Annotated in this window: 47 protein-coding genes (1 of these 47 only partly in view); 25 read left to right on the plus strand and 22 right to left on the minus strand. The window is 74.6% G+C overall.

Annotation, left to right across the window (positions count from 1 at the left end; translation table 11 throughout):
• Positions 1-23 precede the first annotated feature (23 nt).
• Both ABD823_RS07055 and ABD823_RS07060 read right to left on the minus strand, forming a co-directional pair.
• Positions 24-1238 carry an amidohydrolase family protein gene (locus ABD823_RS07055; protein ID WP_344857089.1) on the minus strand — a complete coding sequence of 405 codons (1215 nt, stop codon included), beginning with the start codon at positions 1236-1238 and terminating at the stop codon, positions 24-26.
• Positions 1239-1444: 206 nt separating this feature from the next.
• Positions 1445-2230 (minus strand): alpha/beta fold hydrolase, encoded by a 786-nt coding sequence (locus tag ABD823_RS07060; RefSeq protein WP_344857091.1) that lies wholly within the window; start codon positions 2228-2230, stop codon positions 1445-1447.
• A 55-nt stretch (positions 2231-2285) separates the two neighbouring features.
• Between ABD823_RS07060 and ABD823_RS07065 the strand changes: the two genes are divergently transcribed.
• Positions 2286-2945: a class I SAM-dependent methyltransferase gene (locus tag ABD823_RS07065; RefSeq protein WP_344857092.1), complete on the plus strand. Its 660-nt coding sequence runs from the start codon at positions 2286-2288 to the stop codon at positions 2943-2945.
• A gap of 25 nt (positions 2946-2970) precedes the next feature.
• Here the strand turns inward: ABD823_RS07065 and ABD823_RS07070 are convergent, their stop codons facing one another.
• The 5 genes from ABD823_RS07070 to ABD823_RS07090 all read right to left on the minus strand — a co-directional run bounded on the left by ABD823_RS07070 (position 2971) and on the right by ABD823_RS07090 (position 5905).
• Positions 2971-3648, minus strand: coding sequence for a hypothetical protein (locus ABD823_RS07070; RefSeq protein WP_344857093.1), 678 nt, complete (start codon positions 3646-3648; stop codon positions 2971-2973).
• Entirely contained in the window at positions 3645-4433 is a 789-nt protein-coding gene (locus tag ABD823_RS07075) for a MerR family transcriptional regulator (RefSeq protein ID WP_344857095.1), read from the minus strand. Before ABD823_RS07075 ends, ABD823_RS07070 begins: the two co-directional genes overlap by 4 nt.
• A gap of 118 nt (positions 4434-4551) precedes the next feature.
• Positions 4552-4998, minus strand: a complete 447-nt coding sequence (locus tag ABD823_RS07080) for a type II toxin-antitoxin system VapC family toxin (RefSeq protein WP_344857096.1) — start codon at positions 4996-4998, stop codon at positions 4552-4554.
• 3 nt (positions 4999-5001) lie between these two features.
• Positions 5002-5292: a FitA-like ribbon-helix-helix domain-containing protein gene (locus tag ABD823_RS07085; protein WP_344857098.1), complete on the minus strand. Its 291-nt coding sequence runs from the start codon at positions 5290-5292 to the stop codon at positions 5002-5004.
• 124 nt (positions 5293-5416) lie between these two features.
• On the minus strand, positions 5417-5905 hold the full coding sequence (locus tag ABD823_RS07090; protein WP_344857100.1) for a GntR family transcriptional regulator: 489 nt from the start codon (positions 5903-5905) through the stop codon (positions 5417-5419).
• Positions 5906-6037: 132 nt separating this feature from the next.
• Here ABD823_RS07090 and ABD823_RS07095 point away from each other — a divergent pair, with 132 nt between their 5' ends.
• On the plus strand, positions 6038-6337 hold the full coding sequence (locus ABD823_RS07095) for a hypothetical protein (protein ID WP_344857102.1): 300 nt from the start codon (positions 6038-6040) through the stop codon (positions 6335-6337).
• Positions 6338-6740: 403 nt separating this feature from the next.
• On the opposite strand, the gene ABD823_RS07100 is transcribed toward ABD823_RS07095, so the two are convergent.
• The 3 genes from ABD823_RS07100 to ABD823_RS07110 form a co-directional block, all read right to left on the minus strand.
• A complete protein-coding gene (locus ABD823_RS07100) occupies positions 6741-7397 on the minus strand; it encodes a JAB domain-containing protein (RefSeq protein ID WP_344857103.1) in 657 nt (218 codons plus the stop codon).
• Positions 7398-7544: 147 nt separating this feature from the next.
• A complete protein-coding gene (locus ABD823_RS07105; RefSeq protein WP_344857104.1) occupies positions 7545-9323 on the minus strand; it encodes a serine/threonine-protein kinase in 1779 nt (592 codons plus the stop codon).
• Between the two features lie 306 nt (positions 9324-9629).
• The gene (locus ABD823_RS07110; protein WP_344857105.1) at positions 9630-10439 is read right to left on the minus strand and encodes a GntR family transcriptional regulator; all 810 of its coding nucleotides are present in this window, start codon (positions 10437-10439) and stop codon (positions 9630-9632) included.
• A gap of 322 nt (positions 10440-10761) precedes the next feature.
• On the opposite strand from ABD823_RS07110, the gene ABD823_RS07115 reads away from it, so the two are divergent.
• From ABD823_RS07115 to ABD823_RS07145, 7 genes are all read left to right on the plus strand, one after another.
• On the plus strand, positions 10762-13248 hold the full coding sequence (locus ABD823_RS07115) for a discoidin domain-containing protein (RefSeq protein WP_344857107.1): 2487 nt from the start codon (positions 10762-10764) through the stop codon (positions 13246-13248).
• Positions 13249-13298: 50 nt separating this feature from the next.
• Entirely contained in the window at positions 13299-14225 is a 927-nt protein-coding gene (gene dapA / locus ABD823_RS07120; RefSeq protein WP_344857108.1) for a 4-hydroxy-tetrahydrodipicolinate synthase, read from the plus strand.
• A 166-nt stretch (positions 14226-14391) separates the two neighbouring features.
• Positions 14392-16077, plus strand: a complete 1686-nt coding sequence (locus tag ABD823_RS07125; RefSeq protein ID WP_344857109.1) for a ribonuclease J — start codon at positions 14392-14394, stop codon at positions 16075-16077.
• A 609-nt stretch (positions 16078-16686) separates the two neighbouring features.
• Positions 16687-17493, plus strand: coding sequence for a 5-dehydro-4-deoxy-D-glucuronate isomerase (gene kduI / locus ABD823_RS07130; RefSeq protein WP_344857111.1), 807 nt, complete (start codon positions 16687-16689; stop codon positions 17491-17493).
• Complete coding sequence (locus ABD823_RS07135) at positions 17493-18266, plus strand: SDR family oxidoreductase (protein ID WP_344857112.1); 774 nt, start codon at positions 17493-17495, stop codon at positions 18264-18266. The genes kduI and ABD823_RS07135 overlap by 1 nt, the downstream gene beginning before the upstream one ends.
• 17 nt (positions 18267-18283) lie before the next feature.
• Entirely contained in the window at positions 18284-19048 is a 765-nt protein-coding gene (locus ABD823_RS07140; protein ID WP_344857114.1) for an IclR family transcriptional regulator, read from the plus strand.
• 164 nt (positions 19049-19212) lie between these two features.
• Entirely contained in the window at positions 19213-19398 is a 186-nt protein-coding gene (locus ABD823_RS07145) for a tautomerase family protein (RefSeq protein ID WP_344857115.1), read from the plus strand.
• 258 nt (positions 19399-19656) lie between these two features.
• Here ABD823_RS07145 and ABD823_RS07150 read toward each other — a convergent pair whose 3' ends face one another.
• Positions 19657-21153: a sodium:solute symporter family protein gene (locus ABD823_RS07150; protein WP_344857117.1), complete on the minus strand. Its 1497-nt coding sequence runs from the start codon at positions 21151-21153 to the stop codon at positions 19657-19659.
• A 209-nt stretch (positions 21154-21362) separates the two neighbouring features.
• Here ABD823_RS07150 and ABD823_RS07155 point away from each other — a divergent pair, with 209 nt between their 5' ends.
• From ABD823_RS07155 to ABD823_RS07185, 7 genes are all read left to right on the plus strand, one after another.
• Positions 21363-22691 (plus strand): pectate lyase, encoded by a 1329-nt coding sequence (locus ABD823_RS07155; protein WP_344857118.1) that lies wholly within the window; start codon positions 21363-21365, stop codon positions 22689-22691.
• A 156-nt stretch (positions 22692-22847) separates the two neighbouring features.
• The gene (locus tag ABD823_RS07160) at positions 22848-25403 is read left to right on the plus strand and encodes an FtsK/SpoIIIE family DNA translocase (protein WP_344857119.1); all 2556 of its coding nucleotides are present in this window, start codon (positions 22848-22850) and stop codon (positions 25401-25403) included.
• Positions 25404-25495: 92 nt separating this feature from the next.
• Entirely contained in the window at positions 25496-26398 is a 903-nt protein-coding gene (locus ABD823_RS07165) for a helix-turn-helix domain-containing protein (RefSeq protein WP_344857121.1), read from the plus strand.
• A gap of 69 nt (positions 26399-26467) precedes the next feature.
• Positions 26468-27880, plus strand: a complete 1413-nt coding sequence (gene rimO / locus ABD823_RS07170; protein ID WP_344857122.1) for a 30S ribosomal protein S12 methylthiotransferase RimO — start codon at positions 26468-26470, stop codon at positions 27878-27880.
• A gap of 25 nt (positions 27881-27905) precedes the next feature.
• The gene (gene pgsA, locus ABD823_RS07175) at positions 27906-28511 is read left to right on the plus strand and encodes a CDP-diacylglycerol--glycerol-3-phosphate 3-phosphatidyltransferase (RefSeq protein WP_344857123.1); all 606 of its coding nucleotides are present in this window, start codon (positions 27906-27908) and stop codon (positions 28509-28511) included.
• A complete protein-coding gene (locus tag ABD823_RS07180) occupies positions 28508-29083 on the plus strand; it encodes a CinA family protein (protein WP_344857125.1) in 576 nt (191 codons plus the stop codon). The genes pgsA and ABD823_RS07180 overlap by 4 nt, the downstream gene beginning before the upstream one ends.
• A gap of 207 nt (positions 29084-29290) precedes the next feature.
• The gene (locus ABD823_RS07185) at positions 29291-29680 is read left to right on the plus strand and encodes a helix-turn-helix domain-containing protein (RefSeq protein ID WP_344857126.1); all 390 of its coding nucleotides are present in this window, start codon (positions 29291-29293) and stop codon (positions 29678-29680) included.
• A 23-nt stretch (positions 29681-29703) separates the two neighbouring features.
• Here the strand turns inward: ABD823_RS07185 and ABD823_RS07190 are convergent, their stop codons facing one another.
• The gene (locus tag ABD823_RS07190) at positions 29704-30483 is read right to left on the minus strand and encodes an Fpg/Nei family DNA glycosylase (RefSeq protein WP_344857128.1); all 780 of its coding nucleotides are present in this window, start codon (positions 30481-30483) and stop codon (positions 29704-29706) included.
• Between the two features lie 154 nt (positions 30484-30637).
• Entirely contained in the window at positions 30638-31087 is a 450-nt protein-coding gene (locus tag ABD823_RS07195) for an RrF2 family transcriptional regulator (protein WP_344857129.1), read from the minus strand.
• 224 nt (positions 31088-31311) lie between these two features.
• Here ABD823_RS07195 and ABD823_RS07200 point away from each other — a divergent pair, with 224 nt between their 5' ends.
• Positions 31312-32490 carry an ROK family transcriptional regulator gene (locus ABD823_RS07200; RefSeq protein WP_344857131.1) on the plus strand — a complete coding sequence of 393 codons (1179 nt, stop codon included), beginning with the start codon at positions 31312-31314 and terminating at the stop codon, positions 32488-32490.
• Positions 32491-32704: 214 nt separating this feature from the next.
• On the opposite strand, the gene ABD823_RS07205 is transcribed toward ABD823_RS07200, so the two are convergent.
• The 4 genes from ABD823_RS07205 to ABD823_RS07220 all read right to left on the minus strand — a co-directional run bounded on the left by ABD823_RS07205 (position 32705) and on the right by ABD823_RS07220 (position 37515).
• Positions 32705-34159: a glycoside hydrolase family 3 protein gene (locus ABD823_RS07205; RefSeq protein ID WP_344857132.1), complete on the minus strand. Its 1455-nt coding sequence runs from the start codon at positions 34157-34159 to the stop codon at positions 32705-32707.
• Between the two features lie 100 nt (positions 34160-34259).
• A complete protein-coding gene (locus ABD823_RS07210; protein ID WP_344857134.1) occupies positions 34260-35177 on the minus strand; it encodes a carbohydrate ABC transporter permease in 918 nt (305 codons plus the stop codon).
• Positions 35174-36184, minus strand: a complete 1011-nt coding sequence (locus tag ABD823_RS07215) for a carbohydrate ABC transporter permease (RefSeq protein ID WP_344857135.1) — start codon at positions 36182-36184, stop codon at positions 35174-35176. Before ABD823_RS07215 ends, ABD823_RS07210 begins: the two co-directional genes overlap by 4 nt.
• 2 nt (positions 36185-36186) lie before the next feature.
• The gene (locus ABD823_RS07220; RefSeq protein WP_344857137.1) at positions 36187-37515 is read right to left on the minus strand and encodes a sugar ABC transporter substrate-binding protein; all 1329 of its coding nucleotides are present in this window, start codon (positions 37513-37515) and stop codon (positions 36187-36189) included.
• Positions 37516-37736: 221 nt separating this feature from the next.
• Here ABD823_RS07220 and ABD823_RS07225 point away from each other — a divergent pair, with 221 nt between their 5' ends.
• Positions 37737-38909: an ROK family transcriptional regulator gene (locus ABD823_RS07225; RefSeq protein ID WP_344857138.1), complete on the plus strand. Its 1173-nt coding sequence runs from the start codon at positions 37737-37739 to the stop codon at positions 38907-38909.
• A 40-nt stretch (positions 38910-38949) separates the two neighbouring features.
• Here the strand turns inward: ABD823_RS07225 and ABD823_RS07230 are convergent, their stop codons facing one another.
• The 5 genes from ABD823_RS07230 to ABD823_RS07250 are packed head-to-tail and all read right to left on the minus strand — an operon-like array spanning position 38950 to position 46039.
• Positions 38950-40905 (minus strand): N,N-dimethylformamidase beta subunit family domain-containing protein, encoded by a 1956-nt coding sequence (locus tag ABD823_RS07230; protein WP_344857140.1) that lies wholly within the window; start codon positions 40903-40905, stop codon positions 38950-38952.
• A complete protein-coding gene (locus ABD823_RS07235; RefSeq protein ID WP_344857141.1) occupies positions 40902-42266 on the minus strand; it encodes a condensation domain-containing protein in 1365 nt (454 codons plus the stop codon). Before ABD823_RS07235 ends, ABD823_RS07230 begins: the two co-directional genes overlap by 4 nt.
• Positions 42266-42553, minus strand: coding sequence for an acyl carrier protein (locus ABD823_RS07240; RefSeq protein WP_344857143.1), 288 nt, complete (start codon positions 42551-42553; stop codon positions 42266-42268). Before ABD823_RS07240 ends, ABD823_RS07235 begins: the two co-directional genes overlap by 1 nt.
• Entirely contained in the window at positions 42546-42728 is a 183-nt protein-coding gene (locus tag ABD823_RS07245) for an MbtH family protein (protein WP_344857144.1), read from the minus strand. Before ABD823_RS07245 ends, ABD823_RS07240 begins: the two co-directional genes overlap by 8 nt.
• Positions 42725-46039, minus strand: coding sequence for an amino acid adenylation domain-containing protein (locus tag ABD823_RS07250; RefSeq protein ID WP_344857146.1), 3315 nt, complete (start codon positions 46037-46039; stop codon positions 42725-42727). The genes ABD823_RS07245 and ABD823_RS07250 overlap by 4 nt, the downstream gene beginning before the upstream one ends.
• 362 nt (positions 46040-46401) lie before the next feature.
• Here ABD823_RS07250 and ABD823_RS07255 point away from each other — a divergent pair, with 362 nt between their 5' ends.
• The 7 genes in view from ABD823_RS07255 to ABD823_RS07285 are tightly spaced (at most 52 nt apart) and all read left to right on the plus strand, a layout consistent with a single transcriptional unit that may run on beyond the window.
• Positions 46402-47985, plus strand: a complete 1584-nt coding sequence (locus tag ABD823_RS07255; protein WP_344857147.1) for a class I adenylate-forming enzyme family protein — start codon at positions 46402-46404, stop codon at positions 47983-47985.
• Positions 47982-49265: a condensation domain-containing protein gene (locus ABD823_RS07260; RefSeq protein WP_344857150.1), complete on the plus strand. Its 1284-nt coding sequence runs from the start codon at positions 47982-47984 to the stop codon at positions 49263-49265. The genes ABD823_RS07255 and ABD823_RS07260 overlap by 4 nt, the downstream gene beginning before the upstream one ends.
• A gap of 52 nt (positions 49266-49317) precedes the next feature.
• A complete protein-coding gene (locus tag ABD823_RS07265; protein ID WP_344857152.1) occupies positions 49318-49572 on the plus strand; it encodes a phosphopantetheine-binding protein in 255 nt (84 codons plus the stop codon).
• Entirely contained in the window at positions 49565-50566 is a 1002-nt protein-coding gene (locus ABD823_RS07270; protein ID WP_344857154.1) for a thiamine pyrophosphate-dependent dehydrogenase E1 component subunit alpha, read from the plus strand. Before ABD823_RS07265 ends, ABD823_RS07270 begins: the two co-directional genes overlap by 8 nt.
• A complete protein-coding gene (locus tag ABD823_RS07275; protein WP_344857155.1) occupies positions 50557-51570 on the plus strand; it encodes an alpha-ketoacid dehydrogenase subunit beta in 1014 nt (337 codons plus the stop codon). The genes ABD823_RS07270 and ABD823_RS07275 overlap by 10 nt, the downstream gene beginning before the upstream one ends.
• Complete coding sequence (locus tag ABD823_RS07280; protein ID WP_344857157.1) at positions 51563-52894, plus strand: 2-oxo acid dehydrogenase subunit E2; 1332 nt, start codon at positions 51563-51565, stop codon at positions 52892-52894. Before ABD823_RS07275 ends, ABD823_RS07280 begins: the two co-directional genes overlap by 8 nt.
• Positions 52891-57090 carry the 5' portion of a non-ribosomal peptide synthetase/MFS transporter gene (locus ABD823_RS07285; RefSeq protein WP_344857159.1) on the plus strand. The gene runs 1596 nt beyond the window's last position, so only the first 4200 of its 5796 coding nucleotides appear in the window; its start codon is at positions 52891-52893; its stop codon lies off the right edge, out of view. Before ABD823_RS07280 ends, ABD823_RS07285 begins: the two co-directional genes overlap by 4 nt.

The following is a 57090-nucleotide window of genomic DNA, read 5'->3' on the forward strand; positions in this document are numbered from 1 at the left end:
GGCGCTCGCGCCGGGCGGCGCCGTCAGCGGGACTGCCGGACGCCCCGCCGCCACACCTCGGCGACGGACCGGGTCGCGGTGATGTCCCGGGTCGGGTCGCCGTCCACCAGCACCAGGTCGGCGCGGAGGCCGGGGGCGATGCGGCCGCGGTCGGCCAGCCCGAAGTGCCGGGCCGGGACGCTGGTGGCGGCGGCGAGCGCCTCCGCGGGGGTGAGCGCGGCCAGGGTCAGCAGCAGCAGTTCGCGGTGCATGCTCGCCCCGTGCAGCGGCGCGTAGACGTTGGCGTCCGTGCCGGCCAGCAGCGGGACGCCGGCGCGGTGCAGCGCCCGGGCCGCGTGCACGGCGTTGGGCACGCCGTCCGAGGGCACCGGGACGACCCCGGGGTCCCGGTCGGCGGCGGTCCTGAGCCGCTCCGGCAGCCGGGGGCCGATGCGCTCGTCCCGTACCAGTTCCACCGCTGCGGGGTCGCCGGTGACCGCCTCGAAGTAGGCGAGCGTGCTGACCACGAACACGTCCTGTGCCGCGATCCTGGCGGCCAGCTCCTCGGACGCCGGATCGTCCGGGCCGGCGTCGGCGACCACGTGGGCCAGGCCGTCCACGCCCGCGTCCAGGGCGACGAGGGCGTCCCGCACCGTGACGGCGTGCGCGATGGCCCGCAGCCCGGCGGCGTGCGCGGCCTCGACGAGCGCGGTCACGGTCCTGCCGTCCAGAGCCGGGAGGGACAGGCCGGCGGTGCCCCCGTCGTCGATCACGATCTTCAGGTAGTCGCTGCCCTCGGCCAGGCGCGCCTCGACGAACGCCTCGGCCCGGCCCGGGTCCGCGATCGTGTCGAACGGCCCGGCCGCGTCGCCCATCCTCTCCCGCAGCGCCGGATCGGCGGCGATGATCTGGCTCGGGTGCCCGCCCGGAGCGGTGGCGAGCACGCCCGGGCTGCGCAGGTCGGCGACGTCGTCGCGCTCGGCGGCCAGGCGGCGCTGCCGGGCGAGGTTCGGCGGCAGGCAGAACATGTCCAGCTCGGTGGTCACGCCGAAGGCCAGCGCCTGGGCGAGGTCGCCGTCGACGACGTGGGTGTGGGCGTCGATCAGGCCCGGCAGCAGGGTCCTGCCGGTGCCGTCGATCTCGGTGTCCACGGGGCGGCCGTCGGGCGCGGCGATCAGGTCGCCGTCGACCAGGACGTCGGCGCGGGGGATCGTCCGCTCGCCGTCGAAGACGCGCACGTCGCGGATGAGGGTACGCATATCCTTCTCCTCTTCTCGTACTATTAGCTCCAAGATAGTAAGCAAGCTAATTATTTTGCGTCAAACAGGTTGGGAGGCGGATGAGGGCGCAGCGGACGGAAGCGGGACGGCCCGGTCCGCCCGGTCACCGGTTCGCTCTGATCCGCCGCGTCACCGGATCAGGTGTCAGCCCGTCGGAGCCGCCTGGCCGCCGGACCACTGCGGCCTCATCCGAGGCGTCCGGCCAGGAACCCCCGCAGCACCGGGGCGAGGACGGCCCGGTCCACGCCATGGCCCTGTCCCCGCAGGGCGAGGGAGCGGGCGTCGGGCAGCGCCTCGGCGAGCGCCCGGGCCATCCCGCCGGTCCAGGGCCCCGTCTCGCCGCCGTGCAGCACCAGCACCGGAACCTTGACCGAGGAGGCCAGAGCAGCCGGGACCAGGCCGTCGTCCATGACGGCGGCGTCGTGGGCGAGCGCGTGTGCCAGCGCCTCCACCTCCGGCCACATCGGCACGCGGAGCATCGTCTCGACCATCTCGTCAGGCGCGCCGGCGGCCGACACGAGCAGCGCCAGGGCCTCGCCCCGGCGGCCCGCGCCGAGCAGTTCGGCGAGCCGGGCGGTGTACTCCCACCGCATGCCGGCTGCCTGCGGACCGGACACGAACGGCGGCTCCCACAGTGCCAGCCGGGTGACGGGCAGACCGGCCGCCGCCGCGCGCAGGGCCAGGACCGCGCCGGAGGAGTCGCCGAACAGCGCCGCCGGCCCGCCGGCCGCGCCGATGACGGCGCCGATGTCCTCGATCTCCCGCTCGACCGCGTACGGCGCGGTGTCGCCGCTGTCGCCCCGCCCCCGGCGGTCGTAGTTCAGCACGGTGAACTCCTCCGCCAGCAGCCCGGCCAGTCGCGTGAGCACCGTACGGGCGCGGGAGGCGCCGCCGACCAGGACGACCGGCGCCCCCGTGCCGAGCCGGTCGAAGGCGATCTCGGTGCCGTCGGAGGAACGTACCTTCTCCATGAGGCATTACTTCCCGCGCGCCGTCCTTGTCGGTGGCGGGTGACATGATCGGCCGATGCCGGAGACCAGTGCCTCGATCGCGTCCTTCTGGAACGCCTTCGCCGATTCCTTCGACGAGGAGGCCGACCACGGCCTCCTCGACCCGCACGTCAGGGCCGCGTGGGCCGAGCGGCTGCGCTCGTGGACGCCCTCCTCTCCCGCCGACGTCCTGGACCTGGGGTGCGGCACCGGATCGCTCTCCCTGGTCCTCGCAGAGCAGGGCCACCGGCCGGTCGGGGTGGACCTGGCGCCGCTGATGGTCGAGCGGGCCCGGCGCAAGCTCACTGGTGCCGGGTTCGACGCCGTGGTGATGGTGGGCGACGCGGGCGACCCGCCCGCGGAGGCGGGAGCCTCCTTCGACGTGGTCCTCTCCCGTCACCTGCTGTGGACGCTGCCCGCCCCCGAGGAAGCGCTGCGCCGCTGGGTCGGCCTGCTGCGTCCCGGCGGCCGGCTGGTGCTGGTCGAGGGGCGATGGGCGAGCGCAGAGCCGGATGGAACCCGGTCCTACGAGGCCGCATCCGCGCCGCTGCCGTGGATGGGCGGAGTCGAGGCCGAGCGGCTCGTACGGGTGCTGCGGCCGCTGGTGAGGACGCTGCGGGTGGACCCGCTCCCCGACCCCGCGCTGTGGGGGCGCCCCATCGAGGACGAAAGGTACGCCGTCGTCGCCTTCGCGTAGCGGACCGCTCACCCGGTCCGCCGGATCACCGGGCTCGCGGGTGATCGGAGGCCGGATCACCCGCGACGGGGACACCGCGGTGCCGTACGGCCAGCAGCCGGGCCTCCAGTTCGCGGACGAGTTCCTGCGGAGCGTCGGCGTGCAGGCGGACGAGCGAGGCGGTGCCGGTACGGCCCAGCGGGCGGGTGACGGCGACCGGCTCGGCCAGTTCGACGGTGACCGATGTCATCGACGAGACGATGACGTTCACCCGGCCCCCGTCCAGCCGGACGGTGCCGCCGTCGTGGACACGCCGGTCCAGCCGGACCTCTGTGATCAGATGGAGCGGGATCCGCAGGTCGAAGGCGGCGCCGTACCGGACGCGCAGCTCCGTGGCCGAGAGCACGTGCGGGCGGGTGACTCCGGCGGCGACGGACCCCAGCACCTGCACGACCAGGAGGATGTGCAAGGCCAGCGCGGTCAGGTGCACGACGGGCCAGGGGATGAGGAAGGCCATCGCCGCGCCCTCGGCGACGAGGACGGAGAGCATCGCCAGCATGGCCGGGGCCTCGCCGCGCAGGTAGCCGAAGGCGCGGTCGCCGTCACCCACGCCGTGCCTCCTGCCGGTCGGCCAGAGCAGCAGGCTCGCCGCCGTCCGCCCTTCGAGGCGGATCAGCCTGCGCGCGGCGGTCAGGACGGTCCGCCGCGCCCGCCGGGGGGTCATGTGGTGCTCCTGTCCGCCAGCAGGGCGATGGCCTGGCGGATCACCTCGGCATGGGCGGGCGGCAGGTCGGCGAAGAACGCCCGCGCGAACGCCTCCTGCTCCCCGTCCTCGGCCTCCGCGTCCGCCACAGGCAGGACCGGGTCCAGCAGGCCGGAGCGGATCATCTCCGCGGGCACGGCCTCGGCCAGCCGCCGGGCCAGCTCGGGGACACGTGGATCGTCCAGGCCGGCACCGGCCAGCGCGTCCAGATCCCGGTACAGGCACTCGACCCGGCTCAGGTGCTCGGGATCGGCGGCAGGAGGCCCGGCCGCCTCCAGCAGCAGTCGCTGCGTCTCCGAGGCGGCGGTGGTGTCCAGCAGGGCCAGCAGCTCACGCTCCCGGGCGAGCATGCCCGTCTCCGCCCGCGGGAGGCGGCCCAGCAGATCCGCCATCTCCGCGGAGACCGGGTCGTCGGGATGGAGCGTGTCCTGGGCGAGCAGTTCGGCCAGGCGGACGCGCCTGCGCCGGATCTCCTCCTCCTGGCGGGCCAGGTCGGCGTCCAGCTCGGTGAGGATCTCGCGCAGCTCGCGACCCCGGTCGTCGGCCAGCGCGTCACGCACCTCGGCCAGGCCGAGGCCCAGCTCGGTCAGGCGCCTGATCCTGGCCAGCGTCACCGCGGCGCGCAGGCCGTACACGCGGTAGCCGTTGGCGCGCCGTTCCGGTTCGGGCAGCAGGCCCAGGTGATGGTAGTGACGTACGGTCCTGGTCGACACGCCCGCCAGGGAGGCCAGTTCTCCGATCCGCATGCCCCCAGTAGAAACGTTGACGCCACGGCAAGGTCAACGTCTGCGGACGATCACGGCCCGGCATCCGGTGCGCTTGCGAGCCCCGCGGAGCGCGACCACGCGAGGGCCGCGGGCATCGTCAGGCCAGAGCGAAACCGAGCGCTGTGGCCGCTCCGGACTGGGAGGTGTCCCGGCTGGCGAAACCGAGCTTGTCCCCCGGACTCTCCAACAACGGCGCGGCGGCCAGCTCGGCGGTCGCGAGATGGATCGCGTCAAGGGCCCGCAACCCGTGGGCGTACACGATCTGGACGGCTCTCCGCTCCACGGCGTCAGGGGGAGCGGACAGAAGGGCGACCGGGCCGTCCTCACCCAGGTCGGATGCGAGAACGGCGAGTGCCGTGTCCAGCTCCAGGCGCCGGTGCGCACGGGCGGCGCGGACGAGTACGCCGGTCACCTCCACGACGGTCAGGGTGCCCGTGACGAGAAGGTGTTCGGGGCTCTGCAGGAGGTCTTGAGCCCTACGGTGTCCGGGTTCGTCGGGTAGGTAGGCGCAGGCGAGCACGGAGGAGTCGATGTAGGTGAGCACCTGTCAGCGGCCTTCTGCCCAGAGTGCGTCGAGAATGGGGCCGATGCCCTTGGCGCTGGAGAGAGCACGTTCACGCTCGGCATCTGTGACCGGGGGAGCCTGGAGCGGCTCAGCGAGGACGCCGAGCCGGCGGGCTCGGGCCCGAAGCTCCGCTCGGGCGTCCAGCGTCTCGTCGGACACGCCGCGGGCGAGGATCTCTCTGGCGGTGGCGTTGATGGAGCGACCGGTCCTCTGGGCGCGTCGGGTGATGCGCTGATGGAGCTCGTCGTCGATGCGGAGCAATAGTTGCTTCATGGACCGATGATATCAATCTGGCGCGAATATTGATATCAGTCGGCCCGGGTGATGTCCTGGACGCTCTGCGGGTGCCCTCTGCCGGGAATGGGGACGGTGGGGTTCTCCGGAGTCACTTCGACTGTCATTCCTTCCCGTCCGTCGGCCACTTCGCGGGCTGGTTCACATAGGTGCCCCGGTGGGGGACGGTGAAGACCCAGCCCTGATCCCGGAGGAAGGCCACGGCGTTCCGCGCGGTGACCTTGGAGACCCTGTACTGGGCCATGAGCAGCTTCTCGCTGGGGATCGCCCGGTTGGGCCGGAACTCCCCGCTGCGGATCCGCTCGGCGACCTTGCTGGCGATCTCCTGGTAGAGCGGGGTCTTGCGGGGGGTCCGCGGGGTGTCCGGCTCGCCGACGAAGGAGCCCTCGCCCTGGATCGTGTAGATGAAGCCCTGCTCTCGCAGTTCGCGGGTGGCCCGGCGGGCGGTCGTCCGAGCCACGCCGTACTCGCGCTCCAGGTCGGCCTCGCTCGGCATGGGTTGGCCGGGAGCGATCTCGCCGCGCTCGATCTGATCACGGATCAGCGCCGCTATCTGCAGGTAGACTGGTGTGGGTCCGTCTCGATCCAGCACAGTCGAACCATAGACCAATGAGGACATGCATGCACAAAGCAGACATCTGGAGGCCGCGGAAGATACGTGTGGGTAGACCGGTGTGTACGTGCTGACTTATAGTTGGGGGGGTCGCACTAAGGAGGTGCCCTGGTGGCGGTAGTCGTGGTGCCGCTGGAGGAGCATCACGGCTGCCATGTGGGGGTGTTGCAGGAGCGGCATGAGCGGATCGACTGGCGGCCGGAGCGGCCGAGGGCCGAGCGGATCCGAGTGAAGGAGCACACGTGCTGCTGCAAGGCGACGTTCTACGAGCTCTGCCAGGCGGGCGGGTTGGCGTTCGTCCGGCGGACGCACCGGCTGGACGGTCGGGTGATCGTGCACGAGTCCCCCTGGGTGCGGGTGAAGGAGGCGGAGGAGCTGTGGTTCCGGCTGCTGACGGGGAGCGCCCGCTGAGATGAGAGAGAGCTCCCGGCCCCTCCGGACGACGGATCCGTCGGAAGGGCCGGGCGGTGGTCCCGTGGCCTTGGAGGGGGGCACGGGACCACCGGTCAAGATCCCGGTGGCGGCCCACACATCCCACCCGCCGCCGGGTCCAGCGCCTGTCGCGGAGCCCCTCCGCCGCGCAGCCGGACGCGGGCTCCGTGACAGGCCCCGAACTCCCCGGCTGGGCGGAGCACCCGCCCGCCGGGGGCCGGTGCCCGGCTCCGGGAACGGCCGGTCACCGTCAGACCTCCCCGGCCGCCGCCGTGTTCCGGGAACGGTGGCGGCCGGGGAGCGGCGCCGGCGCCGATGGTCAGGCGACCGGTCGTGCGGCGGCCGCTCACCCGGCCACCCGTCCGACCACTCATCCGGCCGATCACCCGGCGATGCGGCGCCAGGCGGTGTCGGTGACGATCACGTGGTCGAGGAAGCGCAGGCCGACGGTCTCGGCGGCCCGGCGGAGGCGGGCGGTGACGTCGAGGTCGTCGGGGCTGGGGTCGAGGGAGCCGCCGGGATGGTTGTGGGCCAGGCCGAAGGACGAGCCGCCGGAGGTCAGCACGAGCGTGACGATCTCGCGGACGGGCGCCGGAGCGTGGTCGCTGCCGCCCTCGCTGACGACCGCCCGGCGGACCACCGCGCCCGCGGAGTCGCAGACCACGGCCACCACCCGCTCGTGACCGAGGTGGCGCAGGAGCGGGGCGGCCACCGCCGCCAGGTCGGCCGAGCCGGTGATCCGCCGCCGCTCCGGCTCCGCCTGCGCCTGCCGTACGAGGTGGAAGGCGGCGATGACCCGGGCGGCCTTGGCCGGGCCGATGCCGCGGATCGCCATCAGGCGGTGCGCGTCGGAGCGGGCCAGGCCGCGCAGGTCGCCGCAGTGGGCGATCAGCTCCGAGGCCAGCTCGACCGCGTTGGTGCCCCGGCCGCCGGAGCCGAGCAGCAGGGCGAGCAGCTCCCGGTCGGCCAGAGCGGTGGCCCCGAGGGAGAGCAGGCGCTCGCGGGGCTGGTCGGTCGGGGGCATGTCCTTGACGCGCAATCGGCACCTCCGGCTCGGGGACCCGCGACGGTTCTACCAGGGCGCACCGACATTCGGCCGTGCTCCCGCGAGACCGGCCGCCCGGCCCCCGGCCGGTTCGGTCCCGGGCCGGTTCGGGTCCCGGCCGGGGATCCCCGCCCGGGCGGGTCACCTGCGGCGTTCCAGCGTCCCCGTCGCGGTGAACCAGACGTCACGGGTGTACTCGTTCTCCCCGCGGCCCCGGTAGGAGAACTGCAGGGTCCCGCCGGTGCCCTGGGCCAGGGTCACGGTGCCGTTGCGCACGCAGTCGCCGCGCATCGCCACCCGCTCGAGGTGGGCGATGCCGTCCACGACCTGCGTCAGCCGGAGCATTCCCGTGCACCGCTGCCCGGGATAGCGCTCGGTGACGGCCCTGCCGCTCCTGCGGACGGAGAGCACGAGCGTCTCCTGCGATCCGGGGTCGTTCTGGACCGTCCCCTGCCAGACGCCGGCGAACGACGCGGGCAGTACGGCGGGCGGGTCCGGCGGATCCGACGCGGAGGGCGCGGGCGTCGCCTCCGGCGGGGTGGTCTCCGCCGCCGGTTCCGAGGGCCCTGCCGACTGCTCCGGACCGCTCGGGTCCGTCCCGGGCGGCTGCCCCGCCCCGCCAGGGACGGTCGGGGCCGGGGCGGGCGCCGTCCCCGGCACGCCCGATCCGGGCGGGGGCGTGCCCGGCGCCGCCGCCCCTCGCGGGTCCGGCCACCCCGCCGGTCCCGGCGCCGTGTCATCGGCGGCCGGGACGGGGCGGGGGGTCCGCAGGGCGTCCGGCGCGGCGGTCCCGTCCGCCCGGACGCCGTGTCCGCCGTCCGGAGGTGAGGTGAGGACCGGCCACAGGGCCGCGCCCGCCGTCGCCGCGGCGAGCACGGCCGCCCAGCCGGCCAGTGCGGCGCGCCTGCGCCGCCCGCGGTCGCCGCCGGGGGGACGCCTGGCCGGGAGCCGGTCCGGGGGCGGAGGCCGCTCCGGGGCCGGGGACCGGTCCGGGGGCGGTGGCCCGGCGGGTGGGCGGTCGGACGGCGGCGCGGGAGCCGCCCGCCCGGGGAGCGGCTCGGCGGGCTCCGGCCCGTCCGCTCCGGCGGCGGCCCGGCCGCGCCTCGGCCCGGCGGACACCTGGCCGAGGAGGCGGAGGAGGACCTCGCGCATCGACGGCCGCTCCTGCGGGAGCTTGCGCAGCGTCTCGGCGGCGAGCTCCCGCAGCGGCCCGTCCAGCGCACCGAGCTCGGGGGTGCCGTGCAGGATGCGGTAGAGGACCGCGGGCAGGCTGTCGGTCCCGAACGGCGGGCGGCCCGTGGCGGCGAAGACCAGCACGCACCCCCAGGCGAACACGTCGCTCGCAGGCCCGACGCTCTCCCCGTTCAGCTGCTCGGGCGACATGTAGGCCGGGGTGCCCAGGGGGCCCCGGGTCACGGTCGGCAGCCCGAGCTCCTTGGCGATCCCGAAGTCGATCACCCGGGGGCCGTCGGCGCCCAGCAGCACGTTGTCCGGTTTGAAGTCGCGGTGCACGACCCCGGCCTCGTGGACGGCGGCCAGGGCCGTCGCCGTGGCCACGGCGAGCCGGTGCAGGGCCGCGCCGGAGCGGGGGCCGTCCTCGTCGATGGCCTGCCGCAGGGAGGGGCCCTCGACGTACTCGGAGACGATGTACGGCCGCGCGGCCTCAGGGTCGCCGTCGAGCACCCTGGCGACGCAGAACGGCGCGACGGTCGCCGCGGCGGTGACCTCCCGCGCGAACCTCGCCCGGACCGCCTCGTCGGCCAGCACGCCCTCGTGCAGCACCTTGACGGCCACGGGGGTCCCGTCGGCGGCACGGCCGAGGTAGACGACCCCCTGGCCGCCCGAGCCGAGACGGCCCTCGAGCCGGTACGCGCCCGCCTGCGCGGGATCGCCCGGCAGCAGCGGGGACGCCGCGATCATCCGCACCTCCGTGTCCGCTCGGGGACGGCTGGAAGGCCCCCGCGGCACGGGGGCCGGCCGGCGTCCCCGGTACCGGGTGCCGCGCCGCCTCAATCCTGTCCCGGAAGGGGGCCGCGCGGCGGTGGAAGCAGAGATCAGCCGCTGGTCACATTGCCGACGGAACCATCCGTATCCGGACGTTCCATCGGATTCCATCGGAGGAAGAGGGGCAGGTCCCTCGGGGCGGGGCGGGGCGGGGCGGGGCGGGGCGGGGCGGGGCGCCGGTGCGGGAGGGCGCAGGGCGGCGGCGTGGGGAGGGAGCGTCGTCTAGGGGAGGAGGGAGTGGGAGTAGACGAGGCGGAAGCGGTCGCCGGGGATGACGATGTCGCTGGTCTCGACCGGGCGGTCGCCGGCCCAGTGGGTGCGCTCGACGTGCAGGACGTGCACGCCGGCGGGCAGGGCGAGGGCGTCGATCTCGGCGGGCTCGGGGACGCGGGTGTAGACCTGCTCGACGACCTCGGTCACCTTGACGCCGGAGGCGGACAGCCGGGGGATCAGGCCGCGCGGGGCGGCCCCCCTGGCGGCCTCCCTGAACGCGGTCTCTCTGGCCGGGCCCTCCCTGAGGGGTTCCCCGGGCGCGGCGTCCCTGGCGGTCTCCTCGGCGGCGCTCGCGCCGGACCGGGCCGGCTCGTAGGAGGTGGCGAGCTGGACGGGCCTGCCGTCACCGCGGAAGACGTAGCGGGTGCGGGTGAGCGGGGCCGACTCGCCCAGATGGAGGCGGTGGGCGATGTCGGGGGAGGCCGGGACGGTCTCGGTGCGCCGGTGCCAGGTGACGTGCGCGCCCTGGGAGTGCAGGTCGGCGGCGAAGGGGAAGGAGCGGCCGGGGAAGCGCCAGCGGTGCAGCGGGACGAGCGCCGGTCTGGCGCGGACGTAGTGGCCGGATCCGACCCGGCCGACGATCAGGCCCTCGGCGGCGAGCACGCGCAGCGCGTGCCGGGCGGCGGTCTCGCCGATGCCGTACTTGCGGGTCAGCTGGGCCCTGGAGGGGATCGGGGCGCCGGGAGGCAGCGAGCCGTCGACGATCTGGCGGCGGATGTCGGCGACCACGCGCAGGTAGACCGGATCGGAGCTTGCCACGTGTCCATCCCTGAAGGGTGAGGCGTTGTCCCATCCTGTCGTGTTCGGTGCGCAACTCAGGGTAATGACGGCGATTTGGAGCCCCAACTTTGGCGCCGATTCCAAGATCTTTTCAAGGGATCCGGAAATATCTTGGCGAACCCTGTAACGCCCCTGGGAGCGTCCCCGATTGAACGGTAGAGGCCGTTGATGTGTGTACCCCCGAGCACATATCGACGGCCTCTTTCTCGTTGCCGATCCGTGACCCGGGAACCCGACTTTCGCACCAAAGCGGACATAAATATTATTACGCCCCGTGTCTGGATATTTTGTGCGATCTTTAATGATCGTTTCTGCGGTCGCCCTCGCCGCAGCGGCGGCGGCCGTACCGGCCGGAGCGGCGGGGAGTGAGGCTCCGCCCCCGGTCGCGGTGCCCGCGCCGACCGGGTGGAGGGCCGGGGAGGGGACCTTCCGCCTCACGGAGGACTCCCGCATCCTGGTCGGTGCGGAGAACGCCGAGGCCGCCGAGCGGCTCGGTGCGGACCTGCGCGAGGTGACCGGCCGCCGGGTGCCGGTGGTGGTCGTCCCGGCCGGTGACCCGGCGGCGGTCCCTCCGGCGACCGGTGACCCGGCGGCGGAGGAGCCCGGCTCCGGTGCCCCCGGGACCGGGGAGCCTGGCTCCGGTGAAGCCGGGCAGGCCGGGCAGGCCGGGGAGCCCGGGCAGGCCGGGGAGCCGGAGGCGGCGGGACCCGCCGCGGGGGACGTGCTCCTGACCCTGCGGGCCGAGCGGGCCGTCGCGACCGCCGGGGTCCGCGAGGACGACGGCACCGCCGCGGAGGCGTACGTCATGGAGATCGGCGACCACGTCGAGATCCGGGCCTCCTCGCCGGCCGGGCTCTTCTACGGCGGGCGCACCCTGCTCCAGGCGTTGCGGGCCGCCGGCGGCCTGCCGTACGGCACGGTCGAGGACCGGCCGGAGGTCGGCAGGCGCATGCTCGTCCTCGACCTGCAGGCCGGGTTCCGGTCCACCGAGTGGATCGGGGACCTCGTCCGCCGGATGTCCTGGCTGAAGCTGAACACCCTCTACCTGAGGCTCTCCGGGGACGCCGCGCTCCGGTTGCACGACGAGGCATTCGCGGGCGCGGTCCCCGCGCAGCACTACGGCCGCGCCGACATCGAGGCCGTCCAGGAGGTCGCGCGCCGCCACCACGTCGCCGTGGTGGCCGAGCTCGACGTGCTGGGGGACGCGGCGGCGCTGACCCCGTCGCGCCGCTGCGGCGCCGAGCACGTGCCGGACCTGGCCGATCCGGAGGTACGGCGGGAGCTGACCGCCGTGCTCGACACGTTCGCGGGATGGTTCGAGGCGCCGCTGCTCGGCCTGGGCCGGGTGGACTCCTGCGACGAGCCCGCGTGGCTGGACGGGGCCGGAGAGCTGGCCGCGCACGCCGAGGCGCTGGGCAAGCGGCCGGTCCTGCGGGTCCGCGACCGCGTCCCGCCGCTGGACGGCGAACCGGTGGTCCTGAACGAGGGCCCGCCGGAGAGCGTGCGGACCGGCGAGTACGACATCGTCGACGCCTTCCCGGCCACGGGGGCGGGCGACGGCGACCTGCTGGCCTGGAGCCCGGAGGCCGGGCGGTTCGGCCGGGCCCTGGTCGCCGAGTCCGTGTTCTTCGGGGACCCGGAGGCGGCGGAGGAGGCGCTGGCGGGACCCCGGGCCGAGTTCGCCGAGCGGGCGTGGAACCGGTTCTCGTCCGTCGAGGGGTTCGCCGCGCGGGTGGACGCGGTGGGTGACGCGCCCGGGGCCGCTCCGCGGGGGAGGCAGGCCCGCCGGCAGGAGCACCGCTACGACTTCGACGAGGCGTACCTGCCGGACGGCGGGACCCACGCGGCGGCCGCGTGGCGGGACGGGCTGCTGGTCACGGCGGTGGACAGCGCGGGCGGTGCGCACGCGACCGCGGTCGCGGGCCCGGACGCCGGAGCCGGCACCGGCGCGCCGCTGCTGCCGGTGGACGGCCGGGTCGGCGGGGCCGCCCGGTTCGGCGACGGCCGGAGGTTCCTGATCGGGGCCGCCTCCGCGGGCGCGCCCTGGACGGTCTCCATGTGGGTGCGGCCGGAGGACCGGACGCGCGGCGTGCTGCTCGGCCGGCTCGGTGAGGCGATCGCGCTCGACGGGGGCGAGATCGTCGTCTCGGGCGCCCGGGAGTTCTCCTTCGGCCACCGCCTCCCCGCCGGCCGCTGGACCCACGTCGTCCTCGTCGCCGACCCCGGGGGCACCACCCTGTACGTGAACGGGCGCCGGGAGGGGCGGGTCCCCGAGGTGATCGGCCTGCCCACGGGGGCGATGGGCCCCTTCAGGGGCGCGCTGGACGAGGTCGTGCTCTCGCCGGCGGCGCTGACGCCCGCGCAGGCCGCCGAGCGCTACCTGGCCGACTCCGCGGGCCCCGACCTGGCGCGCGGCCGCCCGGTGACCGCCTCGGGCGTCGAGGCCGAGGGACTGGGCCCGGAGAACGCCGTCGACGGCGATCGGGGCACCCGCTGGGCCTCCACCCTGAGGGCGGACCCGCAGTGGATCGCCGTCGACCTCGGCGAGCCCCGGGAGATCTCCCGGGTCGTGCTCCGCTGGGAGCGGGCCTACGGCGCCCGGTACCGGATCGAGGGCTCCGCGGACGGCTCCTCGTGGCGGCGGATCGCCGAGGTGGCCGACGGGGACGGCGGTACGGACGATCTGGGAGGCCTGTCCGCCACCGCTCGGTACATCCGTGTGTATGGCATGAAACGGGGCACCAAATGGGGGTATTCGCTCATAGATCTGGCGGTGTACGGGGGGTGAGCGGGGTGGCGGGGTCCACCGGTTCATCGGATCCGGGTACCGTTCGGTCTATGGCAGCGCCGACGACAACCTCCGACGCCCCCTTTGGCCGCATGCTGACCGCCATGGTCACGCCGTTCACCTCGGACGGCGCGGTCGACTACGAGGGGGCGCAGCGCCTGGCCACCTACCTGGTGGACGAGCAGCGCAATGACGGGCTCGTGGTGAGTGGCACGACGGGCGAGTCCCCGACCACCACCGACGAGGAGAAGGAGCGCCTCGTGCGCGCCGTCGTGGAGGCGGTCGGCGACCGCGCCGCCGTGGTGGCCGGAGCGGGCACCAACGACACGCGCCACAGCGTCGAGCTGGCCCGCGCGGCCGAGCGCGCCGGGGCGCACGGCCTGCTGGTGGTCACGCCGTACTACAGCAAGCCGCCGCAGGAGGGGCTCTACCGGCACTTCACCGCGGTGGCGGACGCCACCGGCCTGCCCGTCATGCTCTACGACATCCCGGGCCGCAGCGGCGTGCCGATCGAGGTGGCGACCCTCATCCGGCTGGCGCAGCACGAGCGCATCGTCGCGGTGAAGGACGCCAAGGCCGACCTGTTCGCCGGCTCGCAGGCCATGCTCGCCACCGACCTGGCCTTCTACTCGGGCGACGACGCGCTGAACCTGCCCTGGCTCTCGGTCGGGGCCGTCGGGTGCGTGAGCGTCGTGGGGCACGTCGTGGGCGCGGACATCGCCGAGATGATCGGGCGGCACCGCGCGGGAGACGTCAGGGGAGCCCTGGAGATCCACCGCGGCCTGCTCCCGGTGGTCTCCGGGATCATGATGCAGGCCGGTGGGGCGATCATGGCCAAGGCGGCGCTGGCGATGGTCGGGTGCCCCGCGGGCCCCGTGCGCCCGCCCCTGGCGGAGGCCACCGAGCAGCAGCTGGCGCGGCTGCGCGCGGAACTCGTCGCGGGCGGCGTGAAGCTGTCCGACGGAGACGCGGCATGAATGCGGCATAGAAGGAACGTCGCGATCGACAAGCGGTCGCAGTGGGGAGGAACAGCGGTTTGAAGGTGCGAGGAAACGCGGGCCCTCCGGGGGCCGGGGCGTTCGGCGAGGGAGCGGTCCCGGCGGTCTGCGGGCCGGCCGACACGTGTGAGAGAGGTGTGACCGGATGAGTCACCCCCATCCCGAACTCGGGCCGCCGCCGCCGCTGCCCGAAGGCGCGCTGCGCATCGTGCCGCTGGGCGGTCTCGGTGAGATCGGCCGCAACATGGCGGTGTTCGAGTTCGACGGGCGCCTGCTGATCGTCGACTGCGGGGTGCTGTTCCCCGAGACCGAGCAGCCGGGCGTCGACCTGATCCTGCCCGATTTCGACTACATCCGCGACCGGCTGGACGACGTCGAGGCGGTCATCCTGACCCACGGCCACGAGGACCACATCGGGGCCGTGCCGTACCTGCTGCGCGAGCGCCGCGACATCCCGGTCGTCGGCTCCAAGCTGACGCTGGCGCTGATCGAGGCCAAGCTCACCGAGCACCGCATCCAGCCGGTCAAGGTCGAGGTGGTCGAGGAGGAGCGGCACCGGTTCGGGCCGTTCGACTGCGAGTTCCTCGCGGTCAACCACTCGATCCCGGACGCCCTGGCGGTGGCGATCCGCACGCCGGCCGGCATCGTGCTGCACACCGGCGACTTCCGGATGGACCAGCTGCCCAGCGACGGGCGCCTGACCGACCTGGGGGGCTTCGCCCGGCTGGGACGCGAGGGCGTCGACCTGCTGATGTCGGACTCCACCAACGCCGAGGTGCCGGGCTTCGTCACCAGCGAGCGGGAGATCGGGCCGGTCATCGACGAGGTGGTCCGCACCTCGGCCAAGCGGGTGATCGTGGCGAGCTTCGCCTCGCACATCCACCGCGTGCAGCAGGTCATCGACGCCGCCGAGCGGCACGGCCGCAAGGTCGCGCTCATCGGCCGCTCCATGGTGCGCAACATGGGCGTGGCGCGCGACCTGGGCTACCTGCGCGTCCCGCCGGGGCTGGTCGTCGACTCCAAGGAGATCGAGAGCTGGCCGCCGGAGGAGGTGGTGCTGATCTGCACCGGCTCCCAGGGCGAGCCGATGGCGGCGCTGTCGCGCATGGCCAACCGCGACCACCCGATCCGGGTCGCCGAGGGCGACACCGTGCTGCTGGCCTCCTCGCTGGTGCCGGGCAACGAGACCGCGGTCAACCGGGTGATCAACGGACTGACCCGGTGGGGCGCCCGCGTGGTGCACAAGGGCAACGCCAAGGTGCACGTCTCCGGGCACGCCGCCGCGGGCGAGCTGCTGTACGTGCTCAACCTGACCCGGCCGTCGAACTTCATGCCGGTGCACGGCGAGTGGCGGCACCTGCGGGCGCACGCCAAGCTGGCCGCCCTCACCGGGGTGCCCGACGACCACATCGTGATCGCCGAGGACGGCGTGGTGGTCGACCTCATCGACGGCCGCGCGCGGGTGGTGGGCGCGGTGCACGCGGGCTACGTGTACGTCGACGGCCTGTCGGTGGGCGACGTCACCGAGTTCGCCCTGAAGGACCGGCGGATCCTGGGCGAGGAGGGGTTCATCTCGATCGTCGTCGTGGTGGACTCCAACACCGGCAAGGTGACCGCGGGCCCGGAGATCCACGCCCGCGGCTCGGGCATCGACCCCGACCGGTTCGACGAGGTCATCCCGCAGGTGGAGCGGGCCCTGGAGGAGAACGCCGCCGACGGGGTGGTCGACGTCGACCAGATCCGCCGGGTGGTCCGCAGGACCGTGGGGCGCTGGGTGAGCGACAGCTACCGCCGCCGCCCGATGATCATCCCGGTGATCGTCGAGGTCTGACCGGGCACGCCGTACGGCGGCCGCGGCCGCCGTACGGCCTCACGCCTGCCGGCGCTCCGGCCCGGGCGCGCAGGCGGGCCGCGGCGGCCGGCCCGCCGTGGTGGATGCGCGTCTCCTGGGCCCCGGCCGCCCAGGACACCGCCGGGCAGGACCGGTGAACGCGCTCGGCCTCGGACGGGCCGGCATCCCGCCCCGGTCACCGACGCGCGGCCACCGCTTCGGCCCGCCGGTGACGGCCGTGCGCGCCTACCCGGACGCGAGGGACGCCGCCCCGTTCGGTCCGATGATCCCCGCAACCCCGGGTCCTGGCCGCGCCGGGCCCGAAGACGCTGCGCCTCGCCGCCGAACGCGCCTGGGGCGCCCACTCTCTGGACATGCCGGTCGAGCACACCCGGCGGGCCAGGAGCCTGCCCGGTCCGCACGCGCTGCCGGCGGTCACCCGGCTCGCCGTCCTGGACCCGTCCCGTGCCCGTGCGGCCGCCGCCGCGGCCCGGCCGCCCCGCGCCCGGCGCCACCATCCGGCCGATGTACCGGGAGGCGGGGCCGGGGTATGCTCCTTATGTTCCGTACAGCGAATTCTAATTCCATGTAACAGAACAAGGAGGGTCGATGGAGGTACGGCACGCCACGGCACCGGACCAGATCCCGGGCGCCACGACGGCCTGGCTGCGCTCCCGGTTCCTGGTGGAGGACCTGTTCGCGCCGGGGGAGGTCCGGCTCGTCTACTCGCACGAGGACCGGATCGTGGTGGGCGGTGCGCTCGGACCGGCGGCCCTGCCCAACCCCGACCCGCTGCGTGCCGGGCACTTCCTGGAGCGCCGGGAGCTGGGCGTGGTCAACGTGGGGGAGCGGCCCGCCGTGGTCACCGTGGACGGCACGCCGTACGAGCCGGGCCCGAAGGAGTGCCTGTACGTCGGGCGGGGCGCCCGCGAGGTCGCCTTCGGCGACGGGGCGTTCTATCTCGTCTCCACCCCCGCGCACGCCGGCCACCCCACGGCGCTGAGCACCCTGGAGGACGCCGAGCCGGTACGGCTGGGCGGCCCGGAGGGCTCCAACGAGCGCACGATCTACAAGCACGTGCACGCCGGGGGCGTGCGCAGCTGCCAGCTCGTGCTCGGCGTGACCGTGCTGGAGCCCGGCAGCATGTGGAACACCATGCCCTGCCACACCCACGAGCGCAGGACCGAGGTCTACTTCTACTTCGGCCTGCCCGAGCAGGACCGGGTGATCCACCTGATGGGCCGGCCCGACGAGACCCGCAACCTCGTGGTCGCCGACCGGCAGGCGGTCATCTCGCCGCCCTGGTCGGTGCACTGCGGCTTCGGCACCCGCAGCTACGCCTTCGTCTGGGCCATGGGCGGGGAGAACCAGGCCTACGACGACGTGGAGCCGGTCGCGATCGGCGAGATGCGCTGATGGCGGCGGGGCGGGCACCCTCCTCGCCGGAGGGGCTGTTCTCGCTGACGGGCCGGACCGCGCTCGTCACCGGCGCCCGGACCGGCATCGGCCGGGCGATCGCGCTGGGCCTGGCCGCCGCCGGGGCCGACCTGGTGCTGCACGGCCGCGACGACGACCTCGGTGAGGTCGAGGCCGAGGTGCGCAGGACCGGCCGCCGGGTCTCCCGGTGGGTCCTGGACCTGTCGGAGCCCGGGCGCATCCCGGAGGCGGCGGCGCGGCTGGACCCGGTCGACGTGCTCGTCAACAACGCCGGGATCATCCACCGGGCGCCCGCGGCCGAGCACCGCTACGCGGACTTCCGCCGGGTGCTCGACGTCGACCTCGACGCGGTGTGGCTGCTCAGCCAGGCGGTGGGGGCGCGGATGCTGGAGCGGGGCTCGGGGAAGATCATCATGATCGCCTCCATGCTCTCCTTCCAGGGCGGGATCAACGTGCCCGGCTACACCGCGGCCAAGCACGCGGTCGCCGGGCTGACCCGGGCCCTGGCCTGCGAGTGGGCGGCGCGGGGGGTGCAGGTCAACGCGATCGCGCCCGGCTACATCGCCACGGCCAACACCGAGCGGCTCCGGGCGGACCCGGTGCGGGAGGCCGAGATCGCCGGGCGCATCCCGGCGGGCCGCTGGGGCGAGCCCGACGACCTCGTGGGCGCGGCGGTCTTCCTGGCCTCCCGGGCCTCCGACTACGTCAACGGGCACGTGCTGGCGGTCGACGGGGGCTGGCTGGCGCGCTGACCAGTAGGATCGGCATCGTGGCCAGGGAAGGCAGTTCCATCGACAAGGCGCTGACGGTGCTGGAGGCGATCGCCGAGCACCACCGCGTCACCGACATCGCCGCGGAGACGGGGGTGTCCAAGTCGACCGTCCACCGCATCCTCCAGTCGCTGGTCGAGTGGGGTTTCGCGCGGACGGACGGGAACGGCGGCTACGAGCCCGGCCCCCGCATCCTCACCCTGGCCGGCCGGGTCATGAACCGGTTCGACCCGGCCCGCCAGGCCTCCGGCGCGCTGGCCGCGCTGCACGAGCGGATCGGCTACACCACGCACTTCGCCGTCCGCAGCGGGGACGAGGCCGTCTACGTCTCCAAGCTGGAGGGCCGCCGGCCGTACCAGATGCCGTCGCGGGTGGGGATGAGCCTGCGCCTGCACTGCACGGCGATCGGCAAGGCCGTGCTCGCCCAGCTCCCCGCGGACGAGGTGCGGGCCGTCGCCGCCCGCACCGGGCTGCCCCGGATGACGCCCCGCACGCTGACCTCCGTGGACGACCTGCTGGCCCACCTCGCCGAGGTGCGCGCCCGCGGGTACGCGCTGGACGACGAGGAGAACCACCCGGAGATCCTCTGCGTGGGCGCCCCCGTCTTCGACCACACGGGGCAGGTCCTCGGCGGCATCTCCATCTCGGCCCTGGCGATGGACATGGACCGCGAGGGCCTCGAACGGCTCGCCCCCGAGGTGGTCGCCGCCGCCCGGGAGGTCTCGCTCGCGCTCGGCGCGCCGCTCCCGGCCGCTCCCCGCTGACCGCGGGTCTCCGCCGATGCCGGTGGAGCGATCCACCACCGGTGGAGCGTTCCACCCCTGACACGTTCGATCCCTGTACGGCAAGCGCTTTCCCTTACCGCTCCCATGACCTATTGTTCCGTGTAGCGGAATTAAGTCTTGTGTCATGCAACATGGAGGCCGGTATGCCGAACATCACCGTCGAGCTGCTCTCCGGACGGACCCTCGACCAGCGCCGCGAGTTCGCGGCCGCGGTGACCGAGGCCGCGGTGGGCATCCTGAAGGCCCGCCGGGAGGCCGTGCGGATCCTCTTCACCGAGATCGAGAAGTCCGACGTGGCCAACGGCGGCGTCCTGGAGTCGGACAAGTAGCCGTCCGGCGGGGCGGAGGGGCGGCGCCCGCCGCGGGACGCGGCGGCCGGGGGCCGGCCCGCCACCGGACGCGGGGGAGGGGCCGGACGTGTGCCGTCCGGCCCCTCCGCCGTGCTCAGGGTCGTCCCGTGCCGTTCCGGCCTCCGCTCCCGTCCGGGCGCGGACCTGCTCCCGCCGCGCGTGCCCGCCGCGGCGCCCGGGCTCCCCGCGCCGAGGCTTGCCGCGCCGGGGCTTGCCGCGCCCGGGCCGGGTGCGGGCTCAGGCGCCGGCGACGGCCCGGTCGTCCTCCGGGTCGGTGTCGAGGGAGTCGACCAGGGCGTCCCGGTCCGGGCGGTCCTGCGGCCGCAGCAGCCCGATCGCCACGTACAGGACCAGCGAGGTGACCAGCGGCACCCCCACCACCATCGCGGTGTCGGTGGACTCCAGGATCCACTTGACGTAGGCCCACACGGCCAGCCCGGCGGCCCACGAGGCGATCGCCGCGGCCGGGCCGCTCCGCTTGAACCACGGCAGCATGCCGAGCATCAGCGGGATCGAGATCGGCCCCATCGTGGCGGCGACCAGGTCGACGACGATCTTCAGGACGACGCCCTGCCCCTCGGTGGCGATCGCGATCACCATGCTGATCAGCACGAAGGCGAACGTGGTGACCCGGGCGAAGGTCAGCTGGGCGTGCGCGGACAGCTCGCGCACCCGGCGCACGACCACCGGGGCGATGTCCCGGGTGATGACCGAGGAGATGACGTTGGCGTCGGAGGCGACCATGGCCATGGTGTGCGAGAAGAAGCCGGCGAGCACCAGGCCGATCAGCCCGGGCGGCAGCAGGGTCTGGGCCAGCCTCACGTAGGCCTCCTCGGCGTCGGCCAGGCCCGGGACGATCAGCGGGGCGGCGAACATCGGGATGAACAGGATCAGCGGCCAGACCAGCCAGAGCGCGCTGGACAGCAGCGCCGAGCGCCGGGCGGCCGAGCCGGAGGGCGAGGCCATGTAGCGCTGGGCGAGGTTCCACATGCCGCCGTTGTACTCGAAGGTCTTGATGAACAGCATGGCCAGGAAGAACGTCGCCGTGTACGGCCCGGCGAACGGGTCGCCGTGGCCCTCGGGGAGCCTGTCCCACATGGTCCAGAGCGTCGCCACCCCGTCCAGGTGCGCCATGATCGCGATGAACATGGCGATGCCCGCCACGCCCTGGATGACGAACTGCCCGAAGTCGGTCAGCACGTCCGCCCACAGGCCGCCGGCCGTGATGTAGACGAGCGTGACGGCGCCGGTGATGAGGATGCCCCACAGGATGGGGATGCCGGCGAAGCCCCGCAGCAGCACCGCGATGGCCACCCACTTGGCCGCGATGTCCACCACCTTCAGCAGCGCGCCGCTGTAGGCCAGGACCTGCTGGGTGGGGAGGTCGTAGCGGCGGGCGAGGTACTCCAGCGGGGAGGCCACGCCGTGCTTGGAGCGGAGCCGGTTCCACCGGGCCGCCCAGACGAAGGCGCCGATGCCGACGCCGAGGCCGATGGTCAGCGCCCACCAGACGTACATGGCCAGGCCGTACTCGTAGGCGACCGCCGCGAACGCCACGAACATGATCGCGCTGTAGCCGGACATGTGGTGTGAGATTCCGGACAGCCACCAGGGGATCCTGCCCCCCGCGGTGAAGAAGTCGATCACGTTCCTGATCCGGTTCTTGGACCACACGCCGATGGCGACCATCACCAGGAAGTACGCGCCCAGAACCGACCAGTCGAGTGCGGACATGGTCTCTCCTCCCAACGTCCTGTTTGGTGAGGAGGTTCTATTACATGGAACGTCATGTCAATACATAGGACGGAATGCGCTTTCCATAATGACGGAAGTTCCGCTACGTTTGCTCCCGCCGGTGGCGAGATCTTGCTTTGTGGTGTAGATCTCACGTTTCGGCACTTAAAAGCGTTCTTATGTAGTTCGACCGAAAAGGAAGACGCGTAGTGTTACGCAAGACGACCTTCCGGGTCCGCATCGCGGTGTGCGCCGCGGCGACCCTGGCCGGCGCCGGACTGGCCGCGGCTCCCGCCTCCGCCTCCGCCCTGGTCCCGGCGGCCGGCTCCTACACCCTGGTGAACGCCGCCAGCGGGCTCTGTCTCACCGTGCCCTCGGCGAGCACCGCCGACGGCGTGCAGCTCGTCCAGCAGCCCTGCGGCGGCTCCGGCCAGACCTGGACGCTCTCCGACGTCTCCGGCGGCCGGCGGCTGACCGCCGCGCACAGCGGCAAGTGCGCCGGGATCGCCGGCAACAGCACCTCCGCGGGCAAGGCGGTCGTCCAGCAGGCCTGCTCGACGGGGGCCTTCCACGCCTGGAAGCTGGAGGCGGCCGGCGGCTCGGCCTACCGCGTGGTCAACGCCGGCAGCGCCAAGTGCCTCAACCCGGCGTCCGCCTCCTCCGGCGCCGCGATCAAGCAGAACTCCTGCGACTCGGCCGCGGGCAAGAGCTGGACGCTGAAGGCCGCCGGCTCCGCCCCCACGGCCGAGCCGACCGCCGCGCCGACCGCGACGGCCAAGCCGACCGCGACCCCCACCGCGACGGCCAAGCCGACCGCGGCCCCGACGGCCGCCCCGACCGGCTCGCCGCTGCCCGGCTGGCCCGCCGCCAAGGGTGCTCAGCCGGTCACCTCCACCATCCCCGTCAGCGGCCCCTACGACGGCGGCATGAAGCGCTTCTACGGCTCCGGCGCGCTGGGCGGCGACGGCCAGGACGAGAGCCAGGACCCGATCTTCAGGCTGGCCGACGGCGCCGTCCTGCAGAACGTGATCATCGGTTCCCCGGGCGCCGACGGCATCCACTGCACCGGCACCTGCACGCTCAAGAACGTCTGGTGGGAGGACGTCGGCGAGGACGCCGCCACCTTCAAGGGCACCTCCGCCTCGCAGACCATGACCGTCGACGGCGGCGGCGCCCGCAAGGCCTCCGACAAGGTCTTCCAGCACAACGGACCGGGCACCTTCGTCATCAAGAACTTCCAGGTCGCCGACTTCGGCAAGCTCTACCGCTCCTGCGGCAACTGCTCCAAGCAGTACGCGCGCCACGTGGTGGTCTCCAACGTCCAGGTGACCGCCCCGGGCAAGTCCCTGGTCGGGATCAACCCGAACTACGGCGACACCGCGAAGCTGTCGGCGGTCACCGTGATCGGCGACTCCGGCAAGAAGATCGCGATCTGCGAGCGGTACAAGGGCGTCACCAAGGGTGAGCCGAGCAAGACCGGCAGCGGCCCCGACGGCGTGAGCTGCGTCTACTCCGCCTCCGACGTCACCTACAAGTAGCCTTCCCGCACCGTCCCCCGCGGGGGCGCCGGCGGCCCGCGTCCGCCCGGTGCCCCCGCGGGGCAGGGGCCGTCGCCCGCGCCCCGCCCTCCGCGCGCCCCTCCCGCTACGGCGTGCCTCCCCGCGATCCGCCCCGGCGATCGTTAGCCTCCTAGCATGGCCACCCGTACGTCCAAAGGCGCCTCAGGCAAAACTCCGGCCAAGGGAAGCTCAGGCCGGTCGAGGTCCACCCCTGCCCGTACGGCTCCCGCCAGACGGCCGCCCGCCCGGACGCGGGCCGCCTCGGCGCGCAGGCCCGCCCCCTCCCAGCCGGACCCGCTCGGCTGGGTCTTCACCATGATCGCCAAGTTGTTCGTGGGGATCTGGATGCTGCTCGCCGCCGGCGTCGGCAGCGCGGCGCGGGCACTGGGGCAGAACGCGCGGGAGCTGGACCCGGTGCACCGCCGCGACGGCCTCGGCCTGGCCGTGTTCTCCGCGGCCATCGTGCTGGCCGCGATGACCTGGCGGACCCCCACGGGCACGGTCTCGAAGGTGGTCGACTCCGTCATGCGCGGCGTCTTCGGCTCGCTGACCTGGCTGATCCCGGTCCTGCTGGCCCTGCTGGCCTGGCGGATCCTGCGCCACCCCGACCAGAGCCCCGACACCGGGCGGATGATGATCGGGTGGTCGGCCCTCACCATCGGCGTGCTCGGCATCGTGCACGTCGCGCACGGCACGCCGTACCCCTCGGGAGGCCCCGCCGACGGCATGGACAAGGTCTCCGCCGCCGGCGGCATGGTCGGGTTCGTCATCGCCGCGCCCCCGGCCAGCATCCTGCCCGCGTTCATCACCATCCCGCTGCTGCTCATCCTGTCCGGCTTCGGGGTGCTGGTGATCACCGCGACCCCGGTGCACCGCATCCCGGAGCGGCTCGCCGAGATCCGGCACATGCTCTTCAACCGGGAGGCCGCCGCCCCGGCGGCCCGGACCCGCACGCCCGGCAAGCGGCCCGCCAGGAAGAGGCCGGGCGGCAGGGCGGGCGGTGCCGAGCCGGGCTCCGACGAGCCGGGCGACAGCGTCAAGCCGTACGACACGCCGGTCATCGCCGAGACCCCGGGCAGGCTCGCCGAGCACTCCCCGGAGATCGTGCCCGGCCTGGTGGACGAGGAGGAGTCTCCGGCGGCCCGGACGCTGCCCATCATCCCGGAGCCGCCCGCCCCGTCCCCGGCGCCGCGCAAGGTGGAGCAGCTCGTGCTCTCGCCGCAGGCCGGGCCGTACCAGCTGCCCGACACGCGGATCCTGCGGCCGGGCACCGCGCCCAAGCCGCAGACCAAGGCCAACACCGTCGTGGTGGACGCGCTGACCAGCGTGCTGGAGCAGTTCGGCATCGACGCCCAGGTGATCGGCTTCACCCGGGGGCCGACGGTCACCCGCTACGAGATCGAGCTCGGCCCGGCGGTCAAGGTCGAGAAGGTCACCGCGCTCACCAAGAACATCGCCTACGCGGTCAAGTCAGCCGACGTGCGGATCCTGTCGCCCATCCCGGGCAAGTCGGCGATCGGCGTGGAGATCCCGAACACCGACAAGGACCTCGTCTCGCTCGGCGACATCCTGCGCTCCCCGGTGGCCCAGGCCGACCACCACCCGATGATCGTCGGCCTCGGCAAGGACGTCGAGGGCCGCACGATCGTGGCCAACCTGGCCAAGATGCCGCACCTGCTCATCGCGGGCGCCACCGGCGCGGGCAAGTCGGTCTGCGTCAACGGGCTGATCTCCTCGATCCTGATGCGCGCCACCCCCGACGAGGTCCGGATGGTCCTGGTCGACCCCAAGCGGGTGGAGCTGTCGGTCTACGAGGGCATCCCGCACCTCATCACGCCGATCATCACCAACCCCAAGAAGGCCGCCGAGGCCCTGGAGTGGGTGGTGGGCGAGATGGACCGCCGCTACGACGACCTGGCCGCCAGCGGCTTCCGGCACGTGGACGACTTCAACAAGGCGGTGCGCGCCGGCAAGCTGACGGCCCCGCCCGGCAGCGAGCGGGTCTACCAGCCCTACCCCTACCTGCTGGTGATCGTCGACGAGCTCGCCGACCTGATGATGGTCGCCCCGCGCGACGTCGAGGACTCCATCGTCCGCATCACCCAGCTCGCCCGCGCGGCCGGCATCCACCTGGTCATCGCCACCCAGCGCCCCTCGGTGGACGTCGTGACCGGCCTGATCAAGGCGAACGTGCCCTCTCGGCTGGCCTTCGCCACCTCCTCGCTCGCCGACAGCCGGGTCATCCTCGACCAGCCCGGCGCGGAGAAGCTGGTCGGGCAGGGCGACGCGCTCTTCCTGCCGATGGGCGCGAGCAAGCCCATGCGGCTGCAGAACGCCTTCGTCTCGGAGAAGGAGATCGCCGAGGTCGTCGCGCACTGCAAGGCCCAGATGCAGGCCGAGTACCGCGCCGACGTGATGGCCTCCGCCACGGTCAAGAAGGAGATCGACGAGGACATCGGCGACGACCTCGACCTGCTGGTGCAGGCGGCCGAGCTGATCGTGACCACCCAGTTCGGCTCGACCTCCATGCTCCAGCGGAAGCTGCGGGTGGGCTTCGCCAAGGCGGGCCGCCTGATGGACCTGCTGGAGAGCCGCAACGTCGTCGGCCCCAGCGAGGGCTCCAAGGCGCGGGAGGTGCTGGTCAAGCCGGACGAGCTGCCCGGGCTCCTGGCCGATCTGCGGGGGGAGTAGGCGGACACCGACCCCCCACGGTGACGATCCTCTCATCACTGGTTGAATAGGACTCGCTACGCAACGTCAAGAAGCGGGGGAGCGTGCACCAGATGAACGAGGGGAACGAGAGCATCGACACCGGCGGAGCCGCCACGGGCACGGACGGCTCCGCCGGGGCGCCGTACGGCGCCCGCACGAGCATCGGGCGCACTCTGGCCGAGGCCCGCCGGGCGGCAGGCCTGACCGCCGAGCAGCTGAGCGCGCGGGCGTGCGTGCGCGCCACGCTCATCCACGCCATCGAGCGTGACGACTTCTCCCTGTGCGGGGGCGACTTCTACGCGCGCGGGCACGTCCGCAACCTCGCCCGGATCCTCGGCCTGGACGCCGAGGCCCTGGTCTGCGAGTTCGACGAGCAGCACGGCGGCGTACCGCTGCCGGTCCGCGCCGCCAGCGTGTTCCAGGCCGACCGGCCCATCAAGATCCGCGAACGCCGCTCGCCCAACTGGACGCTGGCCATGGCCGTCGCGCTGGCCGTCGTCGTCGCCTTCGGCGTGGTGCGGACGATGGGCGGGGCCGGGGACACCCCGGCCGAGACCCAGCCGGTCGCCGCTCCCACGCTGCCCTCCCTCCCCCCGCCGCCCATCCCGCCGTCCGGCGTGCCGCAGGCCCCGGCCGCGCCCACGGTGCCGCCCGCGCCGGGGGTGCCCGCCGACCCGGCCCGCGGGGCCGCCTCGGCCCGGGGCGACCGGGACGCCGGGGAGGTCGTGCTCGAGGTCACCGCGGAGCGCTCGTCGAAGCTCAGCGTGCGGGACGCGGACGGAAGGAAGATCTTCTCCGGCACGCTCAAGGCCGGCAAGACCGCGCGCTGGAAGGCGAAGAAGGGGCTGAAGGTCGCCTTCGGCGACGCCGGCGCGGTCTCCGTGCAGGTGAACGGGGAGGACCTGGGGGCTCCGGGCCGTTCGGGGCAGAGCGTCAGGCGCTCCTACGCGCCCGCTGAGCCCGCCCGCCGGTAGGGTCGCGGGCGGCCGGGAACGGGGGAGGTGCATCGGTGGTGGCCAACTGCCGATACCGTAGTGTTCACCATGTCATCCCGCCGAACCGCATCGCTGATCACACTGGGCTGCGCGCGCAACGAGGTCGACTCCGAGGAGCTCGCCGCGCGGCTTGAGGCTGCCGGCTGGCAGCTGGGCGACGACGACCCCGACGTCATCGTCGTCAACACGTGTGGCTTCATCGACTCAGCGAAGAAGGACTCCATCGACACGCTGCTCGCCGCAGCCGACTCCGGGGCCAAGGTGGTCGCTGCGGGCTGCATGGCCGAGCGGTACGGCGACCAGCTCGCCGAGGCGCTGCCCGAGGCGGCGGCCGTCATCTCCTTCGACGACTACACCGAGATCGGCGCACGCCTGGACGACGTGCTGGAGGGACGGCCGCTCGTCCCGCACAGCCCGCGCGACCGCAGGACGCTGCTGCCCATCTCGCCGGTCGAGCGCGCCGCCGCGCCCAAGTCCGCCATCCCCGGCCACGGCGACGAGCTGCCCGAGGGCGTCGCCCCGGCCAGCGGTCCCCGGCCGCTGCGCCGGCGCCTGGGCGACGGCCCGGTGGCCTCGCTGAAGCTGGCCTCCGGCTGCGACCGGCGCTGCACGTTCTGCGCCATCCCGGCCTTCCGCGGCGCCTACGTCTCGCGCCGGCCGGAGGAGCTGCTCGGCGAGGCCGCGTGGCTGGCCGAGCAGGGCGTCAAGGAGCTCGTGCTGGTCAGCGAGAACTCCACCTCCTACGGCAAGGACCTGGGCGACCTGCGGGCGCTGGAGAAGCTGCTGCCGCGCATCGCCGCGGTCGAGGGCGTCGAGCGGGTGCGGGTCAGCTACCTGCAGCCCGCCGAGCTCCGCCCCGGCCTGCTGGAGGCGATCGCCGGCACCGAGGGCGTGGCACCGTACTTCGACCTGTCCTTCCAGCACGCGTCCGGCACGGTGCTGCGCCGGATGCGGCGCTTCGGCGACCCCCGGCGCTTCCTGGACCTGCTGGAGACCATCCGGGCCGCCGCCCCCGAGGCGGGGGTGCGCTCCAACTTCATCGTGGGCTTCCCCGGCGAGACCGAGGAGGAGTTCGGTGAGCTGGTGGACTTCCTGCAGGCGGCCAGGCTCGACGTGATCGGCGTCTTCGGCTACTCCGACGAGGAGGGCACCGAGGCGGCGTCGCTGCCCGGCAAGCTCGAGCAGGAGGTCGTCGACGCGCGCGTGGCCGCGCTCACCGAGCTGGCCGAGGAGCTCATGGCCCAGCGGGCCGAGGAGCGCATCGGCACCGAGGTGGACGTCCTCATCGAGGAGGACCTCGGGGACGGCGGGTACGAGGGCCGCGCGGCCCACCAGGGGCCCGAGGTCGACGGCTGCGTCACCGTCCAGGGCATCGGCCTGGTCCCCGGCCAGATCGTCCGGGCCGTCGTGGTCGACTCCGAGGGCGTCGACCTGATCGCCCGCATCAAGGCCGCACCGTGAACGCGCCGCCGGGCCGGGAGAGCGTATGACCGACACGCCAGAGACCGGCACCGAGACGACGCCGGCGGGCCGCCGGAAGGTGAGCCTGTGGAACATCGCCAACGTCGTGACGGTGCTACGACTGGCGATGGTGCCGTTCTTCGTGGTCTGCCTCTTCCTGCCGGGCACCGGTTGGCGGATCACCGCGCTGGCGGTCTTCCTGGTGGCCTCGCTCACCGACCTGCTCGACGGCGAGCTGGCCCGCCGCTACGGCCTGATCACCGACTTCGGGAAGATCGCCGACCCGATCGCCGACAAGGCCCTGACCGGGGCGGCGCTGATCGGCCTGTCGGTCCTGGGCGAGCTGCCGTGGTGGGTCACCGCGGTGATCCTGGGCAGGGAGGCCGGGGTCACGCTGCTGCGCTTCGCGGTCCTGCGGCACGGGGTGATCCCGGCCAGTTACGGCGGCAAGGTGAAGACCGTCCTGCAGATGCTCGCCATCACCTGCTACATCCTGCCCGGCGTGCCGGGCGCGGTCCGCTGGACCGTCATGGGGGCGGCGGTCGTGGTGACCGTCGGGACCGGCCTGGACTACGTGGTCCGGGCCGTCAAGCTGCGGCAGGTCGCCAGGCGGGCGAGGGCCGCGTCATGACGGCCCCGCGGGGGGCCGCGGGCGCGTCCGGGGGGACGGCGCCGGAGGCGGCCCGCGCCGCGGTGCCCGGGGCGGCCGGCCCGGTCCCGGCGGCCCGGGTGATCGCGCTGCTCGCCGGCCGCGGCGAGACGGTCGCGGTCGCCGAGTCGCTGACCGCGGGGCTGATCGGCGCGGCCCTGACGGCGCCGCCGGGGGCCTCGGCGGCCTTCGTGGGCGGGGTGCTGTCCTACGCCACCGAGCTCAAGCGGCGCCTGCTGGGCGTCCCCGCCGACCTGCTGGAACGCGAGGGGGCCGTGCACCCGGAGGTCGCGGCGGCGATGGCGGCGGGGGTGCGCGAGCTCACCGGGTCCACGTACGGCCTGGCCGCCACCGGCGTGGCCGGCCCCGACCCGCAGGACGGAAAGGCGGTCGGAACCGTCCACCTGGCCGTTAGCGGCCCCGCGGGGCGGGTATGGCATCGGGACCTGCAGCTGGACGGGACGCGTGAGGAGATCCGGAGATGCACCGCGTACGAGGCCGTGGACCTGCTCCGCGGCGCGCTGGAGCCCGGTCCGGGGGAACATTCCGGGTGATTACCGCGTTACGTCCCCAGCGAACATGCTCACCGCAGTCTGCCGCGATGTCGGCCGATGCAGGTACGGTGGAGCTGTGACTGAGGGCAGCGTCAAGCGATGATGACGGCGAGGCGAATGTACGAAGGGTCGCGTTCGAAGAACGGGCGGCACGAACCGATCGCGCGGAACGTCGCCAAGACGTCCGCGCCGGGGAGGGAGCGACAGATGGTCCTGCTGCGTCAGCTGCTCGGCGACGTACTGCGGCGGCTGCGGGTGCGGCAGGGGCGCACCCTGCGTGAGGTCTCGACACTGGCTCGGGTGTCCCTCGGCTACCTGTCCGAGGTGGAGCGCGGCCAGAAGGAGGCCTCCTCCGAGCTGCTCGCGTCGATCTGCGGCGCCCTCGGTGTGCCTCTCTCCCAGGTGCTCCGTGAGGTCTCCGACCAGTTCGCGCTGGCCGAGCTCCAGCACGCCCCGGTGCTCGCCGACGTCCCCGAGCGGGAGCGCATCCCCGAGACGGTGCCCGCCGCCCTGCCGGACGACGCCTTCGAGGGCTTCCGGGCGGTCGTGCCGCCCATCGAGCACACCCCCGAGGTGAAGGACATGGTCGCCGCCTAGGCGCCATCGCACGCCGGCCGGTCTCACTCCGGCTGGCAGTGACGGCACCAGTAGACCAGCCGTTCCTGCGGCTGTGCCCCCATCTCCGCCCGGCTGACCCGATTCCCGCAGCGCAGGCATGCCCGGCCCGCCCTGCCGTAGACCCACATCCCCCGTCCCGGGCGGAGATCACCGGTGGTCACCCGGTCCGTCCGGTCCTTGTTCTCCTCCAGCAGCCGGTGTGCGATCTCCACGATGCCCTCGACGTCGTCGACCGCCCCCACCGGCCGCCACGGCGAGACCCCGGCGAGGAAGAGCGTCTCCGCCCGGTAGATCGTGCCGATCCCGGCCAGGTTGCGCTGGTCGAGCAGGGCCTCACCGACGGTCCGCCCGGGGTCGGCCGCCAGCCGCCGCACGGCCTCCGGCGGATCCCAGTCCGGGCCGAGCAGGTCGGGACCGAGATGCCCGACCACCCGGTGCTCGTCGGCCGTCCTGAGCAGGTCCACCATGCCCAGCCGTACGCCCACGGCCTGCCATTCGGCGTTGGCGAGCACCAGCCGCACCCGGTCGCCCGGGGGCGTCCGGCGGCCGGCCGGGGAGACGAGCCAGTCGCCGTCCATCCGCAGATGGGTGTGGACGGTCAGCCCGCCCTCGACGCGGGTGAGCAGGTGCTTGCCGCGGGAGACGGTCTCCAGTACGGTCCGGCCGGTCAGGTCGGCGGTGGCGTGCCGGGGCACGCGGAAGTCGGAGCGGGTCAGGACCCGGCCGTCGAGGGCCCGGCCGAGCCGTCCCGCGGTCCGGTGGACGACGTCACCCTCGGGCATGGGCCCAGCGTATCCGGCCCCGGGCGGGCGGGGCCGGGAGGCGGGAGGTCCGGGGGAGGGTCCGCCGGAGACTCTCCGTGCGGGGGCCGAGCGGTGCGGACGGGGTGGCCGGGGTGGCCGGGGAGGGTCCCGGCCGGGCCCGCGGCGGCGCCTGTCAGTCCCAGGCGGCGGGGTCGGCGGCGAGCTGGCGGACCCGCTCGGGGAGCGCGCCGGTGGCCACGCTCTCCAGCGTGACCTCCTCCAGGATGGCCCGCTCGCTGGCGCGCAGCGCGATCCAGACCTGCTGCAGCGACTCGGCGGGCCCGCGGTAGCCGACGTGCTCGGGGCGCTCGCCCCGCACGTTGGCCAGCGGGCCGTCCACGGCGCGGATCACGTCGGCGAGGCTGATCTCCGCGGCGGGACGCGCCAGCACGTAGCCGCCCTCCGGGCCGCGCTGGCCCCGGACGAGACCGGCGCGGCGCATCTGGAGCAGGATGTTCTCCAGATACTTGGGCGGCATGTCCTGCTCCTTGGCGAGCTCGCCCACGGTGGTTGGCCCCTCGCCTGCTGCGGCGAGTTCGGCGGCGGCACGCAGGGCATAGTCGACACGAGCAGATAGGCGCATGAAGATGATTATCCCGCCTCCCGGCGACCACTCGGGCGCGAGGCCCCGCCGGGCGGGCGTCCCGCGGCGCCGCGCCGGGGCCGGCCGCACGGCGGGAGCGCTCCCATCGATCACCCGCTCCGGAGCCTTCGCGCGCTAAACTCTCGGGAAAATTCACCGACGACGGACCGCCATTCTCGCCCGGCCTGGGCGGCGACGGACAACGCCGAAAAGAAAGCATGCATATGGAGCGACGTCCTGGCGTGCCCAGGCTGCTGAGGGAGATCAACGACCGGGCCGCCCTGGAACTGCTGCTCGCCTCCGGACCGCTGACCAGGGGGCAGATCGGAGAGCTCACCGGCCTGTCCAAGGTGACCGCGTCGCAGACGCTGGCCCGGCTGGAGGAGCGCGGGCTGGTCGAGGTCATCGGTGAGCAGGCCGGCGGGAGGGGGCCGAACGCGGCGCTCTACGGCATCGTCCCCTCCGCCGCCTACGTGGCCGGTCTGGACGTGGGGCCGGAGTTCGTCACCACCGCCGTCGCCGACATCCAGGGGAAGATCGTCGGCGAGGTGACGGTCGCCCCCGACGGGCACGACGACCCGGTCGCGCTCGTGCACGACGCGGTGGTCAAGGCGTGCCGCTCGGCCAAGGTGGCGCTCTCCCGGCTCCGGGCGGTCGTGATCGGCACCCCGGGCGTCGTGGACCCCCGCACCGGCGACGTGCGCTTCTCCTTCGACCTGCCCGGCTGGCACGAGGGCATCCACGAGGCGCTCGCCCGCGACCTGCGCCGCGACGTGAAGATCGAGAACGACGTGAACCTCGTCGCCGTCGCCGAGCGCGCCCTGGGCGCCGCCCGCGGCGTCGACGACTTCGTGCTGCTCTGGGTGGGCCGCGGCATCGGCCTCGGCGTCGTGCTCGGCGGCCGGCTGCACCGGGGCCGCTCCGGCAGCGCGGGGGAGATCGGCTACCTGCCGGTGCCGGGCGTGCCGCTGGCCGAGGACGTACGGGCGGTGCCCGGGCGGCTGCCTTCCCTCGCGGGCGGCCTGCAGTCGCTGGTGAGCGCCGAGGCCGTGGCCGAGCTGGCCGCCTCGTACGGCTTCGCGGGGGAGGGCGCCGCCGAGTGCGTGGCCGCCGCGGTCGAGGCGGGCGAGCGGGGACGGGAACTGCTGGACGAGGTCGCCGGGCGGCTGGCGCTGGGCGTGGCGTCGGTCTGCGTCGTGCTCGACCCCGGGCTGGTGGTGCTCGCCGGCGAGGTCAGCCGGGCCGGAGGCACCGCCCTCACCTCGCGCATCGAGGAGGCCGTCGCCCGGATCTGCCCGGTCCGGCCGGAGGTGGTGGCCAGCGAGGTGGAGGGCAACCCCGTGCTGCGCGGGGCCGTGCTCGAGGCGCTGGAGCAGGCGCGGGAGGAGATCTTCGCGTCCTGACGCGGGACACGGGAGGGCGCGGGCCGGGACCCGGCGGGCGCGGGTCCCGGCCGTCCCACCGGATGCGCGGCCCGCAGGCCGGGGAGACCCGTCCGGCGCGGGAGGGCGCGGGAGGGCGCGGGAGGGCGCGGCCCGGTCCGGGGGGTCCGCCGGACCGGGCCGCGCGTGCTCGCGGGACGGAAGGGGCCTTGCCGGGGTGGCCGGAGGCCCCTTCTCAGACCCCGAGCAGCTCGGCGGCGGCCTGGGCGTTGGCCCGGGCGGCGCCGTAGGTGGCCAGGTGGGCGACGCCCTCCGGGCGCCAGATCGGCAGGCCCATCTCCACCACGGTGACGTCGGGGCGGGCGGCGAGCAGGGCGGTCACCACCGACCGGCTGGTCTCGTAGCGGTGCGCGTCCTTGACCACGACGACCAGGGAGCGGCCGGCCGCGTGCTCCAGGATGCCCGGCACGTCCGCCTCCTCCGGCTTGACCCGCACGACCTCGGCCCGCGACAGCCAGGGGGAGAAACCCCAGGGCACGTCGCCGACCGCGATGGTCGGCGGGGTGTCCAGCTCCACCAGCAGCGGGTCCACCAGCCGCGGGGCGGGGCCGGTCAGGCTGACCGCGCGGCGCGCGGCGGCCAGGCCGATGCCGCCGTCCCCGGGCGCGGCCCCGCGGGGCTCGCCGAACCACGAGCGCAGGCGGGCCACGCGCTCGGCGGACTCCTCCAGGCGGGCCACCGGCAGCCGGCCGTCCCGGGTCGCGGCGACGATCTCCGAGATGATCTTCTGGATGTCCGACTCGGTGGGGATCGGGCCGAGGCAGAGCAGGTCGGTCCCGGCGGCCAGGGAGCGCACAGCGCCGCCGGCCAGGCCGTAGGCGTCGGTGATGGCCTTCATGTCGAGGGCGTCGGAGATCACCACGCCGTCGTAGCCCAGCTCGCCGCGGAGCAGGTGGGTCAGCGCGGCCGCCGACAGCGTCGCGGGCAGCTCGCCGGTGAGGGCGGGCACCCGGACGTGCGCGGTCATGACCGACTTCGTGCCGGCCTCGATGGCGGCGCGGAACGGCGCGAGCTCGCGCTCGTGCAGCAGCTCCAGGGAGGCGTCGACGAGCGGCACCTCCAGGTGGGAGTCCTGGCGGGTGGCGCCGTGGCCGGGGAAGTGCTTGACGCAGGCGGCCACGCCCGCCGACTGCAGGCCCTGGACGGCGGCGACGGTGTGCCGGGCGACGAGTGCGCTGTCCGAGCCGAACGCGCGGGTGCCGATCACCGGGTTGTCGTCGGCGGTGTTGACGTCGGCGTCCGGAGCCATGTCCAGGTTGACGCCGCAGCGGGCCAGGTCGTCACCGATGGCGCGGTAGACGTCGCGGGTCAGCTCGACGTCGTCCACGGTCCCCAGGGCGGCGTTGCCGGGGTAGGGGCTGCCCACGTGGTAGGCGAGCCGGGTGACGTCCCCGCCCTCCTCGTCCAGGGAGATGACGGGGTCGCCGGCCGCGCGCAGGCCGGCGTTCAGCTCGCGCAGCCGGTCGTGGCCGTCGACGTTGAAGCCGAAGAGGGTGACGCCGCCGAGGCCGCTCTCCAGCCCCCGGAGAACCCATTCCGGGGCGGTGGTTCCCTGGAAGGCGACGAGCAGGGTGCCGGCCGCGAGGCGGTACAGCCCCTGGTCGCCGGGGCCCGCAGTGAAGTCGGACATGGCGGTAGAAAGCTCCTTGCCTGAGGTGGGGAGATCGCGTGGAGGGCGAGGCCGGTACGGCCCGCGCCTCGTGGGCGCCGGGCCGTACCGATGCCGGGGATCAGCCCTTGACGGCGCCCGCGACGAGGCCGGAGACCATGCGCCGCTGCACCAGGAGGAAGAAGACGACGACCGGGATGGTCATCATCGTGGAACCGGCCATGATCGCTCCCCAGTCGGTCCCGCGCTGCCCGAAGAAGAACTGGAGGGCGACGGGCATGGTGTAGCCGGAGGAGTCGGACATGAGCATGAGGGCGAAGATCAGCTCGTTCCAGGCGGTGATGAACGAGAAGATGCTCGTCGCCACCAGTCCGGGGGCCACCAGGGGGAACAGGACCTTCCGGAAGGTCGTGAACCGGCTCGCGCCGTCGATCCAGGCCGCCTCCTCCAGCGACTTGGGCACCGCGGCGACGAACGTGCGCAGCATCCAGATGCCGAAGGGGAGGGTCAGGCCGACGTTGATCACGATCAGGCCGAGCAGCTGGTCGTAGAGGCCGAGCCGCCTGACGTTGAGGAAGAGCGGGATGAGCAGGGCCTCGGCCGGGATCATCTGGACGATCAGCAGGGTGATCAGGAAGGCGGTGCGGCCCCTGAACCGGAAGCGGGAGATGGCGGTGGCCGCCAGCAGCGCGAAGACGGCGCCGATGAGCACGGTCCCCAGGGCCACGATGGCGCTGTTGCGCATGTAGACCCAGATGGAGTTGCCGGCCACGCCCTCGGTGAGCACCCGGTCCAGGTGCTCGAAGGTGATCTCCGTCGGGACGGGGATGAAGTCGGTGGTGAAGATCTGGTCGTTGGTCTTGAACGCGGTCGAGACCATCCAGTAGACGGGGAAGACCGCGAACAGGAAGACCAGGACGCCGGTCGCGTTGAGCGCCGCGGTGCCCAGGCGCCTGCGGGTGCGGGGGTCGATCCGCCCGCTCGGCGCCGGGGGCCTGCGGGCGGGGGCCGGACGGCCGCCGGTGAGAGAGCTCGTCACATCTCCTCCGTCTTCACGATCTGCCGGACGTAGACGGCGGTGACGATGAGCAGGAGCGCGGTGAGGACCACCGCGATCGCCGCGCCGCTGCCCATCTTCGGCGGGCTGCGGAAGGCCTCGGCGAAGGAGAACATCGACAGGTTGAAGGCCTCGCGGTTGGTCGGCCCGCCCATCAGCACGTACAGCTGGCTGAAGACCTTGAAGTTCCAGATGATCGACAGGATCGTCAGCACCGAGAAGACCGGCTTGAGCAGGGGGAAGGTGATCTTCCTGAAGGTCCGCCAGGCGCTGGAGCCGTCGACCCGGGCCGCCTCGTAGAGCTCGGCGGGGATGCCCTTGAGGCCGGCGAGCACCGAGACCGCGATGAAGGGGAACGAGGCCCAGACCACGCAGACGATCAGGACGAGGTAGACCGTGAACGCGTCGTTGAGCCAGGGCTCACCGGTCCAGTCGGCCCGGCCGAACAGCAGCTCCGAGAACCAGTCGGGGAGCAGGTTGAGCACCCAGTTGATCATCCCCGCGTCGGCGTCGGCGAGCCAGCGCCAGATGACGCCCTGGGCGACCGGCGGCACCGCCCAGGCGGACATGATGCCGACGACCACGAACGTGGACATCCTCTTGCTCAGCTTGTTGAGCAGGACGCCCACGGCGGTGCCGAGGACCAGCGTGAGCGTCACGGTGACGACGGCGAAGACGACGGTGTTGCGGAGCGAGGACCAGAAGATCTCGCTCTCGAAGATCTGGGCGTAGTTCTCCCCGCCCACCCAGTCGGCCGGCACGCCGCGGATCTGGCGCAGCCCCACCTTCTGGAAGGACATGATGAGCATCTGGACCGTCGGGTAGAGCAGCAGCCCGGCGATGACCAGGAGCCCGGGGGCGAGCAGGACGTAGGGGATGAGCCAGGCGGGCATCCCGCTGGCCTTCGCCTGCCGCCGGGAGCGCGGAGGACGCCGCTCCGGGGCGGAGGAGTTGCCCCCGCCCCGGGCGACCGTGGACGTGTTCGCCATGATTACTGCTGGTTCAGGATCTCTTCGAGTTCCGTGTTGGCCTTGGCGAGGGCCTCGTCGGCGGTGGCCTTGCCCTCGATGACCGACCGGGCGGCGTTCTGCAGCACGGCCTTGGTCTCGCCGGCCTCGGTCCAGTTCGGGTCGCCCGGCAGGGCGCGGGCGTTGGCGAAGGCCTCGGCGAACGGAGCCTGCGCCGGGTCCTCCTTCAGCTTCTCGAGGTGCTCGGGGTAGACCGGGAGCAGGCCGCCCTCGGAGGCGTACCGGCCCGCCCACTCCTTGGTGGTGGCGAACTTCACGAACTCGGTCGCCAGCTCCTTGTTCTCGGCGTCGTTCCAGACGGCGATGTCGTTGCCGCCGAAGAAGGCCGGGGCCGCGCCGCCGCTCTTGGTCGGGAGCGGGAAGAAGGCGAGCTGGTCCTCGGCGACCTTGCCGGAGCTCTCCTCCTTGATCGTGGCGATGTCCCAGCCGGCGGTGAGGTACATGCCGACCTTGCCGTTGGCGAAGCGGGTGCGGATGTCGGCGGAGTTCTGGGTGAGGCGGGACTTGCTGGACAGGCCGTCGGTGACGATGCCCGTGTAGGTGGCGAAGCCGGCCTTGAAGCCCGGCTCGGTCAGCTTGCCGACCCACTTGTCGCCTTCCTTGACGGCGTACTCGCCGCCCTCGGCCCAGGCGAGCGAGCCGAGGAGGTGGTTGGCGTCGGACCCGCCGTTGAAGGCGAAGCCGTCGACGTCCTTGCCCTTCTCCTTCTGGATCTTCTTGGCCGCCGCGACGAGCTCGTCCCAGGTCTTGGGGACCTCGATCTTCAGCTCGTCGAACCAGTCCTTGCGGTAGAGCACGGCGCGGGTGCCGGCGCCCCACGGGGCGGCGTAGATCTCGCCGCCGTCGGTCTCCAGGGAGAGGAGGTTCTTCGGGATCTCCGCCTGCTCGCCGCCGCTGAAGATCGGGGTGATCGGGTGCAGGGCGTCCTGGCTCCGCCAGAGCGGCACCTGGTCGTTGCCGATCTCGGTGACGTCCGGGCCGGCGCCGCCCGCGGCGGCCGCGGTGAACTTGTCGTTCACCTGGGGCCACGGGATCCACTCGACCTTGACCTCGGCGCCGGTCTGCTGCTTGAAGGCGGCGACCAGATCGTCGGTGTACTTCTGGGCGGCCGGGTTGCTCTCGCCGAGACGCCACAGGGTGAGCGTCTGGCCCGCGAACTTCGGCCCGCCGGCGGAGGCGTCGGCCTTCGTCCCGGTGTCGTTCTGCGCGGGCTCGCTGGAGCCGCACGCGGCGAGGCCCAGGGCCAGGGCGGCGGTGGTTGCCGTCGCGACGGCGATCTTCGTGATCTTCACTGTGGGGTTCTCCCTTCCCGGCTTCGCGTCGGGGCCGCGCTTCGGGCGGCGGCGCGGTCCCCATACCGCGCCGTGCCTGGTCGAAGGCGCCCTCCATACGGTCGGCGCTCTGGCATCCCGCGGCCTTCCTGCGCTTGCCTGCGGGCTGACGAGCGCTAAACTAACAAGAAACTTTCTTAAAAGAAACGGTCGTTAGCGGATCGTGACGGGGGAGGAAGAACGTGGCCAGACGACCGGGGACACCGCAGCTGTTGCGCCAGCTCAACGACCGTGCGGCGCTTGAGCTCCTGCTCTCCGGAGGGCCGCTCACCCGGGCCGAGCTGGGCGAGCGCACCGGCCTTTCCAAGGTCACCGCGGGCCAGCTGCTGGCCAGGCTCCAGGAGCGGGAGCTCGTCTCGGTGGTCGGGGAGCAGGCCGGCGGCCGCGGCCCCAACGCGGCGCTGTACGGCGTGGTGCCCTCGTGCGCCTACGTCGCCGGTCTCGACGTGCTGCCCGACCGGATCAGCGCGGGCGTCGCCGACATCACCGGCGAGCTCGTCGCGGAGGTCACGGTGGAGGTCTCCGCCGAGCCGGGCGGCGAGGAGGACCCGGTACGGCTGGTGCGCGGCGCCGTCCGCAAGGCGTGCGCGGCGGCGGGCATCACCCGCTCCCGGCTGCGCGCCTTCGTGATCGGCACCAAGGGCGTCGTCGACCCCCGCAGCGGCGACGTGAGCTTCTCCTTCGACCTGCCCTTCTGGCACGAGGGCGTGCTCACCGACCTCCGCCGGGGCCTGGGCATCCCGGTCACGATAGAGAACGACGTGAACCTCGCGGCCCTGGCGGAGCGCGAGTGCGGCGCCGCCCTCGGCGTGGACGACTTCGCGCTGCTGTGGGCCGGCGTCGGCCAGGGACTCGGCGTCATGCTCGGCGGTCGCCTGCACCGCGGGTTCACCGGGGGAGCGGGGGAGATCGGCTGGCTCCCCGTCCCCGGCGAACCGCTCCCCACCGACGTGAGCGAGCCCCAGTCCGGCTCGTTCCAGCGCCTGGTCGGGGGGGAGGCCGTGACGGGACTGGCCGGCGCGTACGGCATCGACGGCGCCTCCATCGCCGAGCGCGTCCGCACGGCCGTCGCCGAGGGGCCGGAGAGCTTCCTCGACGAGCTGGCCGGTCGGCTCGCGGTCGGCGTGGCGGCGGTGACCGTGGTCCTGGACCCCGGCCTGATCGTGCTCAGCGGTGACGTCGGTCGCGCCGGCGGGCCGGTGCTGGCCGCCCGGGTGGAGGAGGCCGTGGCCCGGGTCTGCCCGAGCCGGCCCCGGGTCGTGGTGACCGAGGTCGAGGGCAACCCGGTGCTCCGCGGCGCCCTGGTCTCCGCGCTCCACCAGGCCCGCGAGCAGGTGTTCTCCGAGACGATCTGATCCGGCGGACCGGCCCGCACCCGCGGCGCGGGTCGGCGGGTCAGCCGGGGACGGCGGCGCGCCAGCGGAGCGGACCGCCGGGGGAGGCGGCGATCAGCCGGCCGGCGTGGGCCGCCAGCACGGTCGCGCCGCCGGCGTCGCACAGGTCCGTCCACCCGGCCGGGGCGGCGAGCGGCAGGCGCGTGCGGACGCGGCCGTCCGCGCAGACGGCGTAGAGGCGGCCGTTCATGGAGGTGAGGGCGACCACGTCCGGCGCGGAGCCGACCCGCGTCCAGGAGCCGTCGCCCGCCGAGCACCAGAGGGCGCCGGCCGAGGCCGCGAACAGCTCGCCGTTGACCATCGCCAGGCCCATCGGTCCGCCGCCCGCCCTCCCGGCGTCCGCCGTCGCGCCGCCCGTCCCGCCGTCCGCCGTCTCGGCGCCCACCGCCCCGTCGTCGGCCGCGCCGTCGTCGGTCGCACCGTCCGCAGCGCCGCCGGGCGCGCGGCCGATCGCGGTCCACGAGCCGCCGGGCTCGCGGCGGACGAGACGGCCGTCGCCGGTCAGGCCGTAGAGGGTGACGGGGCGGCCGGGGGAGGCCTCGCGGGGCGCGGCCAGGGCGACCACGCCGGAGGCGGAACCGGCGGGACGCCAGCGGAGGTTCTGCCCGCAGACCTCCCGGGCGGACAGCGAGCCGTCCTGCCCCGCCGCGTACAGCGTCGAGCCGACGGCGGCCAGCGCGCGCAGCGGACCGGCGGGGCCGATCGTCTCCCAGGCGTCCGCCGCCGGTGCGGACAGCCGGTCCAGCACGTTGCGGGTGATCCGGGCGACGACCGGGTCGTGCAGGGTGTTGCCCCAGTTCACCGTGGCCGCGGTGAACACCGTCCCCGCGCCCAGGCGCATCGCGCCCATGGTGGCCATGCCGCCCTGGCCGTACCGGTCCCAGTGACGCAGGTCCGCGGTGGCGAGGATGACGAAGGACGGCGGCGTGCCGTCGCGGCCGGTGGCCAGGGGCACCCCGTCGACCTCGGTGAAGTCGCAGGCGTCGGTCTCGTAGCCGAGCGCGCCCCGGCCGAACGTGTCGCCCTCGCCGAGGCCGGTCCCCTCGAACGCCCAGTGCTCCGGGAACCGGACGGTGTAGGACTCCTCGTACATCTTGTCCATGTACGGCCCCCAGGTTCCGGCGCCCCGCCGGAAGCTCACGCCGATCAGGCCGTTCTCCGGCCGGTCGACCGGCGCGCTGGACCACTCGACCGTGGTGAGGGCGGGCGCCACCGCGGCCACCGGGTCGGCGGCGGCGTCGCGGTGGCAGACCATGGTCCGCCCGCCGTCCTCCAGGCGGAACTGCCACCAGCAGGTGTTGCCGGAGAACACCGCGAGGTTGCCGCCGCGCCGGACGAACTCCTCGACGCTGTCGCGCATGCCCGCCGACCAGTACTCGTCGTGGCCGTTGACCACCAGCAGGCGGTAGCCCGCCAGCAGACCGGCGCCGTCGTGCAGGTCGAGCCCCGAGCAGTGGTCCACGGCGTACCCGGCGGGCCCCAGCCAGCGGATCATGCCCTCCTCCCAGCGCTCCGGGGGCGGGCCGCCGCCCGGCCGGTCGAAGGAGACGCGCGCGGCGCGGGTGGGCTGCTCGGTCCAGTACAGCGACTCGCCGGGCATCCCGGCCCGGTTGTAGGCCTGCCAGGTCGGGAACGGGACCGAGAGCAGGATCGGCGAGGCGGGCCGCGCGGCCCGGACCACGAAGTACACCTCGGCGGAGCCCTCGCCGTCCTCGCGGTCCTCGCCGTCCTCCCCGGAGGTGAAGACGGCCCGGTAGAGCGAGCTCGCCCAGTCCCCGGGCACGTCCAGGTCCCAGTACGGGCCCCGGAACGCGCCGCAGGGCAGCCGGCGGCCGCCCGCGGTGTCCTCCACGGTCACCGTGCCGCGCAGCGGGGCACGCGAGGTGCGGGTCAGGTGGAAGCGGAGCCGTCCGCCCTGGGCGACGGAGGTGGACTCGGCGTAGGCGCGGACCGTCATCCTGCGGGCTCCGGGACCTCGTGGCAGGCCGCCTCCACCAGCAGCGACTCCAGATCCAGCAGGTAGCGCTCCATGACGGGCCGGGGCAGGAAGCGGGTGTCGGCGGTCAGCGAGACGCCCAGGCCGCCGGGCTCGGCGGTCACGTGCAGGCAGAAGCGGCAGTTGAGCCGTTCCTGCCGGAGCGGCCAGGACAGCGCCGTCTCGGCCGCCGCCCGCCGTACCTCCGCCTCGCCGGGGACGGGACCCGCCCGGTCGGCGAAGCGCATGTCGTTGAAACAGCAGTAGGGATGGACCGGCGTACCCCGCTCCCGGCTCGCCTCCGCCGTCAGCCGGTCGCGGTCGCGCGGGTCGTGGTAGGCCGAGCGGTAGGCGCTCAGCGCGGCGGGCCCGGCCGCGCGCAGCAGCTCCGCGAAGGAGCCCCGGCGCAGGTCGAGCACGAACAGGCCCTCCTGGGAGAGCGTGGTGACCGCGCCGGCGGTGCCCGCGCGGAAGCGGTTGGCCACGATGGGCAGCATGGCGCAGACGTCGTGCCCGGTCACCGTGCCGGTCAGCGCGGCCGCGGCGGCCAGCAGCACGGTCGAGGTGCTCACGGCGCGCAGGGCGGCGATCCGCCGTACGGCCAGCTCCGCCGCCCGGGAGACGAGCAGCGCCCGCCAGACCGGCGGGTCCGCCGGCTCCCCGCGGGGCCGGTCGAACATGGTCGGCGGGATGCGCCGGTACTCCCGCTCCCAGTGCCCCGCCGCGACGCGGGCGGTCCGCCGCCCCGGCTCGGACTCCTGCCAGCGGGCCAGGTCCAGCGGCTGCGGCGGGAGGGGACCGGGCACGGAGCCGCGCAGCAGGAGCAGGCGCAGGTCGCGCAGGGCCGCCTCGGCGCCCAGCCCGTCGGCGGCCAGGTGGCAGAAGACGAGGACGATGTGGGTGACCTCGCCGCCGTCGACGACGAGCCCGGCCCGGAGCGGCCACTCGGCGGCGTAGTCGAACGCGGTGGCCGCCAGCTCGCCGAGGAGCCGCTCGGGGTCGCCGGCCGCGAGCGTGAGCGGGAGCGCGCCCGCGCCCTCCAGCACCTGGTACGGCCCCGCTCCCGGACACGGCCCCGCCTCCCGGTGGGGCCCCGCCTCCTGATACGGCCCGGCCCCGCCGAGCCGGGTCCGCAGCGACTCGTGCCGCTCCACCAGCGCGCCGAGCGCTCCGGCGGCCCGTTCCGGGGTGAGCGGCCGGGCCCGTCCGGGCACCGCGAGCACCCGGCCGAAGTTGAAGTAGCGGTCGTCCGGCGCGGTGGCGCGGATGGTGTCCCAGATGGCACGCTGACCCCAGGTGAGCGGGGCCGCGCCCGCGCGGCCGCCCGCGAACCGGACGTCCATCAGCGCGCCCCGGCGAGGTGGCGCTCCAGCGCGTCCAGGTCGTTCAGCGCCGCCGCCCCGGCGGCCGACAGGTCGAACTCGACCCCGAACTCGGCCTCCACCGCGTCGATCAACCGCATCTGGGCCAGGGAGGTGAATCCCAGCGCCGCGAGCGGCACCTGCGCGCTCAGCGCCTCCTCGGCGGTGATCGCGCCGTCCGAGGCCGCGGCCACCAGCTCGGCCAGCCGCCTGACGGTAGCGCCCCGCTCCCGCGGATCCGCCCCGGGCGGGGTCTGCTGCTCAGGCATCGCCGTCTCCTCTCGCGCTGAGCGGGCGCAGGTCCGTCCAGACCCGCTCGATGTGGGCCAGGCACTCCTCCCGGCTGCCGGAGGCGCCCTCCGCGCGCCAGCCGTCCGGCAGCTCCCGGCCGGCCGGCCAGATCGAATACTGCTCCTCGTGGTTGACCACGACGAGATGGCTCATCCTCGGCTCCCCGCTTCCATGAGGCGTCGCGCCTCCTCCTCCGGCAGCGCGGCGAGCTCGGCGACCAGCAGCTCCTCCACCGCGGCGGCGAGCCCCGCCACGGTGCTCCGCGCGAACAGCGTGCGGATCGGCACGTCCACCTCGGCGAGCGCGCGGATCCTGGCGACGACCCGGGCGGCGGTCAGCGAGTGCCCGCCCAGGGCGAAGAAGTCGTCGTGGGCGCCGACCCCGGTGACGCCGAGGACCTCGGTGAAGACCTCGGCCACCAGCTCCTCGGCGTCGCCGCGCGGCGGGACGTGCTCGCGGGGCGCGGCGGCCGGCTCGGGCAGCGCGGAGCGGTCGATCTTCCCGTTGGGCGTCAGCGGCAGCGCGTCGACCACGGTGAGCACCCCGGGCACCATGTAGCCGGGCAGCTCCCGGACCAGGCGCCCGCGCACCCGTTCGAGCAGGGCGCGGTGCGCGCCCGGCGCGGCGTCCCGGGCGTCCGAGGGCTCCGGGTCCGCCGCGGCGCCCCGGGCGCCCGCGCCTTCCGCGCCTTCCGCGCCGTGCGCGGTGTCCGCGACCCCTGCGCCGCCGGCGTCCGGCTCCGGCACGAGATAGGCGACCAGGAGCTCGCCGCGGACCGCCGCGACGGACTGCCGGACCCCGGTGCAGGCGTCCATCACGGCCTCGATCTCGCCCGGCTCGATCCGGTGGCCGCGCAGCTTGACCTGGTCGTCGAGGCGGCCGAGGAACTCCAGGGTCCCGTCGGGCCGCAGCCGGACCCGGTCGCCGGTCCGGTAGCGGCGGGAGCCGCCCGGCCCGGGGACGAAGCGCTCGGCGGTCAGCGCGGGGCGGCCCAGGTAGCCGGTCGCGACCCCGGCGCCGCCGATGAGCAGCTCGCCCGGGACCCCGATCGGGACCTCCCGGCCGGTTGCGTCCACGACGTGGACCGTGGTGTTGGCGATCGGGCGGCCGATCGCGACCTCGCCGGGATCGGCGGGCACCTCCCAGGCGGTCGACCAGACCGTCGTCTCGGTCGGGCCGTACACGTTGACCAGGCGGTCCACCCGCGGGCGCAGCTCGCGGGCGAGCCGGAGCGGGAGCGGCTCGCCGCCGGCCAGCGCCGTCACCCGGGGCAGGTCGCCGGTGAGCAGCACCCGCCAGCCCGACGGCGTCGCCTGCACGTGGGTGACCCCGTGCGCGCGGACCAGCCGGGCGAGCCCGGCGCCGTCCACGGCAGCGGCGGCGTCCGCGATCACCACCCGGCCGCCGGTCACCAGCGGCAGGTACAGCTCCAGGGCGGAGATGTCGAACGACAGCGACGTCAGCCCCAGCCACACGTCGCGCGGGGTGGAGCCCAGCAGCGACCGCATCGCCAGCAGGAAGTTCACCAGCGCCCGGTGCGGGACCACCACGCCCTTCGGGCGGCCGGTGGAGCCGGAGGTGTAGAGCACGTAGGCGAGGTCGCCGGGCCGGGCCCGGCCCGGCCGCCCGTGCTCCGGCGCCGTGCCGGGGGCCGGTCCGCCGGCTGCGCCGGAGGGCGGCGGGGCGCCGGGCGCGGGACGTCCGGGCGGTGAGGGCGGCGGGGCGCCGGGCGCGGGACGTCCGGAAGGCGCGGGCGGCAGGTCGTCGAGCGAGGTCAGGACCAGGGCGGCGGCCGAGTCCTGGAGCACGTACGCGGTGCGGGCCTGCGGATAGCCGGGGTCCACCGGGAGGTAGGCCGCGCCGCTGAGCACCGTGCCCAGCAGGGCGACGAGCATCTCGGCACCGCGCTCCATCCGGATCGCCACCAGCGAGCCGGGGCCCGCGCCCGCCGCGGTCAGCCGGGCGGCGGCCTCCGCCGCCCGGCCGGCCAGCTCGGCGTAGGTCAGCGTGTCCGGGCCGGAGACGACCGCCACCGCGTCCGGGGTGGCCGCGGCCTGCGCCAGGACCAGGTCCGCCAGCGTCGCCTCGGGCAGTTCCGCGCCGGTGGCGTTCCAGGCGTCCAGCAGGGCCGACTCCGCCTCCGGCGCCATCCGCAGCCCGCTCACCGGGGTCTCGGGGTCGGCGACGGCCGAGGCGAGCAGCTCCCGGAAGCGCTCGGCGAACCGCGCCACGGTCGCGTGGTCGAACAGCTCGGTGCTGTAGATGATCCGGCCGCTCAGCGCGCCGTCCGGGCCGGCCGCCATGTCCACCGACAGGTCGTGGCGCGCGGGGTGCCAGCCGTTCGGGAACGGGACGGCCGACAGCCCGGGCAGCGGGTCGGGGTCCTCGCCGTGGGTGTGCAGGGCGAACATCGTCTGGAAGACCGGGGTGCGGCTGAGGTCGCGCCGTACGTCGAGCTCGGCCACCAGCCGCTCGAACGGCACGTCCTGGTGGGCGAGGGCGTCCAGCACCGCGCGGCGGGTGCGCCGGAGCAGTTCCGTGAAGGAGGGGTCGCCGGACAGGTCGCAGCGGACGGGCAGCGTGCTGGAGAAGAACCCGATCAGCGGCTCCAGCTCGACCCGGTTCCGGCCGGCCGCCGGGGTGCCCACGCAGAAGTCGTGCCGGCCGGTGTGCCGGGCCAGCAGCACCTGGTAGGCGGCGAACAGCACCATGTACGGCGTGCAGCGCGCCCGCCTGGCGAGCGCGGCGATCCCGGCGGCCGCCTCCGGGCCGATCCGGAAGTCGAGCGCGGCCCCGGCCGCGGACCGCTGGGCCGGGCGCGGCCGGTCGGCGGGCAGGTCCAGCGGGGCGACCCCCGCCAGGCGCTCGGTCCACCAGCGCAGGCCGGCGTCCGTCCAGTGCCGCTCGCGGGCGTGGTCGCCGTACTGCAGGGGCAGGTCGGGCAGCGGTGCCGTGCCGCGGCTCCCGTAGTGGGCGGCGATCTCGGCGCGGAGCACGTTGAGCGACCAGCCGTCGCTGACGATGTGGTGCACGACGACGCACAGGACGTGGTCGCCGGGTCCCAGCTCGATCAGCGCGACCAGGAACGGCGCCGCGGCGGTCAGGTCGAAGGCGGTGTTGGTGAGCGCGGCGACCAGGCGCCGGGCCTCCTCCTGTCCGGCGGCGGTCAGGTGCCGGACGGCCACGGGCGCGGGCGGGCCGACGACCGCCACCGGTTCCCCGCCGGTCTCGCGGAACCGGGTGCGCAGGCTCTCGTGGCGGGCCGCGACCGCGGTGAACGCCGAGGCCAGCGCGTCCTTATCAAGCGGTCCTTTCACCCGGTAAACATAGGATGTGTTGTAGCTCGGATCCGTCGGGTCGAAGCGGTGGAGGAACCAGAGGCGCTGCTGGCCGGGGGAGAGGGGGTGCTCCCTCACGGGGGCGGCGGAGGGGCCGCGGGGAGGGCCGGTCTCTGCTCGGGGCACGGGGGCTCCTTCGGCGGACGCGGGTTCGTGATCGCGCGGGTGAAGGGGAGGCCGGGAACACGGCCGTCCGTCCTGTGGGCATTTGCCCAGTTATTTCAGCATTCCGGCGAGCCTCTTTTTGGAAAGAAACTTTCCGGTTAGATGTGGCTCGCTAGTTTCGCACCCGCCCTTCCGGTCGCGCAAGACCCGGCGGCGCCGGGGTTCGCGGTCCGTCCGAGGGGCCGGTGCCGGACCCTTGCGCGCTCCCGCGGGGCGTGCAAGACTGGCGCCCGCCTCGGAATAGTAAAGATTCTTTCCTGTAATGGTCGCGGTGCTCCTCGGTCCGCGGTCGATATACATCCGATCTTTATCGGGAGGTTCACATGGTGAACCCGACCCTCCCCCACCTCCTCGCGGACCGGGCGCTCGCCGACCCCGACGGAGTCGCGCTGATCGTCCAGGGCTCTGCGCCGCTGACCTACGGCCGGTGGCACGAACGGTCCACCGCGGTCGCGAACGGCCTGGTGGAGCGCGGCGTCGCCCGCGGCGACCGGGTGGGGCTGGTCTTCGGGAACGCGGACTGGGCGGACTACGCCGTGGCCTTCTTCGGGGTGCTCAGGGCGGGCGCCGCCGCCGTGCCGCTCTCCGACCGCCTCACCGCCGCCGACCTGCGCTCCATGCTCGGGCACTGCGGCGCGGCCGGGGCCGTGCACGCGGGAGGACCCGGCGGGGGACCGGACGTCCCCGGCGGCGGCTGGACCGCGACGCTCGGCGAGCTGAGCACGCAGACATCCCACGACCTGCCCGTCCCGGCGCCCGGAGACCTCGCGCAGATCCTCTACACCTCGGGCACCACCGGCCGCCCCAAGGGCGTCGCGGCCACCCACGCCAACCTGGCCCACGGGTGCGGCGCGCGGCGGCGCCCGTTCGCGCACTCCCGGCACCTGGTCCACGCCTTCCCCGTCGGCACCAACGCCGGCCAGATGATGCTGGTCAACGCGGTGGACGCCTGCCCCGCCGTGGTCACCCCGCCCCGGTTCACCCCCGGCCGCTTCGCCGCGCTGATCGAGGAGTACCGGGCGGGGACGGTCTTCCTCGTCCCGGCGATGGCGATCGAGCTGCTCGGCTCCGGGGCGGCCGCGCGGCACGACCTGTCCAGCGTGCGGCTGCTCGGCTCCGCCGCCGCCCCGCTGCCCGCGGCGGTCGCCGAGGCGCTGACCGGGGCCTTCCCGAACGCGACGATCGTCAACTACTACACCTCGACCGAGGCGGCCCCCGCCCAGACGGCCATGATGGTCGACCCGGAACGGCCCGGCAGCGTGGGCCGGGCGATCGCCGGGGGGCGGGTCAGGATCACCGGGCCGGACGGGGAGCCGCTCCCGCCGGGCGAGACCGGCGAGGTCTGGATGCGCTCGGCGGCCGCGCCGCGCTCGTACTACGCGGAGCCGGGTTCCGGCACCTTCCGCGACGGCTGGGTCCGGATGGGCGACCTCGGCCGACTGGACCGGGACGGCTACCTCTACCTCGTCGACCGCGAGAGCGACGTGGTCAAGTCCGGCGCCCACAAGGTCTCCACCCTCCGCGTGGAGGAGGCCGCCTTCCGGCACCCCGCGGTGGCCGAGGCGGCCGCGTTCGGCGTGCCGCACCCGGTGCTCGGGACCGTCGTCGCCGTCGCCATGGCCGTCCGCGCGCCGCTGACCGCCGAGGAGCTGCGGCTCTTCCTCGCCGACCGGCTGGCGCCGTACGAGATGCCCGCCCACGTGGTCACGGTCGCCGCGCTGCCCCGCAACGCGGCGGGCAAGGTCGACAAGCGGGCGCTGCGCGCGGGCCTGGCGGAGCGGGAGACACCCGGACCGGTGGAGCGGGCGCGGCAGGCGTCCGGGTCGGCGGATCCGGCGGGAGAGGCGTCCGGGTCGGCGGATCCGGCCCGGGAGGCGTCCGGGCCGGCGGAACGGGCCCCCGCGTGAGCGCCGGGGCCGCCCTCCTCCGGCAGGGCGTGGAGGCCACCCTCCTGCAGCAGGGCATGTGGGTGACCGAGCAGACCACCGGGGCGGGGACCGCCTACCACATGCCCCTCCTGATCCACCTGCGCGGTGCCCCGGACCCGGCCGCCCTGGTGGCGGCCTGCGCCGCGGTCGTGGGCCGCCACCCGGTCCTGGGCTCCGTCGCGGCCGAGACCGCGCACGGGCTGCGGCTCGTCCCCGGAGCCCCGGTGCCGGTGCGGCGCCGGCGCGCACCCGGGCGGGGGAACCCGGCCGGAGACCTCGCGGGCGACCCGCAGGACTGGCCGGAGGCGGTGCGCGAGGAGGTCTTCGCCCCCTTCGACGTGGACGCCGGGCCGCTGGCCCGCTTCACCCTCTACGAGACCGGCCCCGGACGGCTCACCGTGGCCTTCACCGCCCACCACCTGGTCTTCGACGGGCACTCCAAGGACGTCCTGGTGGCCGAGCTCGCCGCGCTGTACAACGGCGAGGCCCCGGATCCGCCGCCCCCGCTCGACCACGGCCGGGCCGAGCGCGAGCGGATCGCCGCGCAGCTGCCGGCCGCCCGGGAGTTCTGGTCGTCCCGGTGGCGGGAGCCCGGCGAGACGGTGGTGCGCGGCCGGGTGCTGCGCTCCCGCCGGGCGGCGGCGGGCCGTACGCTCCGCTTCCGCGCCGACCTCCCGGCCGTCGCGGGGCTGACCCGGTTCGAGACGCTGCTCGCCGCGCTGCACGCCCTGCTCGCCGGGTACGGCAACGCCGCCGTCACGACGGCCGTGGACCTGTCCACCCGTCCGGCGGAGGCGGCCGGGCACATCGGCGTGTTCGTCAACGAGCTGCCCGTCACCACGCGCCCGGAGCCGGAGGAGACCTTCGGCGCCTTCGCCGCCGGGCTGCGCGCCCGGCTGCGGGAGGTCTACCGGTTCCGCGGCGTCCCGCTGAGCCGGGCGCTGCCCCGGCTGCGCCCGCACGCCGCGCTGGCGCCCGTCTCGGTCAGCTACCGCGTCCGCGCCCTGCCGGACCCGGTCTTCACCGGGCTGGAGTGCGCGGTCGACCGGACGGTCCCCAACGGCTCCGTCCGCGGCGCGCTCCACCTGCAGTGCGTGGACGGGCCGGACGGCCTCGCCGTCGCCCTGCGCCACGACCCCGAGGCGCTGCCGGATGCCGGCGCCTTCGCCGCCGACCTGCTCCTGCTGCTGGAACGGGCCGGGCGCGACCCCGGTCTGCGCCTGCGCGACCTGCCGGCCCACCGCCGGACCGCCCCGTGACCCGCCGCCGGACGACCGGTGCCGGGCGCCGCACGACCCCTGGAGAACGCACATGGGTTCCGTCACCACCCTCACCGACCAGGTCCGGGAGATCTGGGAGGAGGTCCTGGGCATCTCGCCGATCGACGACCACGACGACGTCTTCGACCTCGGCGGGCACTCGCTGACCATCACGCAGATCATCGTCCGGATGCGCAAGCGACTCGGCGTCGAGGTCGAGCTGGACGACTTCTTCGACAACCCCACCGTCGCCGGGATCGTCAAGCTCCTCGGCGACGGCCGCGACGACGGCCGTGGCGATGACTGAGACGATGACCGGGGCGGCGGCCGAGGCGGTGACCGGGGCGGCGGCCGGGAGCGCCGCCCCCGGAACCGCCGGCCCCGCCGAGGCCCCGGCCGGTCCGGCGCTCTCCCGGCTGGCCGACGACGACCTCGACCTGCTGCTGCTGATCCGGCACTTCGAGCTGACGCTGCTGCGGCTGTACGGCAGGGGCGAGCTGAACGGCACCACCCACACCTGCCTGGGCCAGGAGTACGTGCCGGTGGCGCTGCGCCCCCTGCTGGGGCCCGGCGACTTCGTCCTCAGCAACCACCGCGGCCACGGCCACTACCTGGCCCGCTTCGGCGACGCGCACGGGCTGCTGGCGGAGATCATGGGCAGGGAGGGCGCGGTCTGCGGCGGGGTGGGCGGCAGCCAGCACATCCACCGGGACCGCTACCTGTCCACCGGGGTGCAGGGGGAGAGCCTTCCGGTCGCCGCCGGAGTCGCCCTGCACCTGCGGCGCGCCGAGCCGGGCGCGCTGGCGTGCGTCTACATCGGCGACGGCACCTGGGGAGAGGGCGCCGTCTACGAGGCGCTGAACCTGGCCGCGCTCTGGGACCTGCCGCTGCTGGTGGTCGTGGAGAACAACGGCATCGCCCAGTCCACGCCCACGGGCGCGCACCTCGCGGGGAGCATCGCCGGGCGGGCGGCGGCGTTCGGCATCGACCACCACCCGGTCGTCTCGGCCGACGTCAACGAGATCCGCCCCGCGCTGGCGCCGCTGGTCGCCCGGGTGCGGGAGGGCCGGCCGCTGGTGGCGGAGTTCCGCACGCACCGGCTCGGCCCGCACAGCAAGGGGGACGACACCCGCCCGCCCGCACAGGTCCGCGCGGCCCGCGCGCACGACTGGTACGCCCGCTACGCCCACGACCACCCCGGACACCTCCACCCGGCCGACGAGCGGGTCCGGGCGCGGGTCGAGGAGATCGCGGCCGAGGTCGCCGCCCGCCCGCCGTCGAGGTGGTCGCCGTGCGCGTAGCCGAGAACCTCAACGCCGCCCTGCACGGGCTGCTCGACGACGACCCGGCGGCGTACGTGCTGGGCGAGGACGTCCTCGACCCGTACGGCGGCGCCTTCAAGATCACCAGGGGGCTCTCCACGCGCTTCCCCGGCCGGGTGATCACCACCCCGATCAGCGAGGGCGCCCTCACCGGGGTCGCCGCCGGGCTCGCGCTGGCCGGCAACACCGCGGTGGCCGAGATCATGTTCGGCGACTTCGCCACGCTCGCCTTCGACCAGCTGTGCAACTTCGCCGCCAAGTCGGTGTCGATGTACGGCTCGCGCCTGCCCCTGCGGATGATCGTCCGCTGCCCCACCGGCGGCGGCCGCGGCTACGGCCCCACGCACAGCCAGAGCCTGCAGAAGCACTTCGTCGGCGTGCCCGGCCTGGCCCTGTACGAGATGTCGCCCTTCCACGACAACCGCGAGGTGCTCGCGGCCATGGTGGAGCGGGGCGAGCCGTGCCTGTTCTTCGAGGACAAGGTCCTCTACACCCGGCCGGCGGGGCAGGCCGGCCCGTTGCTGCGGGTGCGCCGCGACGGCGACCTGGCCGTGGTGGAGCCGGTCGTGCCGGAGCTCGCCGACCGCCCCGACTGCGTGATCGTCGCCCCGGGCGGGACGGCGCACCGGGCGATGGAGGCGATGCGCTCGCTGCTGCTGGAGGAGGAGATCGCCTGCCGGCTGCTGGTGCCGTCCCGGCTGTACCCGCTGGACGCCGAGGCGCTGCTGCCGCACCTCGGGCGGGTCGTGCTGGTCGCCGAGGAGAGCGCCCCGGGCGGCGCCTGGGGCGCGGAGGTCGCCCACCAGGTCCACCAGCGGGCCTGGGAGCGGCTGCGCGGGCCGGTCCGCCTGGTCTGCTCGCGGGCGTCGGTGATCCCCACCGCCGCCCACCTGGAGCGGGAGGTCCTCGTCAGCGCGCCCGCGATCCACCGCGCCGTACGGGAGGCCGTACGGCGGGCAGCGCAGGAGGCGCCGCGTGGCTGACGTCCTCGTCCCCAAGCTGAACAACCAGGACACCGAGTACCTGGTCGTGGAATGGCTCGTCGGCGACGGCGAGCCGGTGCGCGCCGGTGAGGCGGTGGCGGTCCTGGAGACCTCCAAGGCCGCCGACGAGATCGAGGTGGACGTCTCCGGCCGGCTGGTCCACGTCGCGGCCGAGGACGCCTGGGTCGCCCCGGGCGCCGTGCTGGCCCGCGTCGTCACCGGCGACCCGGCCGGGCCCGTCCCGGATCGCACCGGATCCCCGCCGCGGCCGTCCGCCGGGGAGCCCGCCGGAGGGTCCGCAGGTCCGCCCGCCGGTTCACCCGCCGCGGGGCCCGCCGTTCCGTCCGCAGGTCCGCCCGCCGTTTCCTCCGACGCGGAGGCGGCGCCCGGCGCGGCCGCCGCCCCGCCGATCACCGTCCCGGCCCGGGCCGCGATGGCGGAGCTGGGCGTCTCCGAGGAGCAGGTGCTGGCCCTGTGCCTGCCGCTGGTCCGCCGGGCCGACATCGAGCGGCTGGCCGCCGGCCGCGCTCCCGAGGGCGGGGAGGACCCCCGCCCCGGCCAGGCCCCTCCCGGCTCCGCCGGGGCGGGCGAGGCCGCCGTACCGGCCGGTCCGCAGGGAGGTGACGGGTCCGCCGGTCCGCAGGCGGGCGGCGGGTCCGGGACGCACGGGCTGCCGCGGGTCCAGCGGGCCGTGGCGCGCGCGGTCGCCCTCTCCCACCGGACGGTCCCGGCCGCGTACACCGTGATGCGCTTCGACGTCGGCCCGGCGCTGGCGCGGGCCCGCGAGCTGACCCGGGAGGTGCGCAGGCCCGTCGGGCTGCCCGAGCTGTTCGTGCAGGCGGTGGCCCGGCTGCACGGGCGGTTCCCGCTGCTGTTCGCCTCCGCCGAGGACGCGCCGGGACCGGCCGGACCGGTCGTCAGGCTCTCCGCGGCCCCCTGCATCGGGGTCACCTTCGACCTGGGCGAGGGCCTGTACGTGCCGGTCGTCCGCGACACCGGCACCCTGCGCGCCGTCGCGGACACACTGATGCGCCACCGGCTGGCCGCGGCGACCGGGGACTTCCGGGAGCGGGACCTGACCGGGGCGAACATCACCGTCACCCTGCACACCGACGCCGACGTGGTCCTCGCCGTCCCCATCGTCCTGCCCGGCACGGCCGCGGCCCTCGCGGTGACCTCCCCGCGGCCCGAGACCGTCCTGGCCGCCGACGGATCGGTGACGGTGCGGACCGTCGCCGACATCGGCCTGGCCTACGACCACCGACTCGTCAACGGCCGGGACGCCGCCCTGTTCCTGGCCGCACTCCGTCAGGAGATCCATTGACCGAGACCGCACCGCCCCCGCCCCTCGCTCCGGCCCCGCCGGACCCCCGGCCGGAGCTGTCGGAGGCCAAACGCGCCCTGCTCGCCCGGCGGCTCCGCCGCAGGCAGGAGACCCGGGAGATCACCCCCCGGCCGCCCGGCGCCGACCCGCCGCTCTCCCACGCCCAGGAGCGCCTGTGGTTCCTGGAGCAGTACCAGCCGGGCGGCACCGCCTACACCGTCCCGGCCGTCGTACGGCTGCGCTGCCCGCTCGACGAGGACGCGCTGCGCCGCGCCCTGGCGGGGGTCGCCGCCCGCCACGAGGCCCTGCGGATGCGCTTCCCCACCACCGAGGACGGCACGCCCGAACTGGTCGTGGACGAGCCGGGGCCGGTCCCGCTGGACCTCGCCGAGGCGGCGGACCAGCAGGCGGCCCTGGAGCTGGTCGACGCCGCGCTGGCCGTGCCGTTCGACCTGGCGCGCGGGCCGCTGCTCCGCGCGCTCCTGGTCAGGATCGCGCCGGACGACCACGTGCTGCTGGTCGCCGCGCACCACGCCGTCGTCGACGGCTGGTCCTTCGACATCGTCTTCCGCGAGCTGCTCGCCCTCTACGACGGCGAGACCCCGCCGCCCCCGCCGGTCGGCTACGGCGACTACGCGATCTGGCAGCGCGGGCGCGACCTGGGCCGCGAGATCGGCCACTGGCGCGACCGGCTGGCCGGGCTGCCCGCGCTCGACCTGCCCACCGACCGGCCGCGCCCGGCCGAGCAGGGCCACGACGGCGCCTCGCTCGCCGTCCGGATCGACGCCGACCTCACCCGGCGCCTCGCCGAGCTGGGCCGGACCGTGAACGCCACGCCGTACATGACGCTGCTGGCGGCCTTCCAGGTGCTGCTGGCCCGCTACTCGGGGCAGGCGGACTTCGCGGTCGGCTCCCCGGTGGCCGGGCGGAGCCTGCCCGAGCTGGAGGGCGTGGTCGGCATGTTCGTCAACACGCTGGTGCTCCGCGCGGACCTCGACGGCGACCCGCCGTTCACCGCCTTCCTGGAGCGGGTCCGGGAGACCGCCCTGGACGCGTTCGCCCACGCCGAGCTGCCGTTCGACCGCCTGGTCACGGAGCTGAACGTGGTCCGCGACGTCAGCCGCGCCCCGCTGGCCCAGGTCGCGTTCGCGCTGCAGAACTACGCGGGGGGCGGGACCGACCCGCGGGTGACCTACCTCACCCCGCCGGTCAGGACGACCCGCCACGACCTGGCGCTGTACCTGTTCGAGACCCCCGACGGACTGACCGGGCACTTCACCTACAACACCGCGCTGTTCGACCGGGAGACCGTGGAGCTGCTGGCGGCCCGGTTCGAGACGCTGCTCCGCTCCGCCGCCGCCGGCCCGGACACCCCGGTCGGCGAGCTGTCCCTGCTCTCGGACGCCGAGCGGGAGCTGGTGCTGCGGTTCGGATCGGCCCCCGGCCCGCGGCCGGCCGGGCACCGCCTGCTCGGCGACATCCTGACCGCGCAGGCCGCGCTGACCCCGGACGCGACCGCCGTGGTCTGCCCCGCCCCGGCCGCCGCCCCCGACGACCCGGGCGGTCCGGGCGGGTGCGCGCCGGCCTCGCTGACCTACGCCGGACTGGAGCACCGGTCGAGGGCGATCGCCGCGCTGCTGCGCCGCCGGTACGGCGTCGGCCCCGACGTCCGGGTGGGCGTCCTGCTCGACCGCTCCACCGACCTGGCCGCCGCGGTCCTCGGCGTGCTGGCCGCGGGCGGCGCCTACGTGCCGCTCGACCCCAAGCAGCCGCGCGACCGGCTGGCGTACATGCTCGCCGACTCCGGCGCCGTCGCCGTCCTGACCACCTCCGCGCAGAGCGGCCTCGTCCCGGACGGCCACCCGGTGGTCCGCCTGGACGCCGAGGAACTCGCGGAGACCGCGTTCGACGACCCCGGCACCACCCCCGACCACCTGGCGTACGTGATCTACACCTCCGGCACGACCGGACGGCCCAAGGGCGTCGGGGTGCAGCACCGGCAGGTGCTGAACTACCTGGCCGGGGTCCGGGAACGGTTCGCCGTCGCGCCGGGGTCGGTCTTCTCCCTGCTCCAGTCGCTGTCCTTCGACTTCGGCGTGACGGTCTTCTACCTGTCGCTGCTCACCGGGGGCGAGCTGCACCTGCTCGACCCGCAGGCCCCGGTGGAGGAGCTCGCCGGCACGCTGGGCCGTACCGACTACCTGAAGATGACCCCCTCCCACCTCGCCTCGCTCCTGGCCGGCAGCGACCCCCGGGAGCTGCTCCCGCGCAGGCTGCTCATCCTCGGCGGCGAGGCCTCCGCCTGGTCCTGGGCGCGGGAGCTGGCCGGGTACACGGCCGTGGCCAACCACTACGGGCCCACCGAGGCCACCGTCGGCGTGGCCGTGCACGCCGTCACCGACGCCCCCGAGACCGCGCTGAACCTGCCGGTCGGCGGTCCGCTGCCGGGCGTGCGGCTGTACGTGCTGGACGAGCACCTGCGCCTCGTCCCGCCCGGCATGGCCGGCGAGATCCACATCGGCGGCGACCGCCTCGCCCGCGGCTACCTCGGGCGGCCCGGCCTGACCGCCGAGCGCTTCCTGCCCGACCCGTACGGCGGGCCCGGCGCCCGCATGTACCGCACCGGCGACCTCGGCCGCTGGCTGCCGACCGGCGAGCTGTGCTTCCTGGGCCGCCGCGACCTGCAGGTCAAGGTCCGCGGCTACCGGGTGGAGCTGTCGGAGATCGAGTCGGTCCTCGCCGAGCAGGAGGGGATCGCGCAGGCCGTCGTGGAGCTGCGCGGCGACCGGCTGGTCGGCTACCTCGTCGGGGAGCGCACGCCGGTCGGCGAGCTGCGCGCCCGGCTCGCCGACCGGTTGCCCGAGTACATGGTCCCCGGGCGGTTCGTCTGGCTGGACGAGCTGCCCCTGAAGTCGCACGGCAAGGTCGACCGGGCCCGGCTCCCCGACCCCGGCGACGAGCGCCCGGACCAGGAGGCCGGGTTCGCGCCGCCCGAGACGGCCCTGGAGGAGGAGATCGCGCGGGTGTGGGCCGAGGTCCTCGGCCTCACCCGGATCGGCGTGCTGGACGACTTCTTCGACCTGGGCGGGCACTCGCTGCTGGCCGCGCAGGTGGTCGCCCGGCTGCGGCGGGCCGCCCCCGCAGGCGGGCGCCCGATCGGCATCCTCGACCTGTTCAAGCACCGCACCGTCCGGGGACTGGCCCGCTTCGCCGCGAGCGCCGCCCCGGGCGGGCCGCGCGCGCTGCTGCACCGCCTCACCCCGGCCCGTCCCGCCTCCGCCACCCTGGTCTGCGTGCCGTACAACGGCGGCAGCGCCGCCGTCTACCAGCCGCTGGCCGACGCGCTGCCCGAGGACTGGGCGCTGCACGCGGTGGCCGTGCCGGGGCAGGAGCTGGGCCTGGCCGAGGAGGGCCGGCCGGTCGCCGAGGTCGCGGAGGGCTGCGCACGGGAGATCCTGGCCGGCGTCCGGGGCCCGGTCGTGCTGTACGGCCACTGCGGGCTCGGCGTCATGCTCTCCGTGGAGATCGCCCGCCGCCTGGAGGCCGCCGGACGACCCGTCGAGGCCGTCTACCTCGGCGGGATCTTCCCCTTCGCCCGCCCCTCCTCCCTGCTGGGCAGGATCGCCGACCTGGCCGACCGGTTCCGCGGTGACCGGGCGTGGGCCAACGCCCTGCGGGCCGCCGGGCTCGACATCGACGAGCTGGACCGCGACGAGCTCGCACTGATGATCCGCAACCGGCGGGAGGGCACCCGGGAGGCCGAACGCTACTTCACCCGGCTGCTCGCCGAGGGCGTCGAGCCGCTCCGGGCGCCGATCGTCTCCGTCGTGGGCGAGCGCGACCCGGCCACGGACTTCTACCAGGAGCGCTACCGCGAGTGGCACCTGCTGTCGGATTCCGCGGCGCTGGCCGTCCTCGACGAGGCGGGGCACTTCTTCCTGAAGTACCGGGCCGCCGAGCTGGCCGGCATCGTCACCGGCGTGCACCGGGCCGTCGCCTCCGGCGAGACCGGGGCGCTGCGCCGTACCGACCGGTCGACCTGGTGGCTGGAGGGCGTCTCCCGGCGCTCCTCGTTCTCCCCGGCCTCCCCGGTCTCCCCGGACGGCGGGGACGCCCCCGGCGCTCCCGGCGGCGCGGGCGGTCCGGGCCTTCCGGGCGGCGCGGGCCTTCCGGGCGGCGCCGGGTCACCGGTGGGA

The sequence above is a fragment of the Planomonospora alba genome (assembly GCF_039534085.1).
Lineage (GTDB): Bacteria > Actinomycetota > Actinomycetes > Streptosporangiales > Streptosporangiaceae > Planomonospora_B > Planomonospora_B alba.

What these genes read in the sequence shown, in the direction of transcription:
- ABD823_RS07065 (WP_344857092.1), top strand. Translation starts at nt 2,286, where the DNA reads ATGCCGGAGACCAGTGCCTCGATCGCGTCCTTCTGGAACGCCTTCGCC.
- ABD823_RS07270 (WP_344857154.1), top strand. Translation starts at nt 49,565, where the DNA reads ATGACTGAGACGATGACCGGGGCGGCGGCCGAGGCGGTGACCGGGGCG.
- rimO (WP_344857122.1), top strand. Translation starts at nt 26,468, where the DNA reads ATGTCATCCCGCCGAACCGCATCGCTGATCACACTGGGCTGCGCGCGC.
- ABD823_RS07085 (WP_344857098.1), bottom strand. Translation starts at nt 5,292, where the DNA reads ATGAAGCAACTATTGCTCCGCATCGACGACGAGCTCCATCAGCGCATC.
- ABD823_RS07205 (WP_344857132.1), bottom strand. Translation starts at nt 34,159, where the DNA reads ATGTCCGACTTCACTGCGGGCCCCGGCGACCAGGGGCTGTACCGCCTC.
- ABD823_RS07255 (WP_344857147.1), top strand. Translation starts at nt 46,402, where the DNA reads ATGGTGAACCCGACCCTCCCCCACCTCCTCGCGGACCGGGCGCTCGCC.
- ABD823_RS07160 (WP_344857119.1), top strand. Translation starts at nt 22,848, where the DNA reads ATGGCCACCCGTACGTCCAAAGGCGCCTCAGGCAAAACTCCGGCCAAG.
- ABD823_RS07215 (WP_344857135.1), bottom strand. Translation starts at nt 36,184, where the DNA reads ATGGCGAACACGTCCACGGTCGCCCGGGGCGGGGGCAACTCCTCCGCC.
- ABD823_RS07195 (WP_344857129.1), bottom strand. Translation starts at nt 31,087, where the DNA reads ATGCGCCTATCTGCTCGTGTCGACTATGCCCTGCGTGCCGCCGCCGAA.
- ABD823_RS07245 (WP_344857144.1), bottom strand. Translation starts at nt 42,728, where the DNA reads ATGAGCCATCTCGTCGTGGTCAACCACGAGGAGCAGTATTCGATCTGG.
- ABD823_RS07115 (WP_344857107.1), top strand. Translation starts at nt 10,762, where the DNA reads ATGATCGTTTCTGCGGTCGCCCTCGCCGCAGCGGCGGCGGCCGTACCG.
- ABD823_RS07075 (WP_344857095.1), bottom strand. Translation starts at nt 4,433, where the DNA reads ATGCGGATCGGAGAACTGGCCTCCCTGGCGGGCGTGTCGACCAGGACC.
- ABD823_RS07135 (WP_344857112.1), top strand. Translation starts at nt 17,493, where the DNA reads ATGGCGGCGGGGCGGGCACCCTCCTCGCCGGAGGGGCTGTTCTCGCTG.
- ABD823_RS07165 (WP_344857121.1), top strand. Translation starts at nt 25,496, where the DNA reads ATGAACGAGGGGAACGAGAGCATCGACACCGGCGGAGCCGCCACGGGC.
- ABD823_RS07240 (WP_344857143.1), bottom strand. Translation starts at nt 42,553, where the DNA reads ATGCCTGAGCAGCAGACCCCGCCCGGGGCGGATCCGCGGGAGCGGGGC.
- ABD823_RS07105 (WP_344857104.1), bottom strand. Translation starts at nt 9,323, where the DNA reads ATGATCGCGGCGTCCCCGCTGCTGCCGGGCGATCCCGCGCAGGCGGGC.
- ABD823_RS07265 (WP_344857152.1), top strand. Translation starts at nt 49,318, where the DNA reads ATGGGTTCCGTCACCACCCTCACCGACCAGGTCCGGGAGATCTGGGAG.
- dapA (WP_344857108.1), top strand. Translation starts at nt 13,299, where the DNA reads ATGGCAGCGCCGACGACAACCTCCGACGCCCCCTTTGGCCGCATGCTG.
- kduI (WP_344857111.1), top strand. Translation starts at nt 16,687, where the DNA reads ATGGAGGTACGGCACGCCACGGCACCGGACCAGATCCCGGGCGCCACG.
- ABD823_RS07070 (WP_344857093.1), bottom strand. Translation starts at nt 3,648, where the DNA reads ATGACCCCCCGGCGGGCGCGGCGGACCGTCCTGACCGCCGCGCGCAGG.
- ABD823_RS07185 (WP_344857126.1), top strand. Translation starts at nt 29,291, where the DNA reads ATGGTCCTGCTGCGTCAGCTGCTCGGCGACGTACTGCGGCGGCTGCGG.
- ABD823_RS07180 (WP_344857125.1), top strand. Translation starts at nt 28,508, where the DNA reads ATGACGGCCCCGCGGGGGGCCGCGGGCGCGTCCGGGGGGACGGCGCCG.
- ABD823_RS07190 (WP_344857128.1), bottom strand. Translation starts at nt 30,483, where the DNA reads ATGCCCGAGGGTGACGTCGTCCACCGGACCGCGGGACGGCTCGGCCGG.
- pgsA (WP_344857123.1), top strand. Translation starts at nt 27,906, where the DNA reads ATGACCGACACGCCAGAGACCGGCACCGAGACGACGCCGGCGGGCCGC.
- ABD823_RS07125 (WP_344857109.1), top strand. Translation starts at nt 14,392, where the DNA reads ATGAGTCACCCCCATCCCGAACTCGGGCCGCCGCCGCCGCTGCCCGAA.
- ABD823_RS07145 (WP_344857115.1), top strand. Translation starts at nt 19,213, where the DNA reads ATGCCGAACATCACCGTCGAGCTGCTCTCCGGACGGACCCTCGACCAG.
- ABD823_RS07060 (WP_344857091.1), bottom strand. Translation starts at nt 2,230, where the DNA reads ATGGAGAAGGTACGTTCCTCCGACGGCACCGAGATCGCCTTCGACCGG.
- ABD823_RS07230 (WP_344857140.1), bottom strand. Translation starts at nt 40,905, where the DNA reads ATGACGGTCCGCGCCTACGCCGAGTCCACCTCCGTCGCCCAGGGCGGA.
- ABD823_RS07200 (WP_344857131.1), top strand. Translation starts at nt 31,312, where the DNA reads ATGGAGCGACGTCCTGGCGTGCCCAGGCTGCTGAGGGAGATCAACGAC.
- ABD823_RS07055 (WP_344857089.1), bottom strand. Translation starts at nt 1,238, where the DNA reads ATGCGTACCCTCATCCGCGACGTGCGCGTCTTCGACGGCGAGCGGACG.
- ABD823_RS07150 (WP_344857117.1), bottom strand. Translation starts at nt 21,153, where the DNA reads ATGTCCGCACTCGACTGGTCGGTTCTGGGCGCGTACTTCCTGGTGATG.
- ABD823_RS07235 (WP_344857141.1), bottom strand. Translation starts at nt 42,266, where the DNA reads ATGGACGTCCGGTTCGCGGGCGGCCGCGCGGGCGCGGCCCCGCTCACC.